Annotated in this window: 46 protein-coding genes (2 of these 46 running past the window's edge); 18 read left to right on the plus strand and 28 right to left on the minus strand. The window is 70.5% G+C overall.

Annotation, left to right across the window (positions count from 1 at the left end; translation table 11 throughout):
- Together ACFWV3_RS14500 and ACFWV3_RS14505 are read right to left on the minus strand one after the other, a co-directional pair.
- Window positions 1–273 carry the beginning of a LacI family DNA-binding transcriptional regulator gene (locus ACFWV3_RS14500; RefSeq protein WP_382411603.1) on the minus strand. 804 nt of this gene lie to the left of the window's left edge, so only the first 273 of its 1,077 coding nucleotides appear in the window; it begins with the start codon at window positions 271–273; its stop codon lies off the left edge, out of view.
- 29 nt (window positions 274–302) lie between these two features.
- A complete protein-coding gene (locus ACFWV3_RS14505; protein WP_382411604.1) occupies window positions 303–1,640 on the minus strand; it encodes a glycoside hydrolase family 6 protein in 1,338 nt (445 codons plus the stop codon).
- Window positions 1,641–2,120: 480 nt separating this feature from the next.
- Between ACFWV3_RS14505 and ACFWV3_RS14510 the strand changes: the two genes are divergently transcribed.
- The 3 genes from ACFWV3_RS14510 (at window position 2,121) to ACFWV3_RS14520 (ending at window position 6,512) form a co-directional block, all read left to right on the plus strand.
- A complete protein-coding gene (locus tag ACFWV3_RS14510) occupies window positions 2,121–3,500 on the plus strand; it encodes an endo-1,4-beta-xylanase (protein WP_382411605.1) in 1,380 nt (459 codons plus the stop codon).
- Window positions 3,501–3,764: 264 nt separating this feature from the next.
- Entirely contained in the window at window positions 3,765–5,111 is a 1,347-nt protein-coding gene (locus ACFWV3_RS14515) for a PHB depolymerase family esterase (RefSeq protein WP_382411606.1), read from the plus strand.
- Window positions 5,112–5,204: 93 nt separating this feature from the next.
- On the plus strand, window positions 5,205–6,512 hold the full coding sequence (locus ACFWV3_RS14520; protein WP_382411607.1) for a cellulose binding domain-containing protein: 1,308 nt from the start codon (window positions 5,205–5,207) through the stop codon (window positions 6,510–6,512).
- Window positions 6,513–6,549: 37 nt separating this feature from the next.
- Here ACFWV3_RS14520 and ACFWV3_RS14525 read toward each other — a convergent pair whose 3' ends face one another.
- Window positions 6,550–9,732 (minus strand): BTAD domain-containing putative transcriptional regulator, encoded by a 3,183-nt coding sequence (locus ACFWV3_RS14525; RefSeq protein ID WP_382411608.1) that lies wholly within the window; start codon window positions 9,730–9,732, stop codon window positions 6,550–6,552.
- 137 nt (window positions 9,733–9,869) lie between these two features.
- Here ACFWV3_RS14525 and ACFWV3_RS14530 point away from each other — a divergent pair, with 137 nt between their 5' ends.
- Entirely contained in the window at window positions 9,870–11,372 is a 1,503-nt protein-coding gene (locus ACFWV3_RS14530; RefSeq protein ID WP_382411609.1) for an FAD-dependent oxidoreductase, read from the plus strand.
- Between the two features lie 241 nt (window positions 11,373–11,613).
- Here the strand turns inward: ACFWV3_RS14530 and ACFWV3_RS14535 are convergent, their stop codons facing one another.
- From ACFWV3_RS14535 to ACFWV3_RS14595, 13 genes are all read right to left on the minus strand, one after another.
- Window positions 11,614–13,140, minus strand: coding sequence for a non-reducing end alpha-L-arabinofuranosidase family hydrolase (locus ACFWV3_RS14535; protein ID WP_382411610.1), 1,527 nt, complete (start codon window positions 13,138–13,140; stop codon window positions 11,614–11,616).
- 293 nt (window positions 13,141–13,433) lie between these two features.
- The gene (gene mmuM, locus ACFWV3_RS14540) at window positions 13,434–14,324 is read right to left on the minus strand and encodes a homocysteine S-methyltransferase (protein WP_382411612.1); all 891 of its coding nucleotides are present in this window, start codon (window positions 14,322–14,324) and stop codon (window positions 13,434–13,436) included.
- 255 nt (window positions 14,325–14,579) lie between these two features.
- Window positions 14,580–15,605 carry a LacI family DNA-binding transcriptional regulator gene (locus tag ACFWV3_RS14545; RefSeq protein WP_382411614.1) on the minus strand — a complete coding sequence of 342 codons (1,026 nt, stop codon included), beginning with the start codon at window positions 15,603–15,605 and terminating at the stop codon, window positions 14,580–14,582.
- Between the two features lie 235 nt (window positions 15,606–15,840).
- Window positions 15,841–17,583 (minus strand): glycoside hydrolase family 6 protein, encoded by a 1,743-nt coding sequence (locus ACFWV3_RS14550; RefSeq protein ID WP_382411615.1) that lies wholly within the window; start codon window positions 17,581–17,583, stop codon window positions 15,841–15,843.
- Between the two features lie 19 nt (window positions 17,584–17,602).
- Window positions 17,603–18,055 (minus strand): hypothetical protein, encoded by a 453-nt coding sequence (locus ACFWV3_RS14555; protein WP_382411616.1) that lies wholly within the window; start codon window positions 18,053–18,055, stop codon window positions 17,603–17,605.
- Complete coding sequence (locus ACFWV3_RS14560; protein ID WP_382411617.1) at window positions 18,055–19,326, minus strand: lytic polysaccharide monooxygenase; 1,272 nt, start codon at window positions 19,324–19,326, stop codon at window positions 18,055–18,057. Before ACFWV3_RS14560 ends, ACFWV3_RS14555 begins: the two co-directional genes overlap by 1 nt.
- 11 nt (window positions 19,327–19,337) lie before the next feature.
- Window positions 19,338–22,214 (minus strand): glycoside hydrolase family 48 protein, encoded by a 2,877-nt coding sequence (locus ACFWV3_RS14565; RefSeq protein ID WP_382411618.1) that lies wholly within the window; start codon window positions 22,212–22,214, stop codon window positions 19,338–19,340.
- 243 nt (window positions 22,215–22,457) lie between these two features.
- Window positions 22,458–23,390, minus strand: coding sequence for a polysaccharide lyase family 1 protein (locus ACFWV3_RS14570; protein ID WP_382411619.1), 933 nt, complete (start codon window positions 23,388–23,390; stop codon window positions 22,458–22,460).
- Between the two features lie 210 nt (window positions 23,391–23,600).
- Window positions 23,601–24,746: an enolase C-terminal domain-like protein gene (locus ACFWV3_RS14575; RefSeq protein WP_382411620.1), complete on the minus strand. Its 1,146-nt coding sequence runs from the start codon at window positions 24,744–24,746 to the stop codon at window positions 23,601–23,603.
- Window positions 24,743–26,011 (minus strand): ABC transporter substrate-binding protein, encoded by a 1,269-nt coding sequence (locus tag ACFWV3_RS14580; RefSeq protein ID WP_382411621.1) that lies wholly within the window; start codon window positions 26,009–26,011, stop codon window positions 24,743–24,745. The genes ACFWV3_RS14575 and ACFWV3_RS14580 overlap by 4 nt, the downstream gene beginning before the upstream one ends.
- An 8-nt stretch (window positions 26,012–26,019) precedes the next feature.
- A complete protein-coding gene (locus ACFWV3_RS14585) occupies window positions 26,020–26,901 on the minus strand; it encodes a carbohydrate ABC transporter permease (RefSeq protein ID WP_382411622.1) in 882 nt (293 codons plus the stop codon).
- The gene (locus ACFWV3_RS14590) at window positions 26,898–27,773 is read right to left on the minus strand and encodes a carbohydrate ABC transporter permease (protein WP_382411623.1); all 876 of its coding nucleotides are present in this window, start codon (window positions 27,771–27,773) and stop codon (window positions 26,898–26,900) included. The genes ACFWV3_RS14585 and ACFWV3_RS14590 overlap by 4 nt, the downstream gene beginning before the upstream one ends.
- Window positions 27,770–29,947 (minus strand): pectinesterase family protein, encoded by a 2,178-nt coding sequence (locus tag ACFWV3_RS14595; protein WP_382411624.1) that lies wholly within the window; start codon window positions 29,945–29,947, stop codon window positions 27,770–27,772. The genes ACFWV3_RS14590 and ACFWV3_RS14595 overlap by 4 nt, the downstream gene beginning before the upstream one ends.
- A 240-nt stretch (window positions 29,948–30,187) precedes the next feature.
- On the opposite strand from ACFWV3_RS14595, the gene ACFWV3_RS14600 reads away from it, so the two are divergent.
- Entirely contained in the window at window positions 30,188–31,090 is a 903-nt protein-coding gene (locus ACFWV3_RS14600) for a DUF1963 domain-containing protein (RefSeq protein WP_382411625.1), read from the plus strand.
- 60 nt (window positions 31,091–31,150) lie between these two features.
- Here the strand turns inward: ACFWV3_RS14600 and ACFWV3_RS14605 are convergent, their stop codons facing one another.
- Entirely contained in the window at window positions 31,151–32,326 is a 1,176-nt protein-coding gene (locus tag ACFWV3_RS14605) for an MFS transporter (RefSeq protein WP_382411626.1), read from the minus strand.
- A 73-nt stretch (window positions 32,327–32,399) separates the two neighbouring features.
- Here ACFWV3_RS14605 and ACFWV3_RS14610 point away from each other — a divergent pair, with 73 nt between their 5' ends.
- Entirely contained in the window at window positions 32,400–33,380 is a 981-nt protein-coding gene (locus tag ACFWV3_RS14610; protein WP_382411628.1) for a LacI family DNA-binding transcriptional regulator, read from the plus strand.
- Window positions 33,381–33,540: 160 nt separating this feature from the next.
- On the opposite strand, the gene ACFWV3_RS14615 is transcribed toward ACFWV3_RS14610, so the two are convergent.
- From ACFWV3_RS14615 to araB, 4 genes are all read right to left on the minus strand, one after another.
- The gene (locus tag ACFWV3_RS14615; protein ID WP_382411630.1) at window positions 33,541–34,296 is read right to left on the minus strand and encodes a hypothetical protein; all 756 of its coding nucleotides are present in this window, start codon (window positions 34,294–34,296) and stop codon (window positions 33,541–33,543) included.
- A gap of 306 nt (window positions 34,297–34,602) precedes the next feature.
- Window positions 34,603–36,105 carry an L-arabinose isomerase gene (araA, locus tag ACFWV3_RS14620; RefSeq protein WP_382411632.1) on the minus strand — a complete coding sequence of 501 codons (1,503 nt, stop codon included), beginning with the start codon at window positions 36,103–36,105 and terminating at the stop codon, window positions 34,603–34,605.
- A 17-nt stretch (window positions 36,106–36,122) separates the two neighbouring features.
- Entirely contained in the window at window positions 36,123–36,776 is a 654-nt protein-coding gene (locus tag ACFWV3_RS14625; protein WP_382411634.1) for an L-ribulose-5-phosphate 4-epimerase, read from the minus strand.
- The gene (araB, locus tag ACFWV3_RS14630) at window positions 36,776–38,449 is read right to left on the minus strand and encodes a ribulokinase (RefSeq protein ID WP_382411815.1); all 1,674 of its coding nucleotides are present in this window, start codon (window positions 38,447–38,449) and stop codon (window positions 36,776–36,778) included. Before araB ends, ACFWV3_RS14625 begins: the two co-directional genes overlap by 1 nt.
- A 239-nt stretch (window positions 38,450–38,688) precedes the next feature.
- On the opposite strand from araB, the gene ACFWV3_RS14635 reads away from it, so the two are divergent.
- Entirely contained in the window at window positions 38,689–38,841 is a 153-nt protein-coding gene (locus tag ACFWV3_RS14635) for a hypothetical protein (RefSeq protein ID WP_382411635.1), read from the plus strand.
- 139 nt (window positions 38,842–38,980) lie between these two features.
- Here ACFWV3_RS14635 and ACFWV3_RS14640 read toward each other — a convergent pair whose 3' ends face one another.
- Window positions 38,981–39,967: a LacI family DNA-binding transcriptional regulator gene (locus tag ACFWV3_RS14640; protein WP_382411816.1), complete on the minus strand. Its 987-nt coding sequence runs from the start codon at window positions 39,965–39,967 to the stop codon at window positions 38,981–38,983.
- A gap of 599 nt (window positions 39,968–40,566) precedes the next feature.
- Between ACFWV3_RS14640 and ACFWV3_RS14645 the strand changes: the two genes are divergently transcribed.
- From ACFWV3_RS14645 to ACFWV3_RS14670, 6 genes are all read left to right on the plus strand, one after another.
- Window positions 40,567–41,535: an ABC transporter substrate-binding protein gene (locus tag ACFWV3_RS14645; protein ID WP_382411636.1), complete on the plus strand. Its 969-nt coding sequence runs from the start codon at window positions 40,567–40,569 to the stop codon at window positions 41,533–41,535.
- 97 nt (window positions 41,536–41,632) lie between these two features.
- The gene (locus ACFWV3_RS14650) at window positions 41,633–43,171 is read left to right on the plus strand and encodes a sugar ABC transporter ATP-binding protein (RefSeq protein ID WP_382411638.1); all 1,539 of its coding nucleotides are present in this window, start codon (window positions 41,633–41,635) and stop codon (window positions 43,169–43,171) included.
- The gene (locus ACFWV3_RS14655) at window positions 43,168–44,151 is read left to right on the plus strand and encodes an ABC transporter permease (RefSeq protein ID WP_382411639.1); all 984 of its coding nucleotides are present in this window, start codon (window positions 43,168–43,170) and stop codon (window positions 44,149–44,151) included. The genes ACFWV3_RS14650 and ACFWV3_RS14655 overlap by 4 nt, the downstream gene beginning before the upstream one ends.
- Complete coding sequence (gene yjfF / locus ACFWV3_RS14660) at window positions 44,148–45,110, plus strand: galactofuranose ABC transporter, permease protein YjfF (RefSeq protein ID WP_382411640.1); 963 nt, start codon at window positions 44,148–44,150, stop codon at window positions 45,108–45,110. Before ACFWV3_RS14655 ends, yjfF begins: the two co-directional genes overlap by 4 nt.
- Window positions 45,107–45,931 (plus strand): expansin EXLX1 family cellulose-binding protein, encoded by an 825-nt coding sequence (locus ACFWV3_RS14665; protein WP_382411641.1) that lies wholly within the window; start codon window positions 45,107–45,109, stop codon window positions 45,929–45,931. The genes yjfF and ACFWV3_RS14665 overlap by 4 nt, the downstream gene beginning before the upstream one ends.
- Window positions 45,932–45,975: 44 nt before the next feature.
- On the plus strand, window positions 45,976–46,401 hold the full coding sequence (locus ACFWV3_RS14670) for a nitroreductase family deazaflavin-dependent oxidoreductase (RefSeq protein ID WP_382411818.1): 426 nt from the start codon (window positions 45,976–45,978) through the stop codon (window positions 46,399–46,401).
- Between the two features lie 47 nt (window positions 46,402–46,448).
- Here ACFWV3_RS14670 and ACFWV3_RS14675 read toward each other — a convergent pair whose 3' ends face one another.
- Window positions 46,449–47,549 carry an SGNH/GDSL hydrolase family protein gene (locus ACFWV3_RS14675; RefSeq protein ID WP_382411642.1) on the minus strand — a complete coding sequence of 367 codons (1,101 nt, stop codon included), beginning with the start codon at window positions 47,547–47,549 and terminating at the stop codon, window positions 46,449–46,451.
- A 277-nt stretch (window positions 47,550–47,826) separates the two neighbouring features.
- On the opposite strand from ACFWV3_RS14675, the gene ACFWV3_RS14680 reads away from it, so the two are divergent.
- Together ACFWV3_RS14680 and ACFWV3_RS14685 are read left to right on the plus strand one after the other, a co-directional pair.
- Entirely contained in the window at window positions 47,827–48,198 is a 372-nt protein-coding gene (locus ACFWV3_RS14680) for a hypothetical protein (protein ID WP_382411643.1), read from the plus strand.
- A 5-nt stretch (window positions 48,199–48,203) separates the two neighbouring features.
- Window positions 48,204–48,686: a roadblock/LC7 domain-containing protein gene (locus ACFWV3_RS14685; RefSeq protein ID WP_382411644.1), complete on the plus strand. Its 483-nt coding sequence runs from the start codon at window positions 48,204–48,206 to the stop codon at window positions 48,684–48,686.
- A 56-nt stretch (window positions 48,687–48,742) separates the two neighbouring features.
- On the opposite strand, the gene ACFWV3_RS14690 is transcribed toward ACFWV3_RS14685, so the two are convergent.
- The 4 genes from ACFWV3_RS14690 to ACFWV3_RS14705 are packed head-to-tail and all read right to left on the minus strand — an operon-like array spanning window position 48,743 to window position 52,826.
- Entirely contained in the window at window positions 48,743–49,738 is a 996-nt protein-coding gene (locus ACFWV3_RS14690; RefSeq protein WP_382411646.1) for an endo-1,4-beta-xylanase, read from the minus strand.
- Between the two features lie 19 nt (window positions 49,739–49,757).
- Entirely contained in the window at window positions 49,758–50,576 is an 819-nt protein-coding gene (locus ACFWV3_RS14695; RefSeq protein WP_382411647.1) for a carbohydrate ABC transporter permease, read from the minus strand.
- Window position 50,577: 1 nt separating this feature from the next.
- Entirely contained in the window at window positions 50,578–51,555 is a 978-nt protein-coding gene (locus ACFWV3_RS14700) for a carbohydrate ABC transporter permease (RefSeq protein ID WP_382411648.1), read from the minus strand.
- Window positions 51,552–52,826, minus strand: coding sequence for an ABC transporter substrate-binding protein (locus ACFWV3_RS14705; protein ID WP_382411650.1), 1,275 nt, complete (start codon window positions 52,824–52,826; stop codon window positions 51,552–51,554). The genes ACFWV3_RS14700 and ACFWV3_RS14705 overlap by 4 nt, the downstream gene beginning before the upstream one ends.
- Window positions 52,827–52,949: 123 nt before the next feature.
- On the opposite strand from ACFWV3_RS14705, the gene ACFWV3_RS14710 reads away from it, so the two are divergent.
- From ACFWV3_RS14710 to ACFWV3_RS14720, 3 genes are all read left to right on the plus strand, one after another.
- On the plus strand, window positions 52,950–53,963 hold the full coding sequence (locus tag ACFWV3_RS14710; RefSeq protein WP_382411651.1) for a LacI family DNA-binding transcriptional regulator: 1,014 nt from the start codon (window positions 52,950–52,952) through the stop codon (window positions 53,961–53,963).
- Window positions 53,964–53,973: 10 nt separating this feature from the next.
- On the plus strand, window positions 53,974–56,271 hold the full coding sequence (locus tag ACFWV3_RS14715; protein ID WP_382411652.1) for a beta-glucosidase: 2,298 nt from the start codon (window positions 53,974–53,976) through the stop codon (window positions 56,269–56,271).
- Between the two features lie 73 nt (window positions 56,272–56,344).
- Window positions 56,345–57,343: a TerC/Alx family metal homeostasis membrane protein gene (locus tag ACFWV3_RS14720; protein WP_382411653.1), complete on the plus strand. Its 999-nt coding sequence runs from the start codon at window positions 56,345–56,347 to the stop codon at window positions 57,341–57,343.
- Here ACFWV3_RS14720 and ACFWV3_RS14725 read toward each other — a convergent pair.
- Window positions 57,267–57,671: the final stretch of a serine/threonine-protein kinase gene (locus tag ACFWV3_RS14725; protein WP_382411654.1), read on the minus strand. 435 nt of this gene lie beyond the right edge of the window; 405 of the gene's 840 nt are visible here — the last part of the coding sequence; its start codon lies beyond the right edge, outside the window; the stop codon is at window positions 57,267–57,269. The genes ACFWV3_RS14720 and ACFWV3_RS14725 overlap by 77 nt on opposite strands.

The following is a 57,671-nucleotide window of genomic DNA, read 5'->3' on the forward strand; positions in this document are numbered from 1 at the left end:
CGTCCGCGACAGCCCGGAGCGCGCCGTGCCCCGCCGGTAGCCCAGCTCCTGCGCGGTGGAGCGGACCCGTTCCTGCGCGGCGGCGGAGATGCGCAGTTCTCTCCCCCGCCCCGTCAGCACGAGCGAGGCCGTGGTCACCGACACGCCGCTCGCCGCCGCCACGTCGGCCAGGGTCACGCGCGACCGTCCCACCAGGTCCGCCTCCTGCCGCATCGAGGACCCGGCCGCAGCACGCGAGAAGCCGGGACATGCCGGGGTCCCCGGACCGCGCACGGCCGGGGACCCCGCTCCCTGCCGCCGCCTCAGGAGCAGGCGACGCCGTTCAGCACCGGTGACGAGAACGGCGGCGTGCCGCTGTAGTTCGCGTTGTAGCCGATGCTCAGCTGGGCGCCGGAACCGATCGAGCCGTTCCAGGCCGCGTTCGCCACCCTGACCTCGTCACCCGCGTCGGTCCACGTCCCGTTCCAGCCCTGGGTCACCGAGACGCCGGGCGCCGAGAACGAGAACGTCCACCCGTTGATCGCCGCGCCGCGGTTCACGATCACGATCTCCGCGGAGTAGCCGCCCTGCCACTGGCTGGTCACGCGGTGGGTCGCCGTGCACCCACCACCGGGGTTGCCGCCGGTCGTGGTCGTCGTGGTGGTCGTGGTCGTGGTCGTCGTCGTCGTGATCGGGCCGGCCGCCAGCGCGAGCTCGTAGGCCCGCTGCGGGACGAACTGACCGGCGGGCGCGATGCAGCCGTCCGACTCACCGGGCAGCTTGACCCACAGGAACGCGTCGATCTTCGAGTCGCCCGTGTTCGTCGTGCTGGGCGTGCCGATCGCGCGCCCGGACGGGTCGCACCACTCGCTGCCGGCGGGACCGTTGCCGTTGCGGCTGGTGTCGACGACGGCCTTGAGGCGGCTGTCCCCGACGGCGTTGAGCACGTTCTTCGCGAAGTTCACCTCGTCGGAGGTGGCGCGGTAGTTCGACACGTTGGTCGAGATGCCGTCGGCGCTGTTGGAGATGTCCGCGGCGCGCAGGCGGTTCGCGGCCTCCGACGGGGTCAGCCACGAGGAGTGGCCGATGTCGAAGTACACCTTGGCCTGACCGGACCCGGACTTGAGCTTCTTGCCGGCGTAGGCGATCGACGCCTTCGTCTGGTTCTGCTGGTCCGTGCTCTGGCAGTTCGTCATCAACGGCAGCACGTCCGGTTCCAGCACGATGGTCGCCGGGCGGCCGGCGAGGCCCGCCGCGACCTCGTCGACCCACGCGCGGTAGGCCGTGTGGGAGGACGCGCCGCCCCCGCTCGCGCCACCGCAGTCGCGGTTGGGGATGTTGTAGACCACCAGGATCGGGATCTTGCCGGCGGAGGCCGCGGCGCCCACGAAGGAGCTGACCTCCGACCGCACGGTCGAGGTGTTGGTCGTGGTGTACCACCGCGCCTGCGGCACCGAGGCGATGCGGTCGCGGATGACCGCCGCCCGCGAGTCGCCCTGGTTCGCGGCGACCCACCGCGCGCTCGAGCTCGACGGGTCGACGTAGAACGCCGACTCGGCGGCGCTGACGCTCGTGCCGCCGCTGACGACCAGGGCGGTGACCCCGGCGACGACCGCGCCGGCGAGTGCGCAGGCGCCCGTGCCCCGATTCCACCGTGTCATCGTGTCTCCAGTTCGTTCGGTTGCCGTGATTGGGCTTCTCGCAGCGCCGGTGTGGCCCTCCGGACGTGGGAATTCGTCGACGCGAGAGCGCTCTCGAACTTCGCAGAGAAGTGAATGCGAGTTCGGATCAACGTAACCAGGGATCACTGCGTCGTCAACGGCGGAAGTGTTGTGCGTCAACGTTGTCGAAAAAAGTTTCGAAAATTCTTCCGACACTGCGATCAATGCGCTGACGTGGTAGTTGGGAGCGCTCCCTCATGCGGGGTAGGCCGATCAGGGCATCCTGCTGTCGAATTCGACAACGACTTCTTGTGACCGCCGACGAACGACTGCGACACTCCGGAACGGCAACGGCGGGCGACGGCGGAACAACGCCGCCGATTTCCACGCCCACCGCGATCCGGCAATGGCGCACCGGGTCCGGCCATCCGTCCTGCCCATCCCACCCTGCATTCGGGTCGACCCTGGAAAGCGTGGAAGATGAAACTGACATCGAAGTCAGTGGCCCTGATCCCGATCATCGCGACGGTCGCGACAGCGGCAATCGGCGCCACCCTGATCGCCCCTCCCGTGGCCTACGCCGCCACCACCCTCGGCGCCGCGGCGGCCCAGAGCGGCCGGTACTTCGGCACGGCGGTGTCCGCGAACAGGCTCGGCGACTCGACCTACGTCGGAATCCTGAACAGGGAGTTCGACATGGTCACCGCCGAGAACGAGATGAAGATGGACGCCACGGAGCCGAACCAGAACCAGTTCAGCTTCAGCAACGGCGACCGGATCCTCAACCAGGCCCGCAACCAGGGCAAGCGCGTCCGCGGGCACGCCCTCGCGTGGCACTCGCAGCAGCCCGGCTGGATGCAGAACATGTCCGGCAGCTCGTTGCGCAGCGCGATGATCAACCACGTCACGCAGGTGGCCACGTACTACCGCGGCAAGATCTACGCCTGGGACGTCGTGAACGAGGCCTTCGCCGACGGCAGCAGCGGTGGCCGCCGCGACTCCAACCTGCAGCGCACCGGCAACGACTGGATCGAGGCGGCGTTCCGGGCGGCCAGGTCGGCCGACTCCGGTGCGAAGCTCTGCTACAACGACTACAACACCGACGACTGGTCGCACGCCAAGACCCAGGGCGTCTACCGGATGGTGCAGGACTTCAAGTCCCGCGGCGTCCCGATCGACTGCGTCGGCTTCCAGTCGCACTTCAACCCCAACAGCCCGGTGCCGTCGAACTACCAGACGACCCTGCAGAACTTCGCCAACCTCGGCGTCGAGGTGCAGATCACCGAGCTGGACATCGAGGGGTCCGGCAGCGCGCAGGCCCAGAACTACCAGCGCGTCACCCAGGCCTGCCTCGCCGTCGCGAAGTGCGCCGGCATCACCGTGTGGGGCATCCGCGACAGCGACTCGTGGCGTTCGTCGGGCACCCCGCTGCTGTTCGACGGCAGCGGCAACAAGAAGGCCGCGTACAACTCGACGCTCGACGCGCTCAACGCGGGCGGCAGCACCGACCCGACGACGACCACGACCACCACCACGACGACGACCACCACCACGACCGGCAACCCCGGCAACGGCGGCTGCACGGCGACGGTCTCGCTGAACCAGTGGAACGAGGGCTTCGTCGCCAACATCAAGGTCACCGCGGGCTCCAGCGCGCTGAACGGCTGGACCGTCACGACCACGGTGTCTAACGGCACGGTCACCGGCTCGTGGAGCGCGACCCGCAGCGGCAACAGCGGAACCGTGAACTGGACCAACGTGGACTACAACGCCAGCGTGCCCGCGGGCGGGTCCACCGAGTTCGGCTTCCAGGGCAGCGGCAGCGGTTCGGGCCTGAACCCGACCTGCTCGGCGCGCTGACCGTCCCCGCACCACCCCGCCAGGCAGGCTCCCGCGGACCGGACGTGACGTCCACCGCGGGAGCCCGCGTGCCCTCTGGAGGTACCGGCGAGCTGGAGGACGTCGCTCCCGACACGGCGCCACCACCTCCGCGGTCCGCGTCGTCTCCCCCGTCGCGGGGAGCGCGGTCGAGACCCGGTCCGGTGGCAGCGGCCACGTGACCGGTGGCGGCTCACCGCTCGCTCCTCCCGCGAACTCCTTCCTCAGCCAGAGAACGAGGTCATCGTGACCATCTCGAACTCCGCACGGCAGCACGTGACCCGGTACCGCGTCGCCGCGATCGCCGCGGCCGCGCTGTCGATGATCGCCGCCGTCGCCTTCTCCTTCGTGCCCCAGCAGGCGCACGCCGCGTCCCTGACCCAGGTGACCGGCTTCGGCACCAACCCGACCAACCTGAACATGTACGTCTACGCACCGGACCGGCTCGCGGCGCGGCCCGCGCTGCTCCTGATGATCCACTACTGCACCGGGACGGCGAGCGCCGTGCACAACGGCGGCGGGCGCGACTACGTCTCCGCCGCGGACCGCTACGGGTACGTCATCGTCTACCCCGAGGCCACCAGGGACGGCCGCTGCTTCGACGTCTCCACCCAGAACGCGTTGCGGCGCAACGGGGGCAGCGACTCGACCGGCATCATGTCGATGGTCTCCTACGCCCGGCAGCGCTACAACGTCGACCCGTCGCGCATCGTCGTCTCCGGCATCTCGTCCGGCGCGATGATGACCAACGTGCTGGCCGCCGAGTACCCGGACGTGTTCAGCGCCGCGTCGGCGTTCGCCGGGGTGCCCGCCGGGTGCTTCGCGACGACCGACGGGTCGATGTGGAACAGCCAGTGCTCCAGCGGCAACCTGCAGAAGACCCCGCAGCAGTGGGGCGACCAGGCCAGGGCGATGTACTCGGGCTACACCGGCAGCTACCCGCGCATCCAGCTGTGGCACGGCACCAACGACACCACGCTGGCGTACCCGAACTTCGGCGAGGCGCTCGACCAGTGGACGAACGTGCACGGGGTGAGCAGGACGCCGGTGTCGACCGACCAGCCGCAGTCGAACTGGACCCGCACGCGGTACGGCAGCAACGGCGTCGTCGAGGGCATCAGCGCCCAGGGCGTCGGCCACGACGTGCCGACGTCCGGCATGGTCGGCTACGCCATCTCGTTCCTCGGCCTGGACCGCCCGTCCACCGACCCCACCACCACTACGACCACCACAACCACGACCACGACGACGACCACGACGACTCCGCAGCCGTCCCAGGGCTGCTCGGTCAAGGCGGTGGTCAACGCGTGGAACAACGGCCTCACCGAGACGATCACCATCACCAACACCTCGTCGACGGCCGTGAACGGCTGGAAGCTGCAGTTCACCCTGCCGAGCGGCCAGACGATCACCGGCGGCTGGAGCGCCACCTACTCCCCCGCCAGCGGCCAGGTGACCGCGTCGAACGTCTCCTACAACACGCAGATCCCGCCGTCCGCCCAGGTGCAGATCGGCTTCCAGGCCACGCACTCGGGCAACAGCGGGGCCGCGAGCGGGTTCACGCTCAACGGTGCGCAGTGCGCCACCGCCTGACCGCTCGGGAAGCCCGGCACCACCGCGTCCACAGTGGACTCCGCGTGACGACCGAAGGGACGACGATGTCGCACCACCACACGAGGACGAGCCATGTCCCGGTCTAGGGCCGTGATCGCCGCGGCCGTCAGCAGCGCCCTTGTCTTCCTCGCCGCCACGGGCATCGCGCTCGGCGGCCCACCCGCGGGCGAGGCCGGCACGGCCGCGGCGACGGCGGGCTGCGGCAAGGCCCCGTCGTTGACGAGCGGCCAGCGCACCATCTCGACCGGCGGCCAGAACCGCACCTACTTCCTGCGGATTCCGGCCAACTACGACAGCAGCCGCCAGTACCGGTTGTTCGTCGGCTTCCACTGGCTCAACGGAAGCGCGAACGAAGTCGACTCCGGCGGGTCGGACGGCTACAACTGGTCCTACTACGGGCTGCGCAAGCTCTCCGACGCGGCGAACAACGACACGATCTTCGTGGCGCCGCAGGGCAACAACAACGGCTGGGCCAACCCCGGCGGGCAGGACCTGAGGTTCGTCGACGACCTGGTGGCACTCCTCGACTCCAGCCTCTGCATCGACTCCACCCGGCGCTTCGCCGGCGGGTGGAGCTACGGCGGCTCCATGTCGTACGCGGTGGCGTGCGCGCGTGCCACCGTCTTCCGGGCCGTGATCGCCTACTCGGGTGGGCAGCTCAGCGGATGCGACGGCGGCACGCAGCCCATCGGATACATGGGCATCCACGGCGTGAGCGACAACGTCCTCGGCATCGGCCTGGGACGCGGACTGCGCGACACCTTCGTGCGCAACAACGGGTGCACGGCGCAGAACGCCCCCGAGCCGGCGGCGGGCAGCCGCAGGCACATCATCACGGAGTACAGCGGCTGCCGCACCGGTTATCCCGTGGTGTGGGCGGCGTTCGACGGCGGGCACACCCCGGCGCCGATCGACTCCGGCGGCACCGGGTGGCAGACCTGGACCTCCGGCGAGGTGTGGAAGTTCGTCACCCGGTTCGCCGGTGGGGGCGGCACGACCACCACGACGAGCACCACCACCACCACGAGCACGACGACCACCACCACGACGGTGCCCACCCAGTGGCCGTGCCGGGTGAGCGACTCGATCAACGCGTGGGCGGAGGGCCTGACGTCGAACATCACCCTCACGAACACGGGCACCACGGCCGTCGACGGGTGGTCGCTGGCGTTCGCCCTGCCGGACGGGCAGACGATCACGGGTGGCTGGAACGCCGGCTACTCGCCGTCCTCCGGCCGGGTCACCGCGACCAACGCCCCCTACAACGGGCAGATCGCGCCCGGCGCGTCGGTCACCTTCGGCTTCCAGGCGACGCACACCGGCAACGCCGGGAGGCCGGACTGGTTCAGCCTCAACGGGGTGACGTGCCAGGTCGTCTGACGGCCGGTCGGGAGCTCCGTGGCGGGTTCGCCTGCCGTCACGGAGCTTCCGCGGTCAGCAGGCCGGGGTCCAGCCGCGCGACGGCTCCCGCCACGTCGGCGTCCCGGCCGGCCCGGTAGCGGCGCTCGAAGCCCTCGCCGAGCTCCGCTGCCAGGCGGCCGGCCAGCCGCGCGGCGAACACACCGGCGCCACCGTCGCCTCCGCGCAGCCGGGCCGCCGCGCCGAGGACCTCGGCCGCGTCCTCGGGACACCCCAGCACCGCGGCCGCCTGCGCCAGTCCCGCACCGAGCAACGCGAGGACCGGACGGTCTCCGGTGGCGCGGGCGACCGGGTACGCCTCGGCCAGGTCGGCCAGAGCCTCGGCCAGCTTCTGCGGGTCGCGTTCCGCGGCGAGGGCGCGGACGACCGCGGTGGAGGCGAGCACAGTCGTGACCACGTGGCCGCGCACCGGCTTGGCCACCCGTGTGGCTGTCAGGCGCTTCCCCACGTCGTCGGCCAGGCGCAACGCCCCGTCGTGGTCGCCGTCCTCCCAGTCGACGCCGATCGTCATCGCGTCGGCCAGCAGGCCCGTCTCCAGGCCCCGCCACGAGCTGCCGTCGGACCGCAGGGCGGCCAGCTCGTCGCGTGCCCCTGCGGTGTCTCCCAGCGACCACCGCAGCCAGGCGGTCCTCAGCCGCAGGAACCGGGCGTCGTAGGTCGCGCCCAGCTCCCGTGCGGCCCGCAGCGCCACCTCGCAGTCCGCCAGGGCGCCCGGCAGGTCGCCGTCGACGACCTTCAGCTGTGCCAGGAGGGTGGTCGCGATCGCGATGCCCCAACGGTCCCCCGTCTCGCGGAAGCCCCGTTCCGCGAGACCGACCTCGGCTCGCATCCGTTCCGGGTCGCCCTGGTTCTCGGCCTGGCCCGCGGCTGACGCGTGCCGCACCGCCCGGAGCCACGGGTCCTGTGTGGACTGGTCCTGTGTGGACTGTTCTCCGGTGATGCCGGCCAGGCCGGGGAACAGGTCCCTCATCGCCGCAACGCCGCCGTGCGGAGCCGGGGCGGCGCGCCACCGCCGGTGCAGGTCCGCGAGCCGGGCGCGGCCGGAGTCGGGCGCGCGTCCCTCCTCCAGCAACGCCATCGCCCGCACCCCCTCGGCGTGGACGAGGTGGGGCTCGCCGGTGCCCGCCTCGACCAGCCGGTCCAGCCAGCCGACGTCGTGGGCGTTGCCGGTGATCCTGGTGTGCCAGGCCGTGCTCAGCGTCATCATCAGCGCGGCGCGCGGCCGTCCCGAGTCGAGCAGGAACCGCCGGGCGGCGACGACGTTCGCCTCCTCCGCGCGCAGGGTCGCGAGGGCCGGCAGCTGGTCGTGGCCGCGCAGCACGGGTTCGAGCTCGTCGGCGAGCCGGGCGAAGTAGGCGGCGTGCCGGTCGCGGGAGCGGTCGGCCAGCCCCTGCTCGGTGAGGCGGTCGAGGCCGTACTCGCGCAGCGTCTCCAGCATCCCGGCGCGGATCGGGGTGTCCTGGCCGATCCTGAGCAACGACTTCTCGGCGAGCGCGACCAGCAGGTCGGCCACGTCCTCGGCGGGCACCACGTCGTCGGCGCAGACGGCCACGGCCGCCTCCTCGGTCGCACCGCCGGGGAACACGGACAGCCGCTCGGCCAGGACCCGTTCCCGTTCGGTCAGCAGGTCCCAGCTCCAGCCGACCACCGCCCGCAGCGTGCGGTGCCGCGGCAGGACGGTGCGGTCGCCGCCGGTCAGCAGCCGGAACCGGTCGGAGAGCCTGCGGGCGATCTCCGCCACCGGCAGCACCCGCAGCCGGGCCACCGCCAGCTCGATCGCCAGCGGCAGGCCGTCGAGCCGCCGCACGACGGTGACCACGTCGTCGACGGTCGTGTCGTCCAGGGTGAAGCCGGGGCGGGCCGTCGCGGCGCGGTCGAGGAACAGCCGGACGGCCGCGGACCGGCCGGCCTCGACCGGATCGGCCCCGGCCGGGGGCAGGGCCAGCGGCTCGACGGCGGTCAGCGCCTCGCCGGTCAGCCCGAGCGGTTCGCGGCTGGTGGCGAGCACCCGCACGCCGGGCGCGGCGGCGACGACGTCGGCGACCAGCCCGGCGACGGCGTCGACCAGGTGCTCGCAGTTGTCGACCACCAGCAGCCCGTCGGCCTCGCCCAGGGCGTCGAGCAGCCGCTCGCGGTCGTCCCCGCCCGGCCCCAGACGTGCCTCGAGCAGGCCCACCGCGGCCAGCACGGCCCGCGTCACCCCGCTGCCCGACGTGACCGGTGCGAGCTCCACGACCCACGTCTCGCGCCGGTCCTGTTCCGCCCAGATCCGCGCGACCTCGGTGGCGAGCCGCGTCTTGCCCGCGCCACCGGGACCGAGCAGCGTGGTCAGCCGGTGCGCCGCCACGGACGCGCGGACCGCGGCCACCTCCGCCTCCCGGCCGACGAAGCTCGTCAGCGGCGTGCCGAGGGGCCTGGGTCGCCGGCGGGGGCGGCCGAGGTCGCCGCCGAGCAACCGCAGGTGCAGGTCGCGCAGCTCCGGTCCGGGGTCGGCGCCCAGCCGCTCGGCCAGCTCGCGGCGGACCCGCTCGTAGGTGGCCAGCGCCTCGCCGTTCCTGCCGGTCGCGGCCAGCGCCGTGATCAGCTGGGCGGCGAGGTCCTCGCGCAGCGGGTGCTCGTCCACCGCGGTCCGCAGGTCGCCGACCACCTCCTCGGCGCGACCGAGGGACAGGGCGGCTGCGAACCGTCCGGCGGCGGCGTCCAGGCGCAGGTTCTCCAGCTCTGCAACGAGACCGGGCACGTAGACGGCGTCGGGCATTCCGCTCAGCGCCGGTCCCCGCCAGAGCGCCAGCGCCTGGCCGAACGAGGCCAGCGCGCCGTCGTCGTCCCCGGCCAGCGCCGCCCGCCGTCCGTCGGCCACCAGGTCCCGGAACGCGAGCACGTCGACGGCGTCGCGGTCCAGCGGCAGCCGATAGCCGTGGGCGTCCATCACCACCGAGCCAGGACCGCCGAGCGCGGTGCGCAGCCGTGAGAGCAAGGACTGCAACGAGTGCGCGGGGGCGGAGGGCGGGTTCACGGACCAGATCGCGTCGACCAGCTCGTCCACGCCGACGGGGTGTGGAACGGCCACCGCGAGCCGGCAGAGCGCCGCCCGCACCCGATCGCCGGCGAGCTGCACCGCGACACCGTCCACGCTCACTTCGAGCGGCCCCAGCACCGCAACGCGCACGCCGACCGCCATGGGGCCAACTCTGGCAGACGCCGCACCGCTCGCGACCTGCGGGTACCAGCGCCGCGTGTGTGCGGTATGTGCCCCGTGTGTGCGGCCCGCGCAAGCCTTTCCCCGTCTGAACAACGCACTTCGGAAGGTGATCATCCGTGCACGACGTAGTGATCGTGGGAGCCGGCCCGGTCGGGCTCTTCCTCGCGTGCGAGCTCGGTCTCGCGGGCCGCACCGTCCTGGTGCTGGAGAAGGACGCCGAGCCGCGCTCCCCGTGGAAGAGGGCGCCGCTCGGCACGCGGGGCCTCTCCGCCGCGTCGGTCGAGGCCTGCTACCGGCGCGGAATGCTGGCCCCGGTCCTCGAGGCGGCGGGTCTCCCGTACAACCCGGAGGGCGAACCCCCGCCCGTCCGGCCGCACGGCCACTTCGCCGGGATGATGATCGATCCGGCCAAGGTGGACCTGGCGGCGCTGCCGTTCCAGCTCCCCAGCCCGGCGAACCAGCAGGCCGTGGTCAACCTGGAGGCGGTCGAGACCCTGCTCGCCGAGCGGGCGGTGGAACTCGGTGTCGAGATCCGGCGCGGCACCGAGGTCCTCGCCGTCACCCAGGACGCGGAGGGGGTGGTGGCGCACGCGAACGGCGAGGAGCACCCCGCGCGGTGGCTGGTCGGCTGCGACGGCGGGCACAGCGCGGTCCGCAAGCTGACCGGCTTCGAGTTCGTGGGCACCGGCCCGCGCTTCACCGGCTACATCGCGCAGGTCGAGCTCGCCGACCAGGAGAAGCTGAAGCCGTGGTTCAACCTCACGCCGACCGGCATGTACCTCACGATGCCCGGCGGCGGGATCGGCATGATGGACTTCGACGGCGGCACGTTCGACCGCTCCCTGCCGCCGACCCGCGAGCACCTGCAGGACGTGCTGCGCCGGGTCTCGGGCACCGACGTGACGGTCACCGACGTCCTGCTCGCGTCCACCTACACCGACCGCGCCATGCAGACCGCCACCTACCGCCGCGGCCGCGTCCTGATGGCGGGCGACGCCGCGCACATCCACTCCCCGCTGGGCGGCCAGGGCCTGAACACCGGCCTCGGCGACGCGGTGAACCTGGGCTGGAAGCTCGCCGCCGTGCTGGCCGGCCACGCCCGTGAGGAGCTCCTCGACACCTACGAGCTCGAACGGCACCCGATCGGCGCCTGGGTGCTGGAGTGGACCCGCGCCCAGGTCGCGGCGATGGGTCCCGACCAGCACTCGCAGGCGGCCCAGGCGGTGCTGCGCGACCTGATCGGCACCTCGGACGGCGCGACCTACGTGTACGGCAAGATGTCCGGCGCCTGGCTGCGCTACGACGTCGGCGACGACCACCCGCTGTCCGGCCGCGGCGCCCCCGACTTCCGGCTCAAGGACGGTCTGCGGCTCGGCGAGCTGATGCGCGACGGCCAGGGCGTGCTGCTCGACCTGGGCCTGGACCAGCCGCTGCGTGCCGCGGCGGCGCGGTGGGAGGGGCGGGTGCGGTACGTGGCGGGTGCGGTCGAGAACGACCTCGGGCTGACCGCCGTGCTCGTCCGGCCTGATGGTGTGGTGGCTTGGGCGGCGGACGGGCCTGTTGAGGTCGGGGAGTTCGAACGGGCCGCCGGGCGCTGGTTCGGCACCGCCGCGGGCTGACCGCGAAAGCAGCCGGCCGTTCGGCGACGACGTGGGTCGGGGCGGCTCCTTCGCGATCACGGAACCGACCCGACCACCTCACGGCTGGCCCCGCCACGTTCGAACGCGGCGGGGCCGGCTCGTTCGGCACCACCGCGGCCCGATCGCGAAGGCAGCCAGACGTTCCACACCGCCGCGGCCTGACCGTCCCCGACGAACGGGCGGCTCCCCAGGGATCCGGGAGCCGCCCTCCGCCACTCGGTCAGCGTTGCAGCGTCAGCACTCCCGGCCGGTAAGGCAGGAGCCCGTAGTCGCCACCCGAGCTCGGGTTGCGGCCCTGGTACAGCAGCTGCAGGTTGCACGGGTCGACGGTCTTGGTCTGGTCGGGGTTCGACCGGATCAGGTCGCCGTGGCTGATGTCGTTGGTCCACGTGGCGCCGCTGTTCGCCCTGCCGGCGAACGGGTTGCTCTCGCTCGCGGCCTGCGGGGTCCACGACCCGCTGAGGCTGCTGGACGTGAACGACCGGAAGTAGCGGCCGCCGCTGCCCATCGCCTCGACGATCATCAGGTACTGGTTCTGGTTCTGCACCTTGTAGACCTCGACGCCCTCGAACAGGTTCGCCTGGGTGTCGCTCATGATGGTCGTGTACGACGAGCCGAAGCTGCCGGGGAAGTTGCCGATGGGCATGCTCGCCCGGTAGATCTTCCCGTTGTCACCGGCGAAGAACAGGTACATGTTCGTGCTGTCGCCGATGAGCGTCTGGTCGATCGGGCCGGTGCCGGAGCCGGAGATGCTGCCGGTGAAGAGGGTCTGCGCCGACGACCAGCCGTTGGGGTTGGTGGGGTCGCTCGACGTCCGGTAGCTGAAGGCGGTCGGGCCCCACTGGTAGGTGAGCACCCAGATGTTCTTCGGCGCGAAGTAGAACAGCGTGGGGGCGACCGCGGCCGAGCTCATGCCGTTCTGGCTGGCCGAGCCCATGTCGGACCAGTTGGTGAAGGTCCCGAAGTTCATCGAGCCCCAGCTCGTCCCGGTGTCGTGCGTCGTCGCGTACACGAGGTGCTTGCCGTTGTACATGACGTGGGTGAAGTCCTTGAGCGACACCCATCCCTGCCGCGGGGTGGCCAGCGGGCCGGTGGACGACCAGCGGTAGCTCGACGGCAGCTGGCAGGTGCCGCCCTGCGACGTGGTCGTCGTGGTGGTGGGGCTCGTGCCGCCGTCGACGCGCACGAGCTGCCACTGCTGGTTGGCGCCGCCCCAGTCGGTGTACTGGACGACGTTGCCGCCGTCGGCGGTCGAGCCGCCCTGGACCTCGACGGCCTTGCCGCTGTTGCGGTTGACCAGGCGGACGTAGCCGCTGTCGGAGTCGGCCAGGCGGAACTGCTGGTTCGTGCCGTTGCCGTCGGTCCACTGCACGATGGCGCCGCCGTCGGCGGTGGAGAAGTTGTAGACGTCGAGCACCTTGCCCGACAGCCGCGACTTCAGCCGGTAGTAGCCGCCGCCGGAGTCGACGAACTGCCACTGCTGCTGGCTGCCGTCGTTGCGGGCCCACTGGGTGATGCGGGCGCCGTCGTTCGTGGCGAGGTTGTAGACGTCCAACGCCTTGCCGCTGTTGCGGTTCACCAACACGTACCAGGCGGTCGTGTCGACGGTCGCCGCCGACACGGGCTGGGCGCTGAACGCCGCCACGAGACCGCCGACCAGGACGGATACTGCGGCGGCGAGGCCGGCCACGCGACGTCTGCGGGCGCGGGAGACGGGGGTGGACGGGAGATGGCCTGATCCGGCCATGAGCGTGCTCCTCTTCGTCGAGGTGGGGAGGAACACCGCGGCACCGGCAACGTTCGATCGACCACTTGCGCCTAGCAGTCGAGCGCGCGTCTTCTGAACGCAGAAGATGCTGCTACAGCGGGGTTCCGGTCACGTCCACCAAACTGTGGAGGAGTATCTCCGCGCGGTCAAGGCGCGTCGAACGCGTTCGACGGCGAACCGCCTCCGGTCTGTCGAACGCGTCGAACGCGACCCGGAAACGAAGCGGAATCGTTGTACGGCAACGGCCCTCGACGGCACACACGGCACGCCACTCAGGACAGCGCGGCGAGTTCCCTTGCCAGCACGGCGATCTGCTCCGGCCCGGTCCGGCAGCACCCGCCGACGAGCCGGGCGCCCCCGTCCACCCACTCCCCCGCCGAGAACCCGGCCCCGCCACCAGACCACGCCCGCGCCTCGGCGTCCCAGGTCTCGCCGCTGTTCGGGTACACCACGACCGGCAACCCGGTCACCCGCCGCGCCGCCGCCACCGCGCCCGCCACGTCCTCCGGCGCGCAGCAGTTCACCCCGACGGCGACCACCTCGTCCACATCGGACACCGCGGCGAACGCCTCCTCCAACGGCTGCCCGGCGCAGGTCCGCTCACCGCGGACGCTGTAGGAGAGCCACGCCGGCACGCCACTGCCGCGCACGACGTCCAGCACCGCCACGGCCTCGTCGACGTCCGGGACGGTCTCGATCGCCAGCAGGTCCGGCTCGGCCGCGCACAACGCCTCCACCCGCGGGCGGTGGAACTCGGCCAGCTCCCGCCGGGAAAGCCCGTAGCGGCCGCGGTACTCCGAGCCGTCCGCCAGCACGGCGCCGTACGGGCCCACCGACGCCGCCACCCAGCGCTGTCCGTCCACGTCGGACGCGGCGGACCGCGCCAGTTCGACCGAAGAACGCAGCAGCCGCGCGGTTTCCGGGGCGCTGATGCCGTGCCGCGCGAACCCGGCGAAGCTCGCCTGGTAGCTCGCGGTGATCGCGACCTCGGCCCCGGAACGGAAGTACGCGAGGTGCGCGGCCCGCACGGCGTCCGGCTCGGTGAGCAGCAGCCTGGCCGACCACAGCGAGTCCGACAGGTCGTGCCCGGCCAGTTCCAGCGCCGTCGACAGACCGCCGTCGAGCACGACCACCCGGCGCGTCAGCGCTTCCGCGAGTTCCACGTCACCGAGTCTAAAAAGGGCAGGGTCTAAGAAGGGCAGGGTGCAAGAAGGACAGGCCGTACGAACGGCGGGGTGGGAGAAGCGGAGGAGTGCGCGACAGCCGCTCCGCCGTAGGGTCGCGCACTCCTCCAAGGCGGCCGCGAGGGCACGGGGTCGCACGCGCGCGCCGCGTTTTCGCGCGTGCGAATGCCCCGTTGACCGCCCGTCAGTGGGCCGGCACGTCCTGCCGACCTCTCCCCGGTGGTGGTCCGCCGGTCAGCCCGTCGCACCCCGGTGGGTGATCGGGTCCGGGGTGCTGGCCCGCCGGGACAGCCGCGGTGGCAGCAGCATCAGCGGGGGCGGTTGCTTGCCCTCGAGCTTCGCCACGAGCAGGTCCACGGCGTGGCGGCCGAGCTCCTCCGCCGGCAGCCGCACCGAGGTGAGCAGCGGTGACGTCTGCTCGGCCAGCTCGTCAGGGCAGATCGCGACCACCGCCACGTCACCGGGAACGGACCGGCCCGCCGCGCGCAGGCACGTGGTGATCCAGCCCAGCGCCGCCTCGTTGTGCACCACCAGCGCCGTGATCGACGGGTGGGCGCGGATCAGCGCCTTGGTGGCCCTGAGCACCGAGTCGTGGTCGCCCTCGACGGACAACGCCGTGGCGGCCACTCCCCTGCGCATCGCGGCCGCGCTGAAACCGTTCATCGTGCGGTGGGCGAACCCGGTGCTGCGCCGGTAGACCGCGCTCGGCGCGCCGAGGAACCCGATGGAGCGGTGCCCCAGGTCCGCGAGGTGGTCGACGCACTTCGCGCCCGCCGCCTCGAAGTCGAGGTCCACGCACGTCAGCCCGCGCGCCGCCGCCGGGTGCCCGATCAGGACCGACGGCTTGGACAGCTGCCGCAGCAACGGCACCCGGTCGTCGTCCATCTCCACGTCCATGACCAGGAACCCGTCGACCTGTGCGCTGTTCGCCGCCCGGCGCAGGCCCGCCGCGCCGTCGTCCGCCGTCATCAGCAACAGGTCCATGTCGTAGCGACGCGCTGTCGTCACCGCCGCCGTGACGAAGCGCATCACCGCCGGCAGGTGCGTGCCCGCCCTCAGCGGGAGCACCAGGCCGATCACGTTGGTCCTGCTGGTCGAGAGCGCGCGGTCGGTGACGTGCGGCTGGTAGCCCAGCTGCCTGATGCTGTCCCTGACCCGCGACTTCGTGTCAGCCGAGATCGTTCTCTTGCCGGTGAGCACGTAGGAGACCGTGCTGGGGGCTACCCCGGCGTGCCGTGCGACATCCGCGATGGTGACCACACAGCCTCCTTTCACGCCTACACCCGGTGAGCGTGTCGACACCATAAGGAGCACCTTCTGATGACATCAAGGGTTATGTGCGCGTTAACATTGCGCTTTTCGGGTGGTCCAGACGAATCCGGCACCGTCTGGAAACTTGCCGGACGAAAGATCAACGCGGGCAGGAAGAGCGAGCCCACGCGGCGCGGCCCCGGTCAGGACGCCGGCCGCATGGGCACGCTCACATCAGCTCAGCTCACAGCGCCGGGTAGGCGTTGCGCATGAGCTCCTGGAACTGCGCGGAGAACCACTTGCCCGAGATCGGGGCGCTGCCGAGCGAACCGGACATGTTGTTGCCGTTCCGCACGTTGCCGGTGTACGTCGGGTCGCACATCCGGTCGAAGCCCTTGCCCTCGTTGTTCGGGATGTCCTCGCTGGCGCCGTCGGACTCACCCGGCGGCTTCATCCACACGTAGGCGTCGATGCCCGACTCCGGGGCCGCCTTCGGCCGCTCGCCGAGGCCGGCACCGGACTGGTTGCACCAGTTGCCGAGGTGGATGCGCCGGTCCAGCTTGCCGCCGTTGACGTAGGCGTCGACGCTCGTCGTCGGGCCGGGGCCCGTCGGACGGGCGCTGCCGCCCCAGCCGTTGCGGCTGGTGTCGATCAGCATGCCGATGTTCGAGTCGAAGCCCGCCTGGATGGCCCGCTGCCGGAACGCCTGGGCGTAGGACAGCTCGTCGACGTAGCGGTTCCAGTCCACCCACTTCGACTGGCGGACCGACGTGCCGTTCACCGAGTCCTCGATCTTGAAGTACGGCTCCTTCAGGGCGCCGTAGTTCGCGGTGTTGGCGATGAAGCCGACCACGTTCGACTTGGTGCTGCCGGACGCGTTGGCCGCCTGGAACAGCAGCTCGGCCGTCGCGCCGAAGTTGTCGTCCCAGCCGATCCAGCCGTGGTGGCCGATGTCCAGGTAGTTGTAGACGTTCGGCACCGCGCCCAGCTTCGCCAGCGCGTAGCCGACACCCGTCACGTAGTTGCCGTTGGCCTTCATCGTGTCGCACGCGGCGACCGCGGTCGGGCGCGGCGAGACGTTGGTGATCAGGTTCGGCAGGGAGTCGATCTCCACCGTGGTGACGATCCGCAGGTTCGCGTACGCGGACCTGGCGAGGATCGCCGCGATCGGGTCGATGTACTCCGACTTGTAGCGGTCGATCTCGGTCGCCTTGAGCTCACCGTTCGACGCGAGCGCCGAGCAGTCGCGACCGGGCAGGTTGTAGATCACCAGCTGGATGACGAGCGGTGAGCCCGCCGCCTGGCGCACCGCCTCGTCCAGGTGACCGACGAGACCGCGCGAGTCCGAGGTGCCGTTGATCGCCGCGATGCGGTCCAGCCACACACCCGTGGGCTGGTTCGCGATGCGGCTGCCGCCGGACTCCGCGGCGGCCTTCGCCGACCAGTCCGGGTTCACGTACTGCTTCGCGCCCACGTACGGGTTGTCCACACGGCCGGGGCCGTTGCCCCCGGACGTCGTCGTGGTGGTGGTCGTGGTGGTCGTAGTAGTGGTGCTCGTCGGCACCGCTCCGGTGCACACCGTGCCGTTCAGGGTGAACGTCGACGGGTTCGCGTCGCCGTTGGCGGCGTTGCTGCCGTTGAAGCCGATGTCGATCGACGCACCGGTGCCCAGGTTCGCGTTCCACGACAGGCTGGCCGCGGTGACGTCCTTGCCGGACTGCGACCAGGTCGCGCTCCAGCCCTGCGCCACGCGCTGGCTTCCGGGGAACGAGAACTTCAGCGTCCAGCCGCCCGTCACGGCGTCACCGAGGTTGGTGATCTTCACCGCGGCGCCGAAACCTCCGCCGCCCCAGTTGTTCGCCGTGTAGTCGACACGGCATCCGGGGGCGGCGCCCGCGGGTGCGCTCATCGCCACCCCGAACGTCGCCACGGCGGTGGCGACCACGACTCCCGCCGCGGCCCACCGCCTCTGTCCGTTGAGCTTCATTGCTCCGGATCTCCTTCTCTCAGTGGTGCTTGATCTCCACGAGCGAACACGCGGTGGGCGTGCACTCGAGTCTTCTCAGGCCGAGGTACTCCATGCCGATCGAGCCGGTGAGGGCGAAGCCGTCCCCGAAGGCGAGGTCCGGGTCGCCCCGGACCTCGCCGTTCCCGAGCGCCGTCCGCCAGGCCTGATCGAGGCCCGGCCGCAGGACCAGCAGGCCGAGGCGCCCGTACGGCGCCTTGGCGCAGGTCCCCCACTCCGCGATGAACGGCGCGTAGACCTGGGACCGCACCGGACCGGCGAAGTCGGTGAAGTCGTCACCCCGCCGGACCGCCGTGCACTCGTCGGTGAGCTCGTTGAGCCACGCGGCGATGCCGTCGACGCCCCGGCTGAGGTCCGGGGTGGGTTCGGCGCGTCCCACGAGGAGGGCGAACGCGACCGAACCCACCACCAGGAGGGCGAGCAGCGCCCTCATCACCGGATGGCGCACGTGGATCCGTTGAGCGTGAAGGACGTCGGATCCGTCGGTGTGGACGTCGTGCTGGCGTTGAAGCCGAACGACGCCGTGGCTCCCGGCGCGAGGTCCGCGTTGTAGGACGCGCCCTTCGCCGTCGCCTGCCCGTTCGCCACGGTGATCGTCGACGACCAGGCCTGCGTGAGCTGCTGCCCGGACGGGAACGCCCAGACGAGCTGCCACGCGGAGACCGCGCTGCTGCCGCTGTTGGTCACCGTCACGTTCGCCGTGAAGCCGCCGTTCCAGGTGCTCGGCCGCGAGTACGACACCGTGCAGGAACCCGTGGGGGTCCCGCCGCCCGTCGACGTTCTCACCGCGACGCCCGACGAGGCCGTCGAGGCGTTGCCGGCGGAGTCCGTCGCCACCACCGTGAACGTGTACGAGGTGTCCGCGCTCAGCCCGGTCACCGTCGCCGAGTTCGTGCTGGAGGTGGCGACCACCTGGCCACCGCTGTAGACGCGGTAGCCCGACACACCGACGTTGTCCGTCGCCGCGCTCCAGTCGAGCTTCACCGAGCTGCTGGTGACGCTGGAGGCGACCGGGGTGCCGGGCGCCGACGGCGCGGTGGTGTCCGGAGTGCCGCTACCGCCGCCGAAGTTCACGTCGGAGCAGCTGTAGAACGCCTCCGGGCTGTCCGAGCGCTGCCACAGCGAGTAGATGATGTGGCGCCCGGACTTGTTGGGCAGCCTGGCCTGCCACGCGTACTCGCCGTTGGCCAGCGGCGGGTTCGTCACCTTGTCGAACGGCGTCGACTCGAGGTCGGACCACTTGAGCGGCTGCGTCACGTCGAAGCCGTCCTTGGTGACGTACTGCTCCCACGTGCCGGGGTGCGGCGCCCACGCGTTGTACCGCAACGTGACCGTGGAGTTCGCCTGCACCGACGTCACCGGCCAGTCGGACCTGGCGAGGTTGTAGGCCGCGTACTTCGTGGTGGGACCGCACAGGTTGCCGTCGGGGATGATCTCCCGGTGGCGCCCGGCGGCGTTGCTGATCAGGTTGCCGAACCAGTCCCACAGCGGTTGCTTCCCGCCCTGGGCCACGGCCGCCTGGCACGCCGGGTTGGTGGGCTGGATGTCACCGCCGCCGCTGCCGGCGCGGCCGTCCTCGTAGCAGAGGTAGGTGCGGCTGCCGGGCCAGACCATCGACCCGTGCGCGACCGCCGTCCCGCCGGTCTGCACCAGGACCGCGCCGACCGTCGCGGCGACGGCCAGGAGCGCTATGCGTTTCCTCATCTCGGGACTCCTCACCCGTAGATCTCGGCGTGCAGGGAGAAGGCGGTCGCGATCTCCGCCTGTGCCCAGAACCGGTGGTAGGTGAACGTCGGCGCCGGGCCACCGTCCAGATAGGACTGGACCTTCGACCACTGCGGGTCGTTGCGGAACATCGACCGCATCGACAGGAACGACGAGCCCTGCTTGATCTGGTCGCCGTTCGGCATCGTGCCGGTCCAGCCGGAAGGCACGTACGGGCCTTCGAGGGTGCTGGTGTTGTAGACGTCGTCGAACCGGTTGTAGTCCGTGCGCGTCTCCGGCGTCGCGATGCCGAGGCTGTCCTGGTGCGCGAGCAGACCCGTCAGCAGCGCCTCACCCGTGGTCTTGGCCGAGGCGTTGCCCGACCGAGCCGCGTAGTTGAGCAGCACCTTGGCGTAGGACGCGGCCACACCGACGTCCTGGCTGTAGTTGAGCACCCGGACCCGCAGGTTCGAGTTCGAGCCGGGGTTGCTCGCGTTCCACGTGTCCGGCGCGCCCGACCACTCCAGGTCCGAGGGGATCTGGAAGTTCGTGCCCGTGGTCGTGTTGGCGATCGCCCACGGCACCCACTTGTCGAGGATCTTCTTGGCGCGCGCGTCGCCGGTCAGCCGGTACAGCGCGGCCGTGCGCTCGATCCCCCACACCTGGAAGCCGAACCACCGGTTGCTCGGCGGGTCGCGCCACACCGGGTGGGCGTCGTAGTACATGCCGTAGAACGTCGGCGTGCCGGACGGAGGCGAGGCGTACTGGCCCTCCCAGCTGTTCGTCACACCGCCGGCGAGACCGCCGTCGGCCGACTGCAGCCACTGCAGCATCTCGAGCTGCCGGTCGAGCGACGTCGCCCAGTCCTGCTGCCCGGTGGCGGACAACGGCTTCAGCGCGGCCACGTTCGACAGCGCGTACGCCGCCAGCGGGTTCTGGTAACCCTGGTGCGAGGCACCGTCACCGATGCGCCACGCCCAGCCGGCGGACGTGTCGGTCGCGCCACCCCACGCGTAGTACCAGGACATCAGGTAGTGCGCGCTGTTCTTGCCGGTCGCGCCGGGGCACGACGACGGGCTGGTGCAGTTGCCGATCCGCTTGAAGTACTTGTCGAACATCGCGTACCGCAGGTAGTCGCCCATCTTCGCGGACTTGCCGATCTCGCTGGAGATGTCGCCGGCCTTGCCCTGCGCCGTCGCCCACTGCTGGGCCAGCAGCGCCACCTGCACCACGCGGGCGTCCGCGTCCGGCGCGTTGGTGTACTTCCACTGCTTGGCGTAGGAGGAGTCCTTGGTGAAGAGGTCGAGGAACCCGTTGGGGCCACCGTGCTTGAACGTGTCGCACGAGGGCTGCGGGATGGTCTCCCACACCGACTCCGACGAGCCGCGCTGGTAGGTGTTGATGTACGCGGGCGCCGTCGTGCCGTCACCGCACCGGCCGAAGCCGTAGGTGTTGTCGACGTCGATCAGCCAGTGCATGCCGTAGATGTCCGAGGAGCCGTACGCGGACTTGAGCTCGGCCGCGATCGGGTCGGACCCCACCGGGGCGGTGCTGTCGAGCACCGACGGGTAGCGGTCCATCCTCGGGTGCTCCGGCGCGTAGGTCGCCGGCTTCGACGCGTCGTACTTGTCGTTCGTCGGCTGGTCGGCGTGCGCGGGGATGATGTACTTCTCCATCGACGCGAACGCGGACTTGAACGGCGACCAGTCACCGGTGACGCGGCCGTAGCTGGCTTCCAGCCACAGGTAGTAGCTGTAGGCCTCGGACGTCGTCTGGTGCCCGTGGTCCGGTGCCTCCACCATCAGCGTCTCGACCGAGTGGTACGGCACGAGCAGGTCGCCGAACTTGCGGAAGTAGCCGCTCGCCGGGTCCTTGATCTTGTTGTACTGGTCGAGGAACGCCTTGTTGAAGTCCGACGTGTTCGGGTCGATCTCCTTGGCCGTCACGGTCGCCGGGCTGTACCCGGAGGCCGCGGCCGTGAAGGTCGTGGTCCCGAGGCTGCCGCCGTTGTTCGCGGACGTCACCGTGACCGTCTGCTTGGTGGTGCCGGACAACGTGAGCGTCGTCGGGCTCGCCGTCAGGTCGCTGCTGCCGCTGCCGGTGATCGTGACGGTGACCGGCTGGCTCGGTGCCGTGGCCAGGGAGACGTCGAACGTCGCCGTCTGGCCCTGCTTCACCGAGACCGTGCTCGGTGACGCGACGACCGCCGGTCCGGACAGCACCTTCACCGCTGCCGCCGACGACGTCGTGACCGCGCCGCGGTTGTCCGTCGCCTTCGCGGTGATGCTGTAGTCGCCGGCCGAGGCCGACGTCCACGTGCCGGTGAACGGCGCGCTGGTGTCGGACGCGATCAGCGTGGTGCCGGCGTAGAAGTCGACCTTCGCCACCGTCCCGTCGCTGTCCTGCGCGGTCGCCGCCAGCGGGATCGACGCGGGCAGAGTGTAGGTGCTGCCGCTCGTCGGTGCCGTCAGCGCCACCGACGGGGCCTGGTTCGGACCCGTGCAGGACACGCCGTTCACGGCGAAGTCCGTCGGTGGCCGGTTCGTGGAGCCCTTGCTGCCGTTGAACCCGACCTGGGCCGTGCCGCCCGAGGGCAGGTTCCGTGCCCAGTCGGGGTTCGTCACGCTCACCACGGCGCCGTTCTGCGAGAACGTGCCGTTCCAGCCCTGGGTGACGCGTTGCCCGTCGGGGAACGTCCACGTCAGGTTCCAGCCGTTCAACGCGTCGCCGTCGTTGCGGATCGACACCGCGGCGCCGAATCCGTTGTTCCACTCGTTGGTCACTTGGTAGGTGACGGTGCAGGCCACCGCGAGCGGTGCCGCGACGGCGGGTACCCCGCCGGTCAGCACCACCGCCGCAACCGCCAACGCCACTGTTCGTCGAGTCATGCCGCCGCCCTCTCGACAACTGGGAGCGCTCCCAGAGTTCACGGCACTGTAACGTGGGCCACAGGAGCCGTTCGGTCCCCGGTGTAGCGCGAGATGGTCTGGAAGGCGCTTTCCACTCGCCCGCACAGGCCAACGGCGGTTCGTCTTCCGGTTCCTCTTACTGCTCTCTTCGAGTGGAATCCTGGGAGCGGTCCCAGAACAGAGCGGGGGCGCCCGCGGCACCGCGGGCACCCCCTGGCCAGATCAGCCGCGACCGGCTCCCGCACCGGCCGTGACCACGCTCTTCACCGTGTTCGCGCTGTCGAGCGGGTACGAGTAGGGAAGGCTCTTCACCGAACCGCCCTGGTCGCCCGTTCCAGAGTTGACGAAGTGGTTGTTCCGCGCCACGAGCGACCCACCGGGTGAACTGCCCTCACCGCGGTGGAACGGGTCCCCGGTGTTCTCGAAGTAGTTGCCCTCGACCAGGACCCCGGCCTCGACGGTCGACGCGACGCCGTAGGAGGTCACACCGCCGTAATAGTTGTTGTAGACGTGCACCGGGTTGCCGAACCGCACGCGCGGGTGGCGCTGCTGCGTCCCGTCGAACCAGTTGTGGTGGTAGGTCACCCGGAGCTTGCCGCGGTCCTCCGACCCGTTGTCGTCGCTGTGACCCAGGAGCATCGTCTTGTTGTGGCTGGAGAACTTGTTCCAGGACACCGTGACGTAGTCCGAGGCCCGCTTGACGTCGACGGCGCCGTCGTAGCCGTTGGAGAAGCTGTTGTGGTCGATCCACACGCGGGTGGAGTACTGGACGTTGATCGCGTCGTCGCCCCAGTTGCGGAAGCTCAGGTTGCGGACGATGACGTTCGAGGCGTTCGCGATGTTCAGGCCCTGGCCGGTGATCGCCGAGCTCGACCCGACGCCCTCGATGGTCTTGTTCGACGCGACCTTCGTCATGCTCGACAGCGAGATCGTGCCGGAGACCCGGATCACCGCCGCGCTCGACGACTTGGCCGCGTCGGCGAACGCCGACGCGGAGGTGACGGTGATCGGCGTGGCGCTGCCGCCTCCCGTCGTGCCCCCTCCCTGCGTGGCCCAGCCGACCAGCCCGAACGGTGCGGCGGTCGCCTGGGGAAGTGCCACCGCGCCGAGGAACAGCGCGGCCGCGGAAATCAGTGCTGCACGCTTTGGAATCATTTCACGCTCCCAATTCGTGAGCGGCGGTAGATCCCACGAAACCAGCCGTAAACAGCTCGGTCAACCGGTTCGAAGATATTCGAGTCGAACGATCGAAATCCTGCTTTGAATTGATTTGCTCAGTATTTCCGGGCAGCACGAATCGCCTGTTCGGAGGTTCGACGGCAGTGCTGCCCGCGGAAATGCCCCGACCGGCGGCCGGGGCATTTCTCACCACTGTTCGAGAGTGTGAACTCCGATGTGCTCGAAGTTCCAGTCGTCACCGATGCCGGGTGTCGTCGGCAACGCCACGTTCCCGTTCTCGTCCAGCGGGTCGGCGATGGCGTTGCGGTGCGGCGGTGTCCGGTCGTAGTCGACGTGCGGGTGCAGCAGACCGCGTTCGTACCACCGGCCCGCGTCCGTCGCGCCGAGCACGGTGAGGCTCGCCGACCCGTCGCCGTGGATCTCGCAGTCCATGCCGAACGCCTCGGCGAGGTGCACGGTCTTGAGCACCGGGGAGATGCCGCCGCTGCCCGCCGGGCCGGCGCGCAGGATGTCGCACGCGCCGGACGTGATCCACTCGGCACGGGTGTGGTGCTTGCCCCACGCCACCTCCGGGCCGATCACCGGGATGTCCAGCTGTGCCGCGAGCCACCGGTACGAGCTGACGGACGCCTCCTCCATCGGTTCCTCGAACCAGTGGAAGTCCAGCTCCTGCAACGCCCTGCCGAGCCGCAACGCCTCGGTCCGCGAGTACCAGTGGCTCGCGTCGAGCATCAGCGCGACGTCCGGTCCCACCGCGTCCCGCACGGCCCGGCACGCCTCGACGTCCCTGGCGACGCTCGGCGCGCCGGGCACCGGGGGCATCCAGGTGTGCAGCTTGACCGCCCGGTAGCCCACCGACACGAGGTGCTTCGCGAAGTCGGCGTAGTCGCCCGGTGTCGCGAGCCCGTCCGCGTCGCCGCACATCGTGCTGGCGTAGGCCGGGATCCGGTCGCGGGCACCGCCGGCGAGCTTCCAGGCCGGTAGCTCCGCCTTGCGCGCCACCAGGTCCCACAACGCCGCGTCGACGAACCCGAGCGCGCGGTCGGTGAACCCGCCGTGCGCACCGCGCTGCCGTCGGGCGAGCAGGCGCCACAGCCGTTCCCGGTCCCACGGGTCCTGTCCCGCCAGCACCGGCCGCACGTGCTTGTCGAGCACCGCGGGCCGGAGCTGGTCGGGCTGGACGGCGCAGTAGCCGGTGACGCCGTCGGTGTCGGTGATCTCCAGCAGTGCCTCGGTGATCTCGTGCTCGGGCGACGGGTGCCGGTGGCCCTCGGCGTCGACCGAGGTGCACGCGGTCGTGGTGAACGTGCGCACCGCGACTCGTTCGATCACTTCCGCTTCTCCCAGTCCTGCTGGGCGGCGGTGAGCCTGGCCGCGAGCCGGTCGAGGAACTCCTGCGCGGGCAGCTGGCCGAGCAGCACCTTCTGGTAGAGCGGTTCGGTGTCGGTCTTGGTGATCGACGAGTACTCGGGCAGGTGGACCGGTGCCGGGACGAGCACCGTGGCCGGGTCCTCCAGCACGCCGAGCGCCATCTTCACGGCGGCGTTGCGCTGGATCCACTCGGCGCCGCGCACCTCGGTGTTGGCGGGGATCTGGCCGACCTTCTCGTTCCAGTAGCCGTTGCTCTCCGCGGAGACCAGGAAGTCGACGAACTTCCAGGCCGCGTCGCGGTTCTTGCTCCCCTTGAAGACCGCGAACCCGTCGGTCGGGTTCGGCACCACGGTCCGCTTGCCCGACGGGCCCTTCGGCAACGGCATCGCGCTGACCTTCTCCGGTCCCAGCGCCTTCATGACGTCGCCCGTCGAGCCGAGGTTGTGGTGCATCATCGCCACCGAGCCGCCGGTGAACTGGGCGACCATCTGCGTGTAGTTGTTGTTCACGTCCGCTTCCGGGGTGGCCTTCTTGTACAGCTCGGCCACCTTGCGGACGAGCTCGGCGTTGCGCGGGTCCGCGACCGTGCTCCTGCCGCCGTCGTAGAACTTCTCGACGCCCGAGTAGGAGTAGGCCTCGGACAGCAGCTGGAAGATCGAGCCGGCGCCGCCGCGGATCGTGAAGCCGTACCTGTTCTCCGCCGGTTTGGTGAGCGTCGTCGCCGCCTTGGCCAGATCGTCCCAGGTGGACGGTTCCCGGATCTTGTTCTCCTCGAACCAGTCCGCGCGGTACCAGATGACGTCGAGGTTGCCGGACGCGGGAACGGCGTAGAGCTTGCCGTCGGGCGCGGTCTGCCGGACGGTCTCCAGCAGGCCGGGGATCAGCTTCCCCTTGAGCGACCCTGCCTCCAGCCGTTCGTCGGCCGGCTCCAGGGCGTCCTGGCCGACGAGGTGCGCGAGGTAGGAGGTAGTGACGCCGCCGACGTCCGGAGTGGACCCGCCGGCGATGGCGGTGTCGTACTTCTGCTGCACGGACGCGCTGGGGATGCCGACGTACTCCACTTTCACGTCCGGGTTCGCCGCCTCGAACCTCTTGATCAGCTCCTGGTAGATCGGGGTGCGGCCGGGGCCGCCGTTGTTGTCCCAGAACGTGATCGTCGTCGGGCCGCCCTGCGCGGCCGAACAGCCGCTCACCACCAGTGCGAGCGCGACCAGCAGTCGTTTCATCCCACTCCTCATCCCTTGACGGCTCCGGCGCTCAGTCCCTGCACCAGGAACCGTTGCACCACGGCGAAAACCAGCACGACCGGCACCGCGGCGACGACACCGCCGGCCGCGAGCGCGCCGAAGTCGGTGTTGAACTCGCCCAGCGCGTAGCTCAGCCCGACCGGCAACGTGAACTTGTCCTGCCTGCTCGCGAACATCAGCGCGAACAGGAAGTTGTTCCAGGCACCGATGAACGCGAACGACCCGACCGCGACCAGTGCCGGGCGCAGCTGCGGCAGCGTCACCGCGAAGAACGCGCGCAGCCGCGTGCACCCGTCGACCATCGCGGCCTCTTCGAGCTCCACCGGCACGTTGCGCACGAACCCGCTCATCAGGATCAGCGCCAGCGGCAGCTGGAACGCCGTGTCCGCGACCACCAGACCGGTCAGGCTGTTGAGCAGACCGGCGGACTTGAAGATCACGAACAGCGGGATCAGCAGCATCGCGCCGGGCACGAACTGCGTGCACAGCAGCGCGAGCAGGAAGACCCGCTGCCCGCGGAACCGGAAGCGCGCCAGCGCGTACCCGCCCATGAGCGCGAACACCGTGACGACGACGAGCGTGCCGAGCGCGATGACCAGGCTGTTGCGGAAGAAGAGCCCGAACCCGATGCCGTTCCACACGGTGTCGAAGTGCTCGAACGTGACCGGCCACGGCACGAGCGCGGTCTCCCCCGCCGGCCTCAGGGCGAACACCACCATCCAGTAGAACGGGATGAGCGTGAACACCAGGTAGAGCGCCAGCGGCAGGTGCAGCCGGACGAACCGGCCGGGGTCGCGGTGCCTCTTGCGCTTCGGCGGTGTGCGCGGCGGCTCGACCGGGGTCCGCGGCCTCACGAGGGTCTGGGTCATGCCCGGCTCCCGAACTTGGACAGCCTCAGGTAGAGGATCGAGAAGAACAGCAGGACCGCGAAGCCGGCCATGGTGAGCGCCGAGCCGTAGCCGAAGTCGTGCGAGTCGACGGCCTTGCGCGCCACGTAGAGCGGCAGCGTGGTGGTCTGGTTCGCCGGCCCGCCACCGGTGAGGGTGTAGATGAGGTCGACGTTGTTGAACTCCCACACCGCCCTGAGCAACGTCGACAGCACGATGGCGTCGCGCAGGTGCGGAAGCGTCACGCTCACGAAGCGCCGCCACCGTCCCGCGCCGTCGACGCTCGCGGCCTCGTACAGGTCGTTCGGGATGGTCTGCAGGTCGGCGAGCAGGAGGATCGCGAAGAACGGCACCCCGCGCCACAGCTCGGTGACGACGGTCGCGGGGAAGACGGTCGCCGGGTCGCCGAGCACCGACGTGCCGGGATCGCCGATCCCCCACTGCGCGAGCTGCTGGAAGATCCCCGTCGACGGGTTGTAGAGCAGGATCCAGATGCCGGTCGTGAGCACGCCGGAGACCGCCCACGGCGAGAACACCAGCGACCGGGCCACCGCGCGGCCGACGAACGTCTCGTTCACGATCAGCGCGAGGACCAGCCCGAGCACCAGTTGCAGGCCGACCTCGACGACCACCCACTTCGCGCTGAAGGCGAGGCTCTGCCAGAAGAGCTGGTCCTCGAACAGCATCCGGCGGAAGTTCTCGAGGCCGATGAAGCCGTTCTTCCAAGGCTGCGTGACGGTGTGCTGGCGGAGGCTGAACCAGCCGACGCTCGCGATCGGGTAGACCAGGAAGACGGCCATCAGCGCGAGCGTCGGGGCGATCAGGGCGTAGGGCGCCCAGGTGCGGGTCCTCACGCCGGGTTCCACCCGCTCAGGTAGGCGGCCCTGGTGTGGTTCCCCGCCTCGGCGTCGGTGAGCTGCGGGCGGTCGGCGTTCACGCCCGCGCCGGGTCCGGTGTTGCGGTACTCCGCGAACCTCGCGCCGCGCCAGGGAAACCCGGACATGTCCGTCCACGGCTGCGCCTTGACCGCCGCGAGCAGCTCGGTGTCGCGGATGACGACCCCGGCGACGGCGTCGGGGTCGCCACCGGGGTGCCAGGGCCTGCCGAGGAAGAAGGTGCCGCGCGGCGCGTCGCTGCGGATCACCGAGTCGACGACCAGGAACCCGTGCGGGTTGTCGCTGCGGGTGCTCGCGGCGGTGACGTACCCGTTGGGGTCCTGGTTCCTGCTCAGGGCGGTGATCGTCGCCCGTTCGAAGACGGCCGTGGCCCTGCCGAAGAGGAAGTCGACGTCGCCGGTGACGGCGCAGTCCCGGTAGTACTGGCGGGCGCGCGTCGTGGTGGCCGCGGTGTCGGCGTACAGGGTGTCCTGGTGGCCCTCGAACCGGACGCGGTCGAAGAGCATCCGGTCGCCGGTGGCCTTGACGGCGACGGCCTGGGTCGCGGTGATCTCCGGGTGCTTCGCGCGGTCGAAGGAGTTGCGGAAGGTGAGGTCCTTCGCGGTGAACCCGTCGGCCGCGATCGTCGCCGTGGCGCTGCCCGTCGTCCCGTACGTGGAGCCGTCGGGTTTCCTCGTGCCGCTGGCGTTGTCGAACTCGATGACGACGTCCTCCGCCCGTCCGGTGGCGCCTCGGATCGTCAGGTTCTGCTTGACCGCCGGGACTGTCACGACCTCGCGGTAGGTGCCCTTCGGCAGCGTGACCACGCCGTTCGCCGGCGCCGCGTCGATGGCGGCCTGCACGGTGGAGAACCCCTGGCCCACCACGAGGTGGTGCCCGGCCGGTTCCGCGCCCGCCTTCAGGTGCCTGATCCGGTGCGCCGGTTCGAGGCCGCGGTCGAGCGTCGGCGTCCACCCGGCGTCCGTGCCGAGCTGCTTGGCCGGGTTGGCGGCGTTGTGAGCGTTCACGAGGCTCGTCGGCACGCCGTCGACGAGGTTGCCGACGTCGGTGAGCGCCGTGCCGCCCCAGTTGTAGACGACCTTCTCGGGTGCGATGCCCTTGACGAAGTTGTTCTGCGCGTAGATCCGCGACTGGACGCCGACGCCCCAGCTGTACGTCTGCGTGCCCTCGTAGAGGTTGTTGTAGACGTGCACCTGCCCGAACCGCACGCGCGGCGCTCGTTCCTGGACGTTGCGGAACACGTTGTGGTGAACGCTCACCCTGAGCTTGCCGGGATCGGTCGTGGACGAGTTCGACGACCCGATCAGCATGGTCTTGCCGTGCTCGGCGAAGACGTTGTGCGACACGGTGATCAGATCGGCGCCGTTGGTGATGTCGAGCTGCCCGTCGTGCACCTGGTAGGGCCGTCCGAAGTGGAGCGGTTGGGTGCTGTCGACGTTCGGCTCGTCGGTGAACGTGCTGTGGTCCACCCACACGTGGTCCGAGCGCTGCACCGACACCGAGTCGTAGAGCGAGTTCCAGTTGCCGGGCGGCGCACCGGGGCTGGTGTCCGTCGGGTCCCACTGCGGGAAGCAGTCACGCGTGTCGCGGAAGGTCAGGTTGCGCACGATCACATTGCTCGTGCCGTGGATGCGCAGGCTGCCGCCGGTGATCCCCGCGCCCCTGCCGACCCCGATGATCGTCGTGTCGGCCTGGACGGTCAGCCCGATGACCGCTTCCTGCCTCTTCGCGGACGCCACGCGCGCCTGCTCCACCGGCCCCTCGGGCTCGCGCTCCCACCCCCAGACAGCCGGGTCGTACGCCGCCAGGTACCCCGCGAGCGTGTACCCGTCGGTCGCGTAGTCCTCACACCGCAACGGCGTCCCGTCGGGCCCGGTGTTGGCGTCGATGACGCCCCTGACCTTGATGATCCGCGGCCCCGGCGAGGCCAGCGCCGCGACCAGCTCGGCCCTCGTGCGCACCTCGTGCACGTGCCCGGCCGGCGCGTGCGCACCCCCGGTCGTCCCCTGACCCTCGGAAGCCCAGCCGTCCCCTGCCCGCAGCACCTGCCGGGCCGGGTCGGGAACGGCGTGCGCCGGGACCACCCCGGTTCCCGCGCAGGCCAGAACCAGCGCGCCAACGAAAAGCCGCATGACGGGATACCCTTCAGAAAGGATTCACATTCTTGAACACCGTCCACGATCGTGAAACGAGTATTACGACAGCGTCCGTCGTGCGTCAACGAAGTGAATTCATTCGACGAGCGGCGCCGGTATTCGACGACCATTCGAGTCGAATGCGGTCGAATTCTTCGCGAACTGGATCAGCGGATGATGCAATTGTGCGCAGGGGGTCGGGAGAGCGCTTCCCGCGTTCTGCGATCATGCTCCGCCATGGACCGCTACGAAGAGTTCCGCCGCGCGGCGACCGACCGGGGCATTCCGGCCGGCGAGATCGACAGGTTCACCGGGCAGCTCCGGTTCGCGATCTGGACCGGCAAGGCAGGCGCGGACGACACCGAGGCAGGACAGCTGGGAGGACTTCCCCGGTTACCGGCCGGCCTGGAGTGGCCGAGGGCCGACAGCTACCCGTTGCCGTTCATCGGGTCCGTCGACTGCGCGGCCCTCCCCAGGGTCGACGGCCTGCCGCTGCCGGAGGACGGGACGCTGCTCTTCTTCCTGCACCACGAGGAGGACATGGAGGGCCAGCCCCACGAAGGCGCGTCCGAGTACGCACGGGTCCTGCACGTCCCGGCGGGCACGGAGACGACGGTGGCCGACCTGCCGCCCGGCCACGACCTGTCGATGTTCTGCGAGGAGATCCCGTTCGTCATCCCCGAGGAACGGATCTCCGCCTGGGTCCACCCCGACCTGCCGGAGTGGCTCGAGGACCGCGACGCCGAGTTCGAGACCGCAGACGTGAAGCAGCTGCTCGCCGAGCTCGAGCACGTCGACCAGCTGTGCGAGCTGGTGGACGAGCTCTGGCCGTCCCCCAGCCGAGGCTCCGCCCTGCGCTTCGGCGGCTACGTGAGCGAGGTCGGCAGCTCCGACGGGCCGTGGACGCAGATGGCCGACGACACCCTCCGCAACGCGCCAGAGCCGTACCTCGACCTGCCGCGGGAGGAAAGGTTCCGCCGGCTGCACGAGGAGGAGGACCGGCTGGTCCGGGAATGGGTGAACCTCGCCCAGTTCTACACGCAGAGCGATGTGTACTACGGGTGTTTCCTGATCAGCGCCGAGGACCTGGCGGCGGGGCGGTTCGGCGAAATGCGCTCGTACACGATGTTCACGGAGTAAAAGACGCGCTGTCGAATTCCGGGCGTGCTCACGACGAACCCGTGAGCACGCCCGGACCGGTTACTCGACCTTGATCGGCCGCAGCATCGGCACGAGCGCCAAAGCCGGCAACAACAGCAGCGGCACGATCAGCAACGCCCGCAGCACCCCCACCTCGTTCCCCAGGAACCCGACCAACGGCGGCCCGGCCAGGAACGCCGTGTAGCCGATGACCGCGACCACGGACACCCGAGCCGCGGCACGGGCGGGGTCGTCGGCCGCGGCGCTCATGCCGACCGGGAAGCCCAGCGCGGTCCCGAGACCCCACACGCCGACGCCCACGACGGCCAGCGCGGACGAGGGTGCGAACACCGCCACCGCGACTCCGGCCGCGGCCAGCACCATCGAGAGCGCGATCGCCGGCACGCGGCCCCAGCGGTCCAGCAGGATCGTGCCGAAGATGCGGCCGAACGTCATGGTCGTCACGAACACGCCGAACACCAGGGCGCCCAGCGCCGGGTCGAACGCGTGGCCGTCGATGAACGCCACCGCCACCCAGTCGTTCGCGGTGCCCTCTGTGAACGCCAACACCAGCACGAGCAGGCCGATCAGCAACGTGCGCGGCTCGCGCCACGCCGCCAGGACGCCGCTGCCCTTGCCGTGTTCCGCCTCGGCCGCGAACCGGTACGTGCGCGCCGCCACCAGCGTGCCGCCAGCGACTACCAGGGCCACCACGGCGAGGTGTGCGGTCACGGGCAGCACGGCCCACGCGGCGAAGGAGGCCATGCCGGCCGCCGCCACGGTGCCCAGGCTCCACATCGCGTGGAAGCGCGGCATCACGGTCTTGCCGATGACGCGTTCGACCTCGGCGGCCTCCACGTTCATCGCCACGTCGCACAGGCCGGAGCCGTAGCCGAGCGTGAAGATGCCGATCGCGGTCAGCAGCGGCGACGGGTACGCGCCGATGCCGACGCCCGCGACGGCCAGGCCGATGGCGACCGTCACGGCCGAGACGGAGACCGTCAGCTTGGGGCGGAGGCGGTGCGTCACCTCGCCCGCGGTGAGCATCGCGAGGCAGGCGCCGACCGACATGGACAACAGCAGGAGGCCCAAGGCACCCGGCGTGAGGCCGAGCGCGTCGCGGGCAGCGGGGACCCGGGCGAACCAGGTCGCGACGGCGACCCCGTTGAGCCCGAAGGTGACCGCCACGCCCGCCGCGGCGGCTCGAACCTGGTTGCGCGGCACCGTGACCGACATCCTGGTCCTCCTTTCTCGATACACGAAGTACTTACCCCACACATGGAAGCGCTTCCACCGCAATACTGCTGAGATGACGGAACACACCGCCACGCTGGACGACGTGGCCCGGGCCGCGGGCGTGTCCCGGGCCACCGCCTCACGTGTCGTCACGGGACAAGGACCGGCATCGCAGAAGTCACGCGACAGGGTAACCGCGGCGGTGACGGCGCTCGGCTACGTGCCGGACGCGTCTGCGCGCGCGTTGGTCACCCGTACGGGTACGCGCCTCGCCATCGCCGTCATCGGGCACACGGCGGCCGTGCTCGACGACCCGTACGTCGGCCGCGTGCTGACGTCGGCGGCGCACGTCGCCGCCGAGCGCGAGGTCGGCGTCTCATTGCACTGGCTACCCCTGAACGACCCCGGCTCACTCGCCCGCCTCGCCGACGGGCGCGGCCTCGGGGGCCTGGTGGTGGTGAACCCGACGCGGCCTGCGCTCGAGACGGTGCCGCGCGAGCTGCGCGGGCGGGTGGCCGCGGTCGGCGTCGGCGCGCGGCACGTGCCGTCCTTCGACGTCGACAACCGCTCCGGCACGGACGGGGTCGTGCGGCACCTGGTGCGCTCGGGCAGGCGCCGGATCGCGATGGTCACCGGCCCGTCGTGGCTGCCCTGTGGTGACCGCGCCGTCGAGGCGTACCGGCGGGTGCTGCACGACAGCGGCGGCGAGGCGCGGGTCGTGCCCGGCGACTTCACGGCCAGGCGCGGGACCGAGGCCGCCATCGAGATCATGGCGCGGTGGCCCGACACCGACGCGGTGTTCGCGCTCAGCGACCTCACCGCGCTGGGTGTCCTCGACGGACTGCGCGTGCTCGGCCTGCAGGTGCCGGGCGACGTCGCGGTCGCCGGGTTCGACGACATCGCGTTCGCGGGCCTCGTCCGCCCCGCGCTCACCACCAGCACGCACCCGGTGGAGGAGATCGCCACGGCGGCGGCGATCTCCGTGCTCGACCGGCGCGACACCGGCGGTGCCACGTTCTACCCGTCCACGCTCGTCGTGCGGGACAGCGCGTGACCACTCCACCGAGCCATGTTCGCGCTAACATCCGCCGACGATCCGCCGACGCGCCGAGGTCCTGCCGGACGGTGGCGCGAACCGTCCGGCAGGACCCCTTTCCCGAAACGCTCGCCCCGCCGCGAGGGCGGGGGTCTGACCGCTCGAACCCCGAGGAGAGTTACTTCAGCGAACAGGTGGCGAAGCGCTCGAGTCCCTGAGGCCGGGCCTGGACGCGGCCGATGGCGATCGCGATCCGGTCCAGCGCGGCACCGCGCTTGCTCGCCAGCGGGCCCAGGATCGCGTTCTGCACGAAGTTCGGGCCGCCCTGGCCCGCGGAGGTGCGCAGCCGTTCGTTCGCCTCGGCGAGCTGCCTGTCCAGGTTCGCGAGCTCGCGGTCGACCTCGGCCCGCGCGGCCGCCGGCACGGAGCCCACCACGGGCGCCGGGCACGCGATGGCGCCTCCCGCCGCCGGAGCCCCGGTCGGGGAGGCCTGCGACGACGTGGCCGGGGGTGCCGAGACGGCGGGTGCCTCACCAAGTCCGCAGTTCGCGAACCTCTCCAGGCCCTCCGGCTTGGCGGCGACCCTGCCGATCGCGGTCTCGATGCGGTTCAGCGCGGCGACGCGCTTGCTCGCCAGCGGCCCGAGGATGGCGTTCTGCACGAAGTTCGGCCCACCCTCACCGGCGGAGGTGCGCAGCCGTTCGTTCGCCTCGGCGATCTGCTTGTCCAGGTTCGCGAGCTCGCGCTGGACCTCGGCCTGCGCCGCGGCGGGGACTTCGGGGACCACCGGGCGCGGGCAGACGATCGAGCCGGTCACCTCCTCGCCGCCGGCGAGGGCGACGGCGGCGGTCACCGCGGTCAGTGTCGCGGCGACCGCGACTCCGGCGACCAGTACCCGCTTGCCGCGTTGCGGTCGTGCATGCGCTTTCGACATGGGCGAACCTCACGAGTGGGGGACGTTGGGTGCCGGCACACGAGGAATACGGCCCTGGAATGTGACGGGTTCAACCACTTGTGAGCGTTCACAGCACCTGGCATCCTTGCGAGGTTCCCGGCGCGCCCGCGAGACCGCGCCGGCGAGCAGGAGAGGCGGCGACGGCCCCGTCGTCTTCCCGCGCGGAGGGCAGCTGTGCTCTGCCCGCCGTTGTTCGACGCGAGCGGGGGTGGAGCCCACCGGGACCCCGTCCAGCGGGACCTCCCGATGTGCTCCACCCCCGTCGCCAGGTGGTGGCCCGTCGCGTCAGACGAGGCCGGTCGCCAGCCGGTGGTAGGCGGCGTTCCAGCGCAGCCGGTCGAAGAACGACGCCGGAGTCGTCTCCGCGTCGATGAGCACGAGCTCGGTCGCGGCCATCTGGGCGAAGTCCCGCAGCACCTCGGCGCCGACGGCCTGCGTCATGACCGTGTGGTGCGGCCCGCCCGCGGTGAGCCAGCACTCCGCGGACGTCGAGAGCGACGGCGCCGGCTTCCACACCGCCCGCGCGACGGGCAGCTTCGGCAGCGGCTCGTCCGGCGGCACGACGGTGACCTCGTTGGCCACCAGGCGGAAGCGGTCGCCGAGGTCCGCGAGACCGATCGTCACGGCGGGGCCGGGAGCGGCGTCGAACACCAGCCGCACCGGGTCCTCGCGGTCGCCGATGCCGAGCGGGTGGATCTCGCACGACGGCTGGTCCGCGGCGATCGTCGGGCACACCTCCAGCATGTGCGCGCCGAGGATCTTCGGCTCGCCCGGCCCGAAGTGGTAGGTGTAGTCCTCCATGAACGACGTGCCGCGGCCGGTTCCCGTGCCCATCGCCTTCACGGCGGCCAGCAACGCCGAGGTCTTCCAGTCGCCCTCGCCGCCGAAGCCGTAGCCGTCGGCCATCAGCCGCTGCACCGCGAGGCCCGGCAGCTGCCGCAGCCCGCCGAGGTCCTGGAAGTTCGTGGTGAACGCCCCGAACCCGCCGTCGTCGAGGAACGACCGCAGGCCGATCTCGATGCGGGCGGCGTAGCGCAGCGAGTCGTGCCGCTCTCCCCCGCGCGCCAGCTCCGCGGCCAGCCGGTAGGTCTCGGCGTAGTCGGCGACGAGCAGGTCGATGTCGGCGTCCGGCACCGCGTCGACGACAGCCACCAGGTCGTTGACGCCGTAGGTGTTCACCGAGACGCCGAACCGCAACTCCGCCTCGACCTTGTCGCCCTCGGTCACGGCGACGTCGCGCATGTTGTCGCCGAACCGGGCCAGGCGCAGGTTCCGCAGGTGCGCGGTGCCGGCGGCGGCGCGCGCCCACCCGTCGATCCGCTCGGCCACCACGGGATCACTGGCGTGCCCGGCCACCGTCTTGCGCGCCACCCCGATCCTGGTCTGCACGTAGGCGAACTCGCGGTCGCCGTGCGCGGCCTGGTTGAGGTTCATGAAGTCCATGTCGATGGTGGACCACGGCAGCGCCTCGTTGAGCTGCGTGTGCAGGTGCAGCAACGGTTTGCGCAGCAGGTCGAGCCCGGTGATCCACATCTTCGCCGGCGAGAACGTGTGCATCCACGCGATGACGCCGACGCACGACGGGTCGTTGTTCGCCTGCTGCATGACCCCGCGGATGGCGCCGGAGTCGGTCAGCACCGGTTTCCACACGATCTCCGCGCTGATCCGGCCGGAGTCGGACAGCATCCGCGCGATCTGCTGGGACTGCGCCGCGACCTGGTCCAGCGTCTCGGGGCCGTAGAGGTGCTGGCTGCCGGTGAGGAACCAGATCTGGGGCTTGTCCGCCATGTGCTCTCCTTCTGGGCTCACTGGCCGTAGACGTTCTGGTAGCGCTCGTAAAGCCGGTCGACGTGCTCTTGTGCGATCACTTCCGGCTTGCCGAGCTGGAGTGCGAAGTGGACGGTGCGGGCGACGTCCTCCACCAGGACGGCGGCCTTCACCGCCGCGCGGGCGGTCGTGCCGACCGTGAACGGGCCGTGGTTGCGCATCAGCACAGCCTTCGACCTGCTGGTGGCCAGGGTCTCCACGATCCCCCTGCCGATCGAGTCGTCGCCGATCAGCGCGAACGGCCCGACCGGGATGTCCCCGCCGAACTCGTCCGCGATCATGGTGAGCACGCACGGGATGGGCTCGCCGCGCGCCGCCCATGCCGTGGCGTAAGGGGAATGCGTGTGCACGACACCGCCGACGTCCGGCATGTGCCGGTACACGTAGGCGTGCGCGGCGGTGTCGGAGGACGGCGCGAGCTCGCCCTCGACGAGCTCGCCGTGCAGGTCGGTCACGACCATCGCGTGCGGGCCGAGCTCGTCGTAGGACACGCCGGACGGCTTGATCACCATCAGGTCCTGGCCGGGCACGCGCGCCGACACGTTGCCGGCCGTCCAGGTCACCAGCTCGTAGCGGGTCAGCTCGCGGTGGAGCTCGGCGACCGTGCGGCGCAGCTCCGTCGTGGCGGACATCAGCTCTTCCCCTCCAGGGCGTCGCGCCGGTAGCCGCGCAGCCGGTGCATGACGTCGTTGGCGCCGCGGCCGAAGTAGTCGTGCAGCTCCAGGTAGTCGTCGAAGAGCCGTTGGTACGCCTCGACGTTCTTCGCGATCGGCGTGAACGCGTCGCGGCGCACCGACCCCATCGCGGCGGCCGCCGCGCGGATGTCGGCGTGCGCACCGGCGGCCACCGCGGCGTGCATCGCGGAACCCAGCGCCGGTCCCTGCGCCGACCCGATCACCGACAGCGGCAGGTTCACCACGTCGGCGTAGATCTGCATCAGCAACGGGTTCTTGAGCAGCCCGCCGGCGATGATCAGCTCGGTCACCGGCACGCCCGCGTCGGTGAAGGCGTCGACGATGACGCGCGTGCCGAACGCCGTGGCTTCCAGCAAAGCGCGGTAGATGTCCTCGGCCTTCGTGGCGAGCGTCTGGCCGACGACCACACCGGACAGTTCGTGGTCGACGAGCACGGACCTGTTGCCGCTGTGCCAGTCCAGCGCGACGAGCCCGTGCTCGCCGACCTCCTGGCCCGCGGCGAGCTCGCTGAGCAGCTCGTGCACGCCGATGCCGCGCTCGGCCGCCTGCTCGTGGTAGACGGGCGGCACCTGGTTGCGCAGGAACCACGCGAAGATGTCGCCGACGCCGCTCTGCCCCGCCTCGTACCCCCACAGCCCCGGCACGATGCCGCCGTCGACGACGCCGCACATGCCCGGCACGTCGCGCAGCGCCTCGCCGCTCATGACGTGGCAGGTGGAGGTGCCCATGATCGCGACCATCTGGCCGGGCTCGACGGCCCGCGCGGCGGGCGCGGTGACGTGCGCGTCGACGTTGCCGACCGCGACCGCGATGCCCTGCCTGAGCCCGGTCCACTCCGCGGCCTGCGCGGTGAGCTCACCGGCCTTGCCGCCGAGCGGGGACAGCGGGTGGTCGAGCTTGTCCGCGACGAAGGTCCCGAACTCCGGGTTGAGGTCCTTGAGGAACTCCGCGCTCGGGTACGCGCCGTCCTGGTGGATCCCCTTGTACCCGGCGGTGCACGCGTTGCGCGTGTAGGTGCCGGCGAGCTGCCAGATGATCCAGTCCGCGGCCTCGACCCAGTGCTCCATCGCCGCGTAGACCTCGGGTGCCTCCTCCAGCACCTGCAGACCCTTGGCGAACTCCCACTCCGACGAGATCAGCCCGCCGTAGCGCGCGAGCCACGGCTCGCTGCGCTGCCGGGCCAGCTCGTTGATCCGGTCGGCCTGCGGCTGCGCGGCGTGGTGGCGCCACAGCTTGACGTAGGCGTGCGGGTTCTCCGCGAACTCGGGCAGCTCGCACAGCGGCGTGCCGTCCGCGGTGACCGGCACCATCGTGCAGGCGGTGAAGTCGGTCCCGATGCCGATCACCTGCTCCGCCGAGATCCCGGCCGCCTCGACGGCCTGCGGGACGGCGGTGCGCAGGACGTCCACGTAGTCGGCCGGGACCTGCAGCGCCCACTCCGGCGGCAACGGCCGGCCGGTGGCGGGCAGCACCTGGTCCACGACGCCGTGGCGGTAGTCGTGCACGGCGGTGCCGAGCTCCGCGCCGTCGCGGACGCGCACGACCACGGCGCGACCGGACAACGTGCCGAAGTCGACACCCACCACACACGCGTCGCGGTCGATCGTCATGTCAGTCACGAGGCTGAGTGTTATCGCTAACAATCAGGGAGTCAAGATGAACGCGATGTAACGTGATTTCGCAGCGAGAGCACCAAATGGTGAACGACGTGAGCGCACGACAAAGCGCGGAGCGGCGATCGGGATGTGGTGGTGGGCGCGGAGTTCGAGGCGCTGGGCGGGTCGGCGGGCGCCGTCGCGGGACGTGGAGTCCGCGCCGCGGGAAGGGTCGGCGGGCGCCGTCGCGCGACGTGGAGTCCGAGCCGCGGGAAGGGCCGCCGGCCGCCGCCGAGGACGCGGAGCTCCAAGCGCTGGACAGGTCGGCGGGCGCCGTCACGAGCCCGGAGGTCGAGACGCGGGACAGGCCACCGGGCGGCGTCGCGAGCACCAAGGTCGAGACATAGGACAAGCCACCGGGCGGCGCCGTGGAGGGGGAGCCCGAGGCAGCGGGTGCGCAGTCCGAGGCGCCGCACGCGCCACCACGTGCCGTCACTGCCGCGCCTCTCACCCGCCGACGACCAATCCGCGTCGCCTCCGAGCCGGCTACCTCGGCGGCGGCGCCACGCTGCCGCGCTTCACCAGCATCGGCTCGACGGCACGGCGTGGCGCCGTCGTTCCGCCGTCGCTGACCTGCTGCAACAACAGGCCGAGCGTCTCCCTGGCCACGGCGGCGAAGTCCGGGCGCACGGTGGTCAGCGGGGGGATGAAGTACGCCGCCTCCGGCACGTCGTCGAAGCCGACCACGCTGAGGTCGTGCGGGACGCGCCTGCCCCGTTCGCTCATCGCCCGCAGCAGGCCGAGGGCGAGGTGGTCGTTCGAGCAGAACACGGCCGTGACCTCGGGCATCCTGGCCAGCATCTGGCCGGCCCGGTAGCCGGCGGCGGCGCTCCAGTCGGCCGTCACGACCGGCGGGACCTCGGCGTGCGCGGCCTCCAGGGCGCGGCGCCAGCCCTCCACGCGACCCGCCGCGTCGAACCAGTCGGCGGGGCCCGACACGTGCCACACGGTCTCGTGGCCGGCCTGGAGCAGGTGCATGGTGGCCTCCCAGGCGCCCGCGGCCTGGTCGACCGTGACGAGCGGGGTCGGGCGGTCCGGGTCGCCGTCGACCGTCACCAGCGGCACACCGGCCGGCACGTCGGCCAGCGCGTCGGCGGCGGAGGACGTCGGGGCGATCACCACGATGCCGGCCACGCGCTGGTCGCGGTGCCGTTCGACGGCGGCGGAGATGGACGCGCGGTCGAGCACCTTCACCCTGCCCACGCTGACCGCGAACCCGGCCTCGGCCGCCGCCTCCTCGAAGGCCGACAGCAGCGACGCGGGGCCGTACAGCGTCGAGTTCTGCGCCACCACGCCGATCAGCTGGGTCTTGCCCGTCACGAGCGCGCGCGCCGCCCGGTTGGGCCGGTAGTCCAGCTCCTTGATGGCCGCCTGCACCCGCAGCCGGGTCTGCTCGCGGACGTTCGGGTGGTTGTTGAGCACACGCGAGACCGTCTGGTGCGACACCCCGGCGAGTCGTGCGACATCGGTCATCGCGGGGTCACGCGAGGTCTTCTCCACTAGCGGTCTCCGATCCTTGATCTGCCGACCTGATGTTAGCGATAACACCAGGTCGGCATCGATGCAGTGCTCATTGTCCACTCATTCGAGACGGAATGTGGAACGTCAGCGCGTCGCGGTCGTCACGTGGCTCCGGACACCACGAAACCTCTGTTCTCCCGCGCGAGACCGACGCGGAGCGCACCAGTGGAGTCGCGGACGGTCCTCGAACGTGGACGGACCTCGCCGCGCGGCCGTCGCCGAAGCGTCCACAAGCGACAGACCTACGACCGGCCGCGGTGCCGCACCTCATCCACGACGTCAGGTGGTCGCGGCACGAGACATCAGTCCCGGCAGCCACCCCCGACACGCGACCGACGAACGACGGACTCGCCACGAAAACGGCGCGCACCAGTGCGTGCAGACGCAGCACGATTTCCCTCCCCCGCTCGGAAGTGAGCGTTAACATAGGACTGCGACTTCGTTACGGGCAAGGCCTTGACGCGGCAGTTGTGAACGTTCACTCTTGGCAGCCTGAAACCGCGGACACGCGGTACTGCTCCGCGACACCGTCGTCACACCGGAGGAATTCAGTGCTGAAGAAGATCACGACAGTCGCCAGCGTGGTCCTGCTGAGCGCGCTCACGGCCTGTGGCTCTGGGGGTGGTGGGGGCACCGGATCATCCGGCGGCGACACCATCACGATGGGCTTCGCCCAGGTCGGCGCGGAGAGCGGCTGGCGCACCGCCAACACGAAGTCGGTCCAGGAGGAGGCGAAGGCCGCCGGGATCGAGCTGAAGTTCTCCGACGCGCAGCAGAAGCAGGAGAACCAGATCAAGGCGATCCGGTCCTACATCCAGCAGAAGGTGTCCGTGATCGCGTTCAGCCCGGTCGTCGAGACCGGCTGGGACACCGTGCTGCTGGAGGCCAAGCGCGCCAACATCCCGGTCATCCTCACCGACCGCTCGATCGACTCGGACGACACCTCGCTGTACAAGACGTTCCTCGGCTCGGACTTCGTCGAGGAGGGCCGCAGGGCAGGCGACTGGCTCGTCGCGAACGTGACCGGTCCGGCGAACGTGGTGGAGCTGCAGGGAACCACCGGCGCCGCGCCCGCGATCGACCGCAAGAAGGGCTTCGAGGAGAAGATCGCCGCCAAGCCGGACATCAAGATCGTCGCGTCGCAGACCGGTGACTTCACGCGGTCGGGCGGCAAGCAGGTGATGGAGGCGTTCCTCAAGTCCCAGCCGAAGATCGACGTCGTCTACGCGCACAACGACGACATGGGCCTGGGCGCGATCGAGGCGATCAAGGCGGCGGGCAAGGTGCCCGGCAAGGACATCAAGATCATCACCGTCGACGCGGTGAAGGACGGCATGACGGCGCTCTCCAACGGAGAGATCAACTTCATCGTCGAGTGCAACCCGTTGCTGGGCAAGCAGTTGATGGAGCTCGCCAAGAAGGTCGTGGCCGGGCAGGACGTGCCGGCGCGGGTCGTGACCGAGGAGGGCACGTTCACCCAGGAGCAGGCCAAGGCCGCGCTCCCGCAGCGCCAGTACTGAGTCCACGCCGCGAGTCCTCACGAGATCCGCGGAGCCCGTCACCCGGCCAGCCGGTGGCGGGCTCCGCGGCCGGCCCCAGCGACGAAAGCCAGAGCCCATGACCGAGTCGCCGCCACCCGTCGTCGAGATGCGGGGCATCAGCCTCGCGTTCCCCGGCGTGAAGGCGTTGCAGGACGTCGACTTCCGGCTGTTCCCCGGTGAGGTGCACGCCCTCATGGGCGAGAACGGCGCCGGGAAGTCCACTCTCATCAAGACGTTGACCGGTGTCCACCGCCCCGACGGCGGCCGGGTGTCGCTGGCGGGCGAGGACGTGGCGTTCTCCTCCCCCGGCGAGGCCCAGCACGCCGGGATCAGCACGGTCTACCAGGAGGTCAACCTCTGCGCGAACCTCACGGTCGCGGAGAACATCCTGCTGGGCCGCGAACCCCGCAGGCTCGGCGGCATCGACTTCCCGGCGATGCGCAGGCGGGCGGCGGAGGTGCTGGCGCGCATCGGTGTGCACATCGACCCGGCGTCGAGCCTCGGCGAGCACCCGATCGCCGTGCAGCAGCTGGTCGCGATCGCCCGTGCCATCGCGGTCGACTGCCGCGTGCTGGTGCTCGACGAACCGACGTCCAGTCTGGACGCCGGCGAGGTCGCCGAGCTGTTCCGGATCATGCGCGTGCTGCGCGACGAGGGTGTCGCGATCCTGTTCGTGTCGCACTTCCTCGACCAGGTCTACGAGATCTCCGACCGGATGACGGTGCTGCGCAACGGAGCGCTGGTCGGTGAGCACCTCACCGCGGAGGTGGACCGGCGGGCGGTGATCTCCCAGATGATCGGCCGCGACCTCGGCGCGCTGGAGGCGATCGAGGACGCGGTGGAGAAGCACCGCGTGGACGGCCCCGTGCTGCTGCAGGCGACCGGGCTCGGCAGGCGCGGTGCGATCGAACCGTTCGACCTGGAGATCCGCGCGGGCGAGGTCGTCGGCCTGGCCGGTCTGCTCGGCTCCGGCCGCACCGAGCTGGCGAGGCTGCTCTTCGGCGCCGACCGCGCCGACTCGGGACGGGTCCTCGTGGACGGCAAGCCGCTGCGGCTGCGCGGCCCGCGCTCGGCGATCACGGCGGGCATCGCGTTCAGCTCGGAGGACCGCAAGGGCGAGGGCCTGGTCGCGGACCTCTCGATCCGCGACAACCTGGTGCTCGCGATGCAGGCCGCCCGCGGCTGGACCCGCCCGCTGCCGCGCAGGACGAAGGACCAGCTGGTCGAGAAGTACGTGAAGGCGCTGGACATCCGCCCCGCCAACCCGGACGCGCTGGTGCGCACCCTGTCCGGCGGCAACCAGCAGAAGGTGCTGCTGGCGCGCTGGCTCGTCACCGAGCCGCGGCTGCTGATCCTGGACGAGCCGACGCGCGGCATCGACATCGGCGCCAAGGCCCAGATCCAGCAGCTCGTCACGACGCTGGCGGCCGAGGGCACCGCCGTGCTGTTCATCTCGGCGGAGCTCGAGGAGGTCGTGCGGATCGCCGACCGGATCGTGGTGCTGCGCGACCGGCGCAAGATCGCGGAGCTGGACGGGTCGGCGACCGGCGTGGACGAGGTGGTCGAGCTCATCGCGGGCGGGGCCGCACCGGAACCGGAGAAGGTGGTGTCGTGAAGAACCGGCTCGTCTGGCCGCTCGTGGCCCTGGCGGCGCTCCTGCTGCTCAACTTGGTCTTCACCCCGTCGTTCTTCAGCCTGCGCATGCAGGACGGCCACCTGTACGGCGGCCTGGTCGACGTCCTGAAGAACGGCGCGCCGACCCTGCTGATCGCGCTCGGCATGACCCTGGTGATCGCGACCAGGGGCATCGATCTCTCCGTCGGCGCGGTGGCCGCCATCGCCGGCGCCGTCACGTGTGTCCACATCGGAACGTCCGGGGACGCGGGAACGGCGTTCGCCGGCATGGCGATCGCGCTCGTGCTCTGCGCGGTTCTGGGGCTCTGGAACGGGTTCCTCGTCGCGGCGCTCGGCATCCAGCCGATCATCGCGACGCTCGTGCTGATGACCGCGGGGCGCGGCATCGCGATGCTGGTGACCGAGGGCCAGATCGTCACGGTCAACAACACGGCCTACCGGCAGGTCGGCGCCGGGTTCGTGATCCTGCCGACGTCGATCCTGATCAGCCTGCTGGTGCTGGGGATCGTGGCGTTCGTGACGCGCAGGACCGCGCTCGGAATGCTGATCGAGGCGGTCGGCGTGAACCCGGAGGCGTCGCGGCTGGCCGGGGTGCGCAGCCGCACGATCATCTGGACGGTCTACGTGTTCGCCGCGGTGTGCGCGGGCATCGCCGGGTTGATGATCAGCTCGAACGTCAGCGCGGCCGACGCCAACAACGCCGGGCTGTGGATCGAGATGGACGCGATCCTCGCGGTCGTCATCGGCGGCACGTCGCTCGCCGGCGGCCGCTACTCGCTCACCGGCACGTTGCTGGGCGCGCTGATCATCCAGACCCTCACGACCACCATCTACACGATCGGCGTCGCCCCGGAGGTGACGCTGGTCTTCAAGGCCGTCGTCGTCATCGCCGTCTGCCTGGTGCAGGCGCCGAAGGCCCGTGCGGCACTGAGCTTCCGGAAGGTGGCGGTCTCGTCATGACCACTCTCGCCCAACGGGTGCCGTCGCGGTTCCTGCCCGTCATCGCGACCGTCGTGCTGTTCGTCCTCGCCTTCGGGGTGGGTTCGGCGCGGTACGACGGCTTCGCGTCCGGTCAGGTGGTCGCGAACCTGTTCATCGACAACGCCTTCCTCATCGTGCTCGCCGCCGGCATGACGTTCGTGATCCTCAGCGGGGGCATCGACCTGTCCGTCGGCTCGGTCGTCGCACTGTCCACGATGGTCACCGCGGCCGGTCTGCGCGCGGGCTGGCCGGTGCCGCTGGTCGTGCTCGCGGTGCTGCTGATCGGGTCGACGCTCGGGCTGCTGATGGGGATCGTGATCCACCGGTTCGACATCCAGCCGTTCATCGTCACGCTGGCCGGCATGTTCCTCGCGCGCGGCCTGTGCTTCCTGATCAGCATCGAGTCGGTGTCGATCAAGAACAGCACCTTCCGCGACGTCGCCACCGCCACGATCGAACTGCCCGGCGGCGTCACGATCACCTACAACGTCGTGATCGCGGTGCTGGTCGTCGTGGCCGCGATGTACGTCCTGCACCGCACCCGCTTCGGCCGCACGGTCTACGCGGTCGGCGGCAGCGAGTCGTCCGCGCTGCTGATGGGACTGCCGACCGCGCGCACCAAGATCGGCGTGTACGTGATCAGCGGGTTCTGCTCGGCGCTGGCCGGTCTGCTGTTCAGCCTCTACATGCTGTCCGGCTACGGCCTGCACGCCGTGGGCATGGAGCTCGACGCCATCGCGGCCGTCGTGATCGGCGGGACCCTGCTGGCGGGCGGCGTCGGGTACGTGCTCGGCGGTGTCGTCGGCGTCCTGGTGCTCGGCACGATCCAGACGCTGATCTCGTTCCAGGGCACGCTCAGCTCGTGGTGGACGAAAATCGTCATCGGTGTCCTGCTGCTGGTGTTCATCGCCGTGCAGCGGACTATGGTTCGGCGGTGAGACGCACCGGACCACTCCTGTTCGTCCTGGTCACGCTCGCGGCGGTCCTCGGTGTGGTGGTGCTGCGCGACCAGCCGGGCGTCGCGGGCGCACCCGTGGCCGCCGCCGGGGTGAGCGCCGCGCCCACCACCACGACCACCGTCGCACCGGCGACCACCACGACCACCACGGCGACGACGACAACGACGACGACCACTCGGCAGACGCCGTCGCTCGCCGGCCGGATCAGGCCCGGCGAGGAGCGGACCGGGATCGCGACGTTCTACGACTCCGACGGCGGCGGCGCCTGCATGTACGACCCCGGTCCCGATCCGCTGACCACCGCGATCAACGCGACCGACTACGGAGGTTCCGCGGCGTGCGGCGCGTTCCTGCTGGTCAAGGCCAGCGGCAAGAGCATCACCGTGCGCGTCACCAACCTCTGCCCGGAGTGCCGCCCCGGCCAGCTCGACCTGAGCGCCGAGGCGTTCGCCCAGCTCGCGGCGCCGGTGCAGGGTGAGATCCCGGTCAGCTGGACGCTGGTGAGCCCGCCGACGTCGAAGAAGGTCGCGATCCGCCACAAGTCCGGCTCCAGCCAGTACTGGTGCGGCATCCAGGTGCTCGACCACCGCAACCCCGTGGCACGGCTGGAGGTCCGGGCCGGCGGGCAGTGGCGGCAGCTGAACCGCGCCGACTACAACTACTTCCTCTCCGAGAACGGCGCCGGCTGCGGTGGCGCCGTCGCGGTCACCGACGTCTACGGCGAACGCCTCGAGGTCGCCGCCCTGCCGGTGCGGCCCGACGCCGTCCAGACCACGAACGTGCAGTTCGCGGCGCACTGACCTGCGAGGGAATGAGACCTGGCGGAGAATCGTTGATCGTGAACATGGCAGACGTGAAGCTCAGCCCCACCGAGTGGGTGCGCGACCAGACCGCGAAGATCCTGGAGACCGGGACCACCGAGGGCATCCTGGTGACCGGCCGTCCCATCGTGCTGCTGACGGTGCGCGGTGCCAAGAGCGGCCAGCTCCGCTACACCCCGGTGATGCGCGTCGAACACGACGGCAGCTACGCGGTCGTGGCGTCCAAGGGCGGTGCTCCGGAGCATCCGACCTGGTATCACAACATCGTCGCCCACCCGGAGATCCGCCTCCAGGACGGCACGGAGACGAAGGACTACGTCGCCCGTGAGGTCGACGGCGACGAGCGGGCGCAGTGGTGGGAACGCGCCGTCGCGGCGTTCCCGAACTACGCCGAGTACCAGGAGAAGACGGACCGGCTGATCCCGCTGTTCGTGCTCGACCCGAAGTGACCCAGAAGGCGTGATCCGGCAGGCATGACCCGGCGGGGCTGTCCTGCTCACCACCGCAGGGACAGCCCCGACAGGTAGGCACCGAGCTTGTCCGCGATCAGCCGGTGGTCGCGGGCGGAGAAGTGCCAGTCGCAGCCCTGCCGGTCGAGCGCGGGGTCGTCGTAGTTCCACAGGTGGACACCGGCGTCGCCCCGGTCGTGCACGACCTGCGCGGCGGCGTCGGCGAACGTGCCCGTGCTCTCCGGAACGCTCACGACGATCGCCGTACCGGTGCCGTAGCGTTCCCTCAGCTTGTCGAGAAACCCCTGGTAGGCGGCCTTGTACTCGGTCACCAGGCTCTCCGGCGTCCACGGTTCGCCCGGCTCGGGCGCGGTGGAGAAGTCGTTGGTGCCCAGGCCGACCACGACGACCTGCGGCCGCCAGGTGCCGGGGTTCTGCCACACGTCGCCGTCCACGTTCAGCAACGCCCGGTCGTAGAAGGTCCGGTAGCTCGTGCCCGCGGCGTTGCCGTCGTAGTTGCGCACCATGCCGAGGCCGGAGAACCCGTTGACCTGGTAGTCGGCGTTCACCGCGCGGGCGGTCAGCGCACCGAAGCTCAGGTCGGTGTTGGTGTTGCGGGTGACGCCGCCGGTCGAGGAGCAGTCGCGGCCGGACGACATGTTGCCGTAGCCCGCCGTCAGCGAGTCGCCGATGAACTCGACCTGCCGGGTGCGCGGCGCGGGTGCGGGGAGCACCTCGCCGCCCTCCGCCGCGACGAACCCGCCGAATTCCCCCGCGGACTGCGGGCTCTCGGTCCGCTTGACCAGGCGGACGCTGTGCTCGCCGTCGCTCAGGCCGCTGACCTGGTGCGCCACCCGGCCCGGGGCCACCAGGGTCGCGGTGGTGGTGCCGTCGACCTGCACGTCGTAGTCGTTGACCGCGTCGTTCAGGACGATCCCGACACCGGTACCGCGGAAGCGGCCCTCGAAGTAGACGCCCGGCCAGCTGTACCGCCCGGTGGCGGTGACCCGGCCCGCGGTGTGCGCCGTCGCGGCGGTGGTGATGACCTGTGACGTCCGCGGCCTCGCCGGCTGTGCCGGAGCCGCGCACGCCGTGACGATCGTGAGAGCGGTTGCAGCGAGAACGGCCGTCTGCCTGGTCCTGCGCACCGGTCCTCCTCGCTCCACAGTGGACGTACAGGTGGGTCCGCCGGACTTCCCCTCGACCGTAGCGAAAATCGAGGGTCGCTCACAGTCCGATCGGCACGCACGACGTTCGGTCCTAAACGGACTCATTCGGCCCCCACGTTGCTCCAAACGGCAGTTACACGAATGCTCTCGCGACGTAGGGTGATCAGGTCACGCGGCCCTGCCAGCGGATTTCGGGGGAGTTCGCACCTGATCGTCGCCGTGTGTAACAGGACGCGCACGAGGAGAAAGTCGTCGAATGAACATCGAAACGGCGTTGAAAGAAGCAATGAACATCAGCGGCGCGGTGGGTGCCGCGCTCGTCGACTACGACAGCGGCATGTCGCTGGGCTCGATCGGCGGCGGCGACTGGCTGAACCTGGAGGTGGCGGCGGCCGGCAACACCGAGGTCGTGCGGTCCAAGCAGCGGGTGATCCAGGCCCTCAAGCTCAACGACGAGATCGAGGACATCCTCATCACGCTGCACCGCCAGTACCACCTGATCCGCCTGCTCAAGGGCCAGCGGGGCGACTCGATGCTGTTCCTGTACCTCGTGCTGGACCGGGAGCGGGCCAACCTGGCCCTCGCCCGGCACAACCTGCGCGCGATCGAATCAGACCTGACGGTGTGAACGACATGTCCACCGAGGCAGCGCACAACCACGGCGCGCTGCCCATGCGCAGACGCAGGGCGGCCACGCCGGAAGCCGCACACACGACGAACCAGCCGATCGGGCAGGGCGCGGTCGCGAAGCTGATGACGGAGGCGTTGCGGGACATCCACGGCGACATCGACTCCGTCGCGATCAACGGGGTGTTGATCGCGACGAGGGACGGGCTGGTGCTGACCGGGGTCACCCGCGGCATCCAGGACGACGGTGTCGCGGCGATGTCCGCGGCGGCCGCGGGGCTCGCCGGGCAGTTCACGGCGCAGGCCGGGGTCGGCAACCCGCGGGCGGTGTTCTTCGAGGGCGACTCGGGGCAGGTCGGCGTGTTCGCCGTCGACCCCGACACGTTGCTGGTGGTGCTCGGGACCCGCGACACCACCATGGGGATGTTCAACGTGGTGGCGAAGCAGGCGCTGGCCCTGCTGCAGCACGCGGTCGCCACCCGCCGATGACGCCAGGGGTGACCGGGAGTGCCGCAAACTCCCGGTCACCCGCCTCCCCCTCGGGCTCAGGAGGAGAGCCGCCGGTAAGCCGGTTTGGGTTTCAGGTTCTCGTCGAACAGGCACGCCGCGCCCTCACCGGGGAACACGTCGGGCACCCACGAGTGCCGGTCGGTGAAGCCCCACGTGGTGAACTCGACGCACCGCTTCACGGCGTGGCAGGCGTCCCAGACCTGCCCGAAGTAGTCCGCCTGCGCGGCGAGCTTCTCCGGCGTGACGGGCAGCGGGATCCGCACGTCCGCCTCGGTGATCGCGACGTCCACACCGAGCGCGGCGAACCGCGCGATGTTCTCGCGGACGCCCGCCGGGAACCCGTACATCAGCGACAGGTGCGCCTGGATGCCCACGCCGTGGATCGGCACGCCCTGGCGCTTCAACGACTTCACGAGCTCGTACGTCGCGTCGCTCTTGGGGTTGAGGCCCTCGACGTTGTAGTCGTTGATGTACAGCTTGGCCTTCGGGTCGGCGGCGTGCGCCCAGCGGAACGCGTCGGCGATGTAGCCGTCGCCGAGCTTGGTCTGGAACACGGTCTGCCGCCGCGTGCCGTCCTCGTTGAACGCCTCGTTGACGACGTCCCACGCGCGGATCTTCCCGCGGAACCGGCCGGCCTCCTCGGTGATGTGCTTGCGGACGACCGACCGGAGCTCCGGGGCCTCCAGCCCGCCCACCCAGTCGGGCAGCTGGCTGTGCCACACCAGCGTGTGGCCGCGGATCGACTTGCCGGTCTTCTTGGCGTAGCTCACGATCGCGTCCGCGCCGGACCAGTCGTACTGGCCGCGGACGGCCTCGACCGTGCCCCACTTCATCTCGTTCTCGGGCGTGACGCTGTCGAACTCACGCGTCAGCACTTTCTTGTAGTCCGCCTCGGCGGCCAGGTGCTGGGCAGCCACCGCACTGCCCACCCACCGGTTCGTGTGGTGCTTCAACGGTCCCGCGGCTGACGCGGGCACCGCCTGCGTCAGCACCAGCACCACCGCGGCACCAACGGCTAATCGGGTTCGCACGGAGTCACTCCTTTGTGAGTCAGCCCTTCACCGATCCGGTGAGGCCTCCGACCATGCGGCGTTCGGCGAGCACGAAGAACGTGAGCGCGGGGATCATCGACAGCGCGGTGAAGGCGAGCACCTTCGCGGTGTCCTGGGTGTGCTCCGACTGGAACATCGCCACGCCGAGCGGCAGCGTGAAGTTCGTGGAGTCGTTGAACACGAGCAGCGGCAGCAGGAAGAAGTTCCAGCTGGTGACGAACGCCAGCACCGACACCGTGATGAGCGCGGGCCGCGACAGCGGCAGCAGGATCCTCCAGAAGAAGCCGAGCTTCGCGGCGCCGTCGAGCAGGGCGGCGTCCTCGAGCTCACCGGGGATCGCGTTCATGAACGGCCGCAGGATCACGATCGTCACCGGCAGCGAGAACGCCGCCTCCGGGATCGCGACGCCGAGCGGGTTCTCCAGCAGGCCGAGCTGGCGCAGCCACAGGTACAGCGGCAGCGACGCGACGCCCAGCGGGAACAGCAGGCCGAGCGTGAACAGGGTGTACAGCCCTTCCCTGCCCCGGAACGCGTAGCGGGACAACGCGAACGCCGCCATCGAGCCGAGCCCGACGGCCAGCGTCGTCGCGATGACCGCGATCAGCGCGCTGTTGCCGAGCAGCCGCCAGAACTGCGGCGAGGTGGCGACCTCGACGTAGTTGTCGAAGATGAACGGCCCCGGCAGCCCGGCGGGTGACGAGTTGATCTGCGCCGTGGTGCGGAACCCGCCCAGCACGACGAACAGCAGCGGCACCACGGTCACGCCGATGACGGCGACCGCGGCCACGTATCCGGTGATGTTGTTGCGGCGCAACACCTCAGCGCACCCCCGACGTCACGGCGCCCTCGGTGTCCCTGCGCAGGGCGAACCGCTGGTAGAACAACGCGAACACGAAGCAGATGATGAACAGGATCACGGCGACCGCGCTGCCGAAGCCGAACTCGTAGCGCTTGAAGCCGTGGTCGGTCAGGTAGACCGCCATGGTCGTGGACGCGTTGGCGGGACCGCCGAGCGTCATGATCCAGACGAGGTCGAACAGCTGCAGCGACCCGATCACCGACAGGAAGATCCACACGCGGATCGTCGGTCCCAGCAACGGGAGCACGACGTGCCGGGTGGTCTGCCAGGCGCTCGCGCCGTCGAGGGCCGCGGCCTCCCGCAGCTCGGCCGGCACGCCCTGCAGGCCGGCCAGCAGCAGGATCACGCCGAACCCGATGTACTTCCACGTGATCACGAGGAACAGCGTGTAGAGCACCATCGACTGGTCGGCGAGCCACAGCTGCACCAGGCCGCCGAGTCCCACCGCGCGCAGGAGCTCGTCGACGAACCCGCCCGGCTGCAGCATGAGCAGCCAGATCACGGCGGTCACGGCCTCGGACAGCACGTACGGCGCGAACACGACCATGCGCAGGAAGGTCCGGCCGCGCAGCTTCCGGTTGAGCAGCATCGCCAGACCGATGCTCAGCGGCAGCTGCACGACGATGGACAGCACCGCGATGATCAGGTTGTGCCCGACGGCGCTCTGGAAGACGTCGCCGGAGAGGGCGTCGAGGTAGTTCCCGAGGCCCACGAAGTCCGTGAGAGGGCCGAAGCCGCTCCACGAGTAGAGGCTGTAGTACCCGGCGACCCCGATCGGGATCATGACGAACCCGACGAACAGCACCAGTGCCGGGGTCAGCAGCAGGGCGAGCTCGAGGCGGGTGCGGAGCCGGGACCGCCGCCGGGTGCCCCCGGCCGCTGGCGCGTGCGGCACGGGGGCGGTCGGCGGCCGCGTGGTGATCGCGGCACTCATCATTTGTTCCCGGCGGCTGCTTCGCTCACCGATTTCACGATGGTGTCGGGTCCGCCCTGACCCGCGAAGAAGTTCGCGATGGTGTCGTTCAGGGCTTGGCCGACCTTGGTCGGGAACGCGGTGTCGAAGTAGAGCTGCAGGTGCGACGCCTTGCTCACGGTGTCGGCGATCATCTTGTGGTTCTCGCTCTTCAGCGCGGCCACACCCGCGGGGGTCACCGGCAGACCGGAGTTGGTCTCGGCGAGGATCTTCTGCACGTCGTCGCTCACGATGTGACCGAGGAACTCCGCGCACGCCTGAGCCGCGCGGGTGGTGCAGGAGAACCCGTCACCGCCGCCGACCAGCACGCTCGGGTCGCCCTGTCCGCCCGGCACGGTCGGGAACGGGAACCAGCCGATCTTGGAGGCGAGCTCCTTGTCCTCGGTCAGCGCCTGCATCACGTCCGGGTTCCAGTCGCCCTGCAGCTCCATGGCGGCCTTGCCGTTCGCGAGCATGCCGGCCGAGCTGCCCGCGCCCTGCTGGGCGGGCGTCCCGACGAAGCCCTCCTGGAACGGCTTGGTGTCCAGGAACGCCTTGAGGTTCTCCCCCGCCTTGAGGAAGCACGGGTCGGTCAGCTCGGTCTTCTCGACGGCCTTCTTCAGCGTGTCGACCGAGCACTGGCGCACGGCGAAGTAGGCCCAGTAGAACGCATCGGGCCAGCGGTCCTTGCCGCCGATGGCGATCGGCACGGTGCCCGCGGTCTTCAGCTTCGCGACGGCCGCGTTGAGCTCGTCCAGCGTCTTCGGCGGCGTGACTCCGGCCGCGGTGAAGAGGTCCTTGCGGTACCAGAACCCGACCGCGTGGACGAGGTACGGCGCGCCGTACTGCTTGCCGTTGACCTTCCAGCCGTCGGCGTTCTTGCCGAGCGGGCCGATCCAGCTCGACGACGCCTGGGTGATGTCGGCGACCTTGCCGGACTTCAGCTGGTCGGCGAGTGCTCCGCCACCCCACTGCTGGTAGAGGTCCGGCGGGGTGCTGCCCTGCAGGGCCAGCGGCACCTTGGTCTGGAACTGCTCGTTCTGGATCGGTTCGATCGTGAACGAGGTGTTCGGGTGGGTCTTGTGGAAGTCGTCGGCGATCTGCTGCCACTTCGACTTCATCGGTTCGGTGGTGCGGTTGTGCCACCAGGTGAGCGTGACGGGTCCTTCGGCGGAGGCGTCGGAGCCTCCACCACTGCACCCGGCCAGCAACAACGCCGCGGCGGCGATGAGAGCAAGGGGCTTCTTGGAACGCATGAGGGGTCCACTCCTGACGACGTCGGCCGAGTTGGACTGCGTGTGTTGGGGCAAGAGACTCCCGCCTCGGCACGCCTCGTGTCAATCGTTGTCGATAACGTTTTACACGGCTAGCCTGAGCCGGTGCCTCCTCGCCAACGCGTCACCATCCGAGACGTCGCCGCCCAAGCCGGCGTCTCGGTGGCCACCGTGTCCAAGGTCCTCAACCAGCGGTACGGCGTCTCAGCGGACACGTTCGCGCGGGTCACGGCCGTGATCAAGGAACTGGGCTACGAGGCGAGCCTCGTGGCGCAGAGCCTGCGCAACCACCGCACCAACGTCATCGGGATCCTCGTCGCCGACATCGAGCCGTTCAGCACCGAACTGCTCAAGGGCGCGGCGGACGCCATCCGCGGCACCGGGTTCGAGCTCGTCGTCTACTCGGCGGGCGGACGGACGGGTGACCCGCAGGGCTGGGAGCACCGGTACCTGACGCGGCTGAGCGGCACGCTCGTCGACGGAGCCGTGCTGGTCACGCCCGCCGTCGACCTCGAAGGCATCCCCGGCACGCCCGTGGTCGCGGTCGACCCGCACACCGGCCGCGCGGCGCTGCCCACCGTCGACTCCGACAACCTGCACGGCGGCCGGCTCGCGACCGAGCACCTCCTCGCGCTCGGCCACCGCAGGATCGCGATGCTCACCGGTCGCGAGGACCTGAAGTCCGCCCAGCAGCGCGAGACCGGCTACCGGGGGGCCCTCGCCAGCGCGGGCGTCGCGGTGGACGAGAACCTGGTCCGCCGCGGTGACTACGACGCCGAGGTCGCCGCCGCGTCGGCGCGCGCCCTGCTGAGCGGTCCCGACCGGCCCACCGCTGTCTTCGCCGCCAACGACACCACCGCCATCGCGGCCATGGGTGCCGCCCGCGAGCTCGGCCTGCGGGTGCCGGAGGACCTGTCGGTGGTCGGTTTCGACAACATCCCCGAGTCCGCGCTCGCCACGCCGTCGCTCACGACGGTGGAGCAACCGATCCGCGAGATGGGCCACCGCGCTCTCGAACTGCTGGTGCGGCTCATCAACGGCGACGAGCCCGCCGACACCCACATCACCCTCGGCACCGAGCTGGTCGTCCGGCACTCGACCCGCCCCCTGACTCCGTGAGGTCGTTCCTGTGACAACCGAAGCCACCACGCCGGACGAGCTCTGGCGCAACCCCCACGCACCCGTGGCCGACCGCGTGCGCGACCTCGTCGCCCGCATGACGCCGCAGGAGAAGGTCGCCCAGCTGCAGGGCATCTGGGTGGGCATCGACGCCGTCGGGGAGATGGCACCGCACCAGCACGAGTTCGCCGTGACACCGCAGGACTTCGACGAGCTGACCAGGAACGGCATCGGTCAGCTCACCCGCGTCTTCGGCACCCGGCCGATCGCGCCCGAGGTGGGTGCGCGCACCCTCGCCCGCACCCAGCGGCAGGTCATCGAGTCGAGCCGGTTCGGGATCCCGGCCGTGGTGCACGAGGAGTGCCTCACCGGCCTGGCCGCGTGGCAGGCGACGGTCTACCCGTCACCGCTGTGCTGGGGCGCCACGTTCGAGCCGGACCTGGTGCGGCGGATGGCCGCCAAGTTCGGCGAGTCGATGCGCCGCCTCGGCATCCACCAGGGCCTGGCCCCCGTCCTCGACGTCGCACGCGACCTGCGCTGGGGCCGGGTCGAGGAGACCATCGGCGAGGACCCGCACCTCGTCGCCACCATCGCTTCCGCCTACGTCGCCGGCCTGGAGTCGGCGGGGATCGTGTCGACGCTCAAGCACTTCGCGGGCTACTCGGCCTCCCGCGCCGGGCGCAACCACGCGCCGGTGTCGATCGGGCCGCGCGAGTTCGCCGACGTGATCCTGCCGCCGTTCGAAATGGCGCTGCGAGCGGGCGCCCGTTCGGTGATGAACTCCTACGCTGACAACGATGGCGTGCCCGCCGCGTCGGACCGGTCGCTGTTCACCGACCGGCTCCGCGACCTCTACGGGTTCACCGGAACCGTCGTCTCCGACTACTTCTCCGTGGCGTTCCTGCACAAGCTGCACGGGGTCGCCGGCGACCGCGAGGACGCGGCGGCGCTCGCGCTGACCGCGGGCATCGACGTCGAGCTGCCCACGGTGGACTGCTTCGGCGACCCGCTGCTCGAGGGCCTGCAGGCCGGCCGCGTCGACATGGCGCTGGTCGACCTGGCGCTGACCCGCGTGCTGACGCAGAAGATCGAGATCGGGCTGCTCGACCCGGACTACTCCCCCGCCGCCGACCCGAACGTCGACCTGGACGACCCCGAGTCGCGCGCGCTCGCCCGCGAGGTGGCCGAGCGCTCGGTCGTGCTGCTGCAGAACGACGGCGTGCTGCCGTTGTCCCGCAAGCGACTCGCCGTCGTCGGCCCGCGCGCCGACGAGGCCGGCGCGATGATGGGCTGCTACTCGTTCCCGCTGCACGTCGGCGTGCACCACCCGGACGCCGAGATGGGCATCGACGTCCCCACCGTGCTGGACGCGTTGCGCGAGGACCACGACGTGGTGTTCGCCCGCGGCTGTCCCGTGCTCGGCGGCACCGACGAGGAGATCGCCGAGGCCGTCGAGGCCGCGCGGCAGGCCGAGGTCTGCGTCGTGGTGCTCGGCGACCAGGCCGGTCTGTTCGGCAGGGGCACGTCCGGCGAGGGCTGCGACGCCACGGACCTGACCCTGCCGGGACGCCAGGAGGAGCTGCTGGAGGCGGTGCTCGGCACCGGCATGCCGGTGGTGCTCGTGCTGCTGTCGGGCCGTCCCTACGACCTGTCGCGGCAGGCCGATCGGCTCGCGGCGGTCGTGTGCGGGTTCTACCCCGGCCAGGAGGGCGCGGCGGCGCTCGCGGACGTCCTCAGCGGCAGGGTGAACCCGTCCGGGCGGCTCCCGGTGAGCTTCCCCGGCCCCGGTTCCAGCCAGCCCTCGACGTACCTGAGCGCCCAGCTGGGCAGGCGCAGCGAGGTCAGCAACGTGGACCCGACGCCGCTGTACCCGTTCGGCCACGGTCTGTCCTACGCGCCGGCGACCTGGATGACGGTGGGCAGCGAGGAACGCGAGTGGCCGACCGACGGCGTCTGCAAGGTGCACGCGGTGCTGCGCAACGAGCTGGAGGTGGCGACCACCGAGGTGGTGCAGATCTACCTGCACGACCCGGTGGCGGAGGTCGCGCGGCCCGTCCGGCAGCTGATCGGCGCGGTGAAGGTGGACCTGGAGCCGGGGCAGACCCGCACGGTGACCGCCGAGCTGCACGCGGATCTCACCTCGTACACGGGGCGCGCCGGTCGCCGGCAGGTCGACACCGGTGACGTCGAGTTGCACGTCGGTACGTCCAGCGCGAACATTCATACAGCGCTGCGGCTGACGCTGGCCGGCGAAAAGCGCGAGGTCGGGTTCGACCGCGTGATGTCGGCGGTGTTCGACGCGCGGTAGCGGCCTTCGCGGCATCCGCTTCGCCGCCCGGTAACGTCCGATGCGGACAAAACGGGCGGCGAAGGGTTGTTCTGTGGTCGAGATCAGCGGACTGACGTGGGCGGCCACGATCGGGTTGATCGTGGTGCTGCTGGCGGTCGACCTCGTGCTCGCCGCCGTGCGCCCGCACAAGGTCGGCTTCCGCGAGGCCACGCTCTGGTCGGTGTTCTACATCCTGGTGGCCGTCGGGTTCGGCATCTGGTTCTGGAGCGCCTACGGCGGTGAGCTCGGCACCGAGTACTTCGCCGGCTACATCGTCGAGAAGAGCCTCTCGGTCGACAACCTGTTCGTCTTCGTGATCATCATGACGACGTTCCTGGTCCCGGAGGAGCACCAGCACAAGGTGCTCACGTTCGGCATCGTGCTGGCGTTGATCATGCGCGGAATCTTCATCGCCGTCGGCGCGACGCTGCTGTCGTTGTTCTCGTTCATGTTCCTGCTGTTCGGCCTGCTGCTGATCTACACGGCCGTGCAGCTGTTCCGGCACCGCGACGAGGATCCCGACGTCGAGAACAACGTCGTGGTGACGACCGCGCGCAAGCTCCTGCCGGTCACCGACGACTACGTGGGCGGCAAGATCTTCACCCGCCTCGACGGGCGGCGGATGGCGACGCCGTTGTTCGTCGTGCTCGTGGCCATCGGCGGCGTCGACCTGCTGTTCGCGCTCGACTCGATCCCCGCGGTGTTCGGCGTGACCGAGGAGCCGTTCGTGGTGTTCGCCGCCAACGCGTTCGCGCTGCTGGGGCTGCGCGCGTTGTTCTTCCTGGTCAAGGGTCTGCTCGACCGGCTGGTCTACCTGTCGGCCGGGCTCGCGGTCATCCTCGCGTTCATCGGCGTGAAGCTGATCCTGCACTGGGCGCACGTCGACATCTCGCCGAGCGTGCCCGAGGTGCCGACACCGCTCAGCCTCGGTGTGATCATCGCGATCCTGGTGGTGGTGACGGTCGCCAGCCTGCTCAAGACGCGCAACGATCCCGCGGCGAAAGCTCACCCCGGATCGATTCGAGGTCATCGGGAACGCGAGGAGCACTGACGCGCAACGGCGTGACCAGGGTCGGCGGTCCGACCACGGGCAGTGCGTCGAGGCACGCCTGAGCGCTCGGCCGGCGGGCGGCGGACGGCGAGGTCATGCACATCAGCAGGCGTGCGAGGTCGGACGGCAGGCCGTCGGGCACCTGCGGCGGACCCTGCCGCCGTCCGGTCAGGCACTCCAGCAGCAACCGGCCGAGCGCGTACACGTCGACCGCCGAGGTGATGTTCTCGCCGTGCACCTGCTCGGGCGCCAGGTAGGCGGTCGCGCCGACGTCCTGCCCGGGCTTGGTCAGCCGGGTGCCGTCCGCCAGGTGCGCGAGGCCGAAGTC

The sequence above is a fragment of the Lentzea sp. NPDC059081 genome (assembly GCF_042738015.1).
Taxonomy (GTDB): domain Bacteria; phylum Actinomycetota; class Actinomycetes; order Mycobacteriales; family Pseudonocardiaceae; genus Lentzea.

What these genes read in the sequence shown, in the direction of transcription:
- ACFWV3_RS14505 (WP_382411604.1), bottom strand. Translation starts at nt 1,640, where the DNA reads ATGACACGGTGGAATCGGGGCACGGGCGCCTGCGCACTCGCCGGCGCG.
- ACFWV3_RS14510 (WP_382411605.1), top strand. Translation starts at nt 2,121, where the DNA reads ATGAAACTGACATCGAAGTCAGTGGCCCTGATCCCGATCATCGCGACG.
- ACFWV3_RS14520 (WP_382411607.1), top strand. Translation starts at nt 5,205, where the DNA reads ATGTCCCGGTCTAGGGCCGTGATCGCCGCGGCCGTCAGCAGCGCCCTT.
- ACFWV3_RS14525 (WP_382411608.1), bottom strand. Translation starts at nt 9,732, where the DNA reads ATGGCGGTCGGCGTGCGCGTTGCGGTGCTGGGGCCGCTCGAAGTGAGC.
- ACFWV3_RS14535 (WP_382411610.1), bottom strand. Translation starts at nt 13,140, where the DNA reads ATGGCCGGATCAGGCCATCTCCCGTCCACCCCCGTCTCCCGCGCCCGC.
- ACFWV3_RS14550 (WP_382411615.1), bottom strand. Translation starts at nt 17,583, where the DNA reads ATGAAGCTCAACGGACAGAGGCGGTGGGCCGCGGCGGGAGTCGTGGTC.
- ACFWV3_RS14555 (WP_382411616.1), bottom strand. Translation starts at nt 18,055, where the DNA reads ATGAGGGCGCTGCTCGCCCTCCTGGTGGTGGGTTCGGTCGCGTTCGCC.
- ACFWV3_RS14560 (WP_382411617.1), bottom strand. Translation starts at nt 19,326, where the DNA reads ATGAGGAAACGCATAGCGCTCCTGGCCGTCGCCGCGACGGTCGGCGCG.
- ACFWV3_RS14565 (WP_382411618.1), bottom strand. Translation starts at nt 22,214, where the DNA reads ATGACTCGACGAACAGTGGCGTTGGCGGTTGCGGCGGTGGTGCTGACC.
- ACFWV3_RS14570 (WP_382411619.1), bottom strand. Translation starts at nt 23,390, where the DNA reads ATGATTCCAAAGCGTGCAGCACTGATTTCCGCGGCCGCGCTGTTCCTC.
- ACFWV3_RS14580 (WP_382411621.1), bottom strand. Translation starts at nt 26,011, where the DNA reads ATGAAACGACTGCTGGTCGCGCTCGCACTGGTGGTGAGCGGCTGTTCG.
- ACFWV3_RS14585 (WP_382411622.1), bottom strand. Translation starts at nt 26,901, where the DNA reads ATGACCCAGACCCTCGTGAGGCCGCGGACCCCGGTCGAGCCGCCGCGC.
- ACFWV3_RS14595 (WP_382411624.1), bottom strand. Translation starts at nt 29,947, where the DNA reads ATGCGGCTTTTCGTTGGCGCGCTGGTTCTGGCCTGCGCGGGAACCGGG.
- ACFWV3_RS14600 (WP_382411625.1), top strand. Translation starts at nt 30,188, where the DNA reads ATGGACCGCTACGAAGAGTTCCGCCGCGCGGCGACCGACCGGGGCATT.
- ACFWV3_RS14605 (WP_382411626.1), bottom strand. Translation starts at nt 32,326, where the DNA reads ATGTCGGTCACGGTGCCGCGCAACCAGGTTCGAGCCGCCGCGGCGGGC.
- ACFWV3_RS14610 (WP_382411628.1), top strand. Translation starts at nt 32,400, where the DNA reads ATGACGGAACACACCGCCACGCTGGACGACGTGGCCCGGGCCGCGGGC.
- ACFWV3_RS14615 (WP_382411630.1), bottom strand. Translation starts at nt 34,296, where the DNA reads ATGTCGAAAGCGCATGCACGACCGCAACGCGGCAAGCGGGTACTGGTC.
- araA (WP_382411632.1), bottom strand. Translation starts at nt 36,105, where the DNA reads ATGGCGGACAAGCCCCAGATCTGGTTCCTCACCGGCAGCCAGCACCTC.
- ACFWV3_RS14625 (WP_382411634.1), bottom strand. Translation starts at nt 36,776, where the DNA reads ATGTCCGCCACGACGGAGCTGCGCCGCACGGTCGCCGAGCTCCACCGC.
- araB (WP_382411815.1), bottom strand. Translation starts at nt 38,449, where the DNA reads ATGACGATCGACCGCGACGCGTGTGTGGTGGGTGTCGACTTCGGCACG.
- ACFWV3_RS14640 (WP_382411816.1), bottom strand. Translation starts at nt 39,967, where the DNA reads ATGACCGATGTCGCACGACTCGCCGGGGTGTCGCACCAGACGGTCTCG.
- ACFWV3_RS14650 (WP_382411638.1), top strand. Translation starts at nt 41,633, where the DNA reads ATGACCGAGTCGCCGCCACCCGTCGTCGAGATGCGGGGCATCAGCCTC.
- yjfF (WP_382411640.1), top strand. Translation starts at nt 44,148, where the DNA reads ATGACCACTCTCGCCCAACGGGTGCCGTCGCGGTTCCTGCCCGTCATC.
- ACFWV3_RS14670 (WP_382411818.1), top strand. Translation starts at nt 45,976, where the DNA reads ATGGCAGACGTGAAGCTCAGCCCCACCGAGTGGGTGCGCGACCAGACC.
- ACFWV3_RS14680 (WP_382411643.1), top strand. Translation starts at nt 47,827, where the DNA reads ATGAACATCGAAACGGCGTTGAAAGAAGCAATGAACATCAGCGGCGCG.
- ACFWV3_RS14685 (WP_382411644.1), top strand. Translation starts at nt 48,204, where the DNA reads ATGTCCACCGAGGCAGCGCACAACCACGGCGCGCTGCCCATGCGCAGA.
- ACFWV3_RS14700 (WP_382411648.1), bottom strand. Translation starts at nt 51,555, where the DNA reads ATGATGAGTGCCGCGATCACCACGCGGCCGCCGACCGCCCCCGTGCCG.
- ACFWV3_RS14705 (WP_382411650.1), bottom strand. Translation starts at nt 52,826, where the DNA reads ATGCGTTCCAAGAAGCCCCTTGCTCTCATCGCCGCCGCGGCGTTGTTG.